The 56,735-nt window shown below is 72.5% G+C and carries 47 protein-coding genes and 1 pseudogene (1 of these 48 running past the window's edge); 21 read left to right on the forward strand and 27 right to left on the reverse strand.

The features are described 5' to 3' along the window. Positions 1-115 precede the first annotated feature (115 nt). A complete protein-coding gene (locus tag AB0J21_RS00005) occupies positions 116-802 on the reverse strand; it encodes a ScbR family autoregulator-binding transcription factor (protein ID WP_363143427.1) in 687 nt (228 codons plus the stop codon). 140 nt (positions 803-942) lie between these two features. Here AB0J21_RS00005 and AB0J21_RS00010 point away from each other — a divergent pair, with 140 nt between their 5' ends. Continuing rightward, positions 943-1,824, forward strand: coding sequence for a ScbA/BarX family gamma-butyrolactone biosynthesis protein (locus AB0J21_RS00010; protein ID WP_363144058.1), 882 nt, complete (start codon positions 943-945; stop codon positions 1,822-1,824). A 197-nt stretch (positions 1,825-2,021) separates the two neighbouring features. Beyond that, positions 2,022-2,711 (forward strand): HAD family phosphatase, encoded by a 690-nt coding sequence (locus AB0J21_RS00015; protein WP_363143428.1) that lies wholly within the window; start codon positions 2,022-2,024, stop codon positions 2,709-2,711. 102 nt (positions 2,712-2,813) lie between these two features. Here the strand turns inward: AB0J21_RS00015 and dhaL are convergent, their stop codons facing one another. From dhaL to AB0J21_RS00030, 3 genes are all read right to left on the reverse strand, one after another. Then, positions 2,814-3,524 (reverse strand): dihydroxyacetone kinase subunit DhaL, encoded by a 711-nt coding sequence (gene dhaL / locus AB0J21_RS00020; protein WP_363143429.1) that lies wholly within the window; start codon positions 3,522-3,524, stop codon positions 2,814-2,816. A 31-nt stretch (positions 3,525-3,555) separates the two neighbouring features. Continuing rightward, positions 3,556-4,548 (reverse strand): dihydroxyacetone kinase subunit DhaK, encoded by a 993-nt coding sequence (locus AB0J21_RS00025; RefSeq protein WP_363143430.1) that lies wholly within the window; start codon positions 4,546-4,548, stop codon positions 3,556-3,558. 108 nt (positions 4,549-4,656) lie between these two features. Further along, positions 4,657-5,406 carry a class I SAM-dependent methyltransferase gene (locus tag AB0J21_RS00030; RefSeq protein WP_363143431.1) on the reverse strand — a complete coding sequence of 250 codons (750 nt, stop codon included), beginning with the start codon at positions 5,404-5,406 and terminating at the stop codon, positions 4,657-4,659. A gap of 340 nt (positions 5,407-5,746) precedes the next feature. Here AB0J21_RS00030 and AB0J21_RS00035 point away from each other — a divergent pair, with 340 nt between their 5' ends. The 3 genes from AB0J21_RS00035 (at position 5,747) to AB0J21_RS00045 (ending at position 11,148) form a co-directional block, all read left to right on the forward strand. Further along, a complete protein-coding gene (locus AB0J21_RS00035) occupies positions 5,747-8,125 on the forward strand; it encodes a GH92 family glycosyl hydrolase (RefSeq protein WP_363143432.1) in 2,379 nt (792 codons plus the stop codon). A 232-nt stretch (positions 8,126-8,357) separates the two neighbouring features. Next, positions 8,358-8,918, forward strand: a complete 561-nt coding sequence (locus AB0J21_RS00040) for a dihydrofolate reductase family protein (protein WP_363143433.1) — start codon at positions 8,358-8,360, stop codon at positions 8,916-8,918. Positions 8,919-9,258: 340 nt separating this feature from the next. Beyond that, a complete protein-coding gene (locus tag AB0J21_RS00045; RefSeq protein WP_363143434.1) occupies positions 9,259-11,148 on the forward strand; it encodes a CocE/NonD family hydrolase in 1,890 nt (629 codons plus the stop codon). A gap of 59 nt (positions 11,149-11,207) precedes the next feature. Here the strand turns inward: AB0J21_RS00045 and AB0J21_RS00050 are convergent, their stop codons facing one another. Continuing rightward, a complete protein-coding gene (locus AB0J21_RS00050; RefSeq protein ID WP_363143435.1) occupies positions 11,208-12,767 on the reverse strand; it encodes a cryptochrome/photolyase family protein in 1,560 nt (519 codons plus the stop codon). Positions 12,768-13,106: 339 nt separating this feature from the next. On the opposite strand from AB0J21_RS00050, the pseudogene AB0J21_RS00055 reads away from it, so the two are divergent. After that, positions 13,107-13,493 (forward strand): annotated as a pseudogene (locus AB0J21_RS00055) (methyltransferase domain-containing protein); the annotation flags it as partial. 216 nt (positions 13,494-13,709) lie between these two features. Here the strand turns inward: AB0J21_RS00055 and AB0J21_RS00060 are convergent. The 8 genes from AB0J21_RS00060 to AB0J21_RS00095 all read right to left on the reverse strand — a co-directional run bounded on the left by AB0J21_RS00060 (position 13,710) and on the right by AB0J21_RS00095 (position 21,613). Continuing rightward, entirely contained in the window at positions 13,710-15,065 is a 1,356-nt protein-coding gene (locus AB0J21_RS00060; RefSeq protein ID WP_363143436.1) for an NtaA/DmoA family FMN-dependent monooxygenase, read from the reverse strand. A 10-nt stretch (positions 15,066-15,075) separates the two neighbouring features. Continuing rightward, on the reverse strand, positions 15,076-16,188 hold the full coding sequence (locus AB0J21_RS00065) for an LLM class flavin-dependent oxidoreductase (RefSeq protein ID WP_363143437.1): 1,113 nt from the start codon (positions 16,186-16,188) through the stop codon (positions 15,076-15,078). Positions 16,189-16,933: 745 nt separating this feature from the next. After that, positions 16,934-18,154 (reverse strand): MFS transporter, encoded by a 1,221-nt coding sequence (locus AB0J21_RS00070; protein ID WP_363144059.1) that lies wholly within the window; start codon positions 18,152-18,154, stop codon positions 16,934-16,936. Next, positions 18,079-18,384 carry a hypothetical protein gene (locus AB0J21_RS00075; RefSeq protein ID WP_363144100.1) on the reverse strand — a complete coding sequence of 102 codons (306 nt, stop codon included), beginning with the start codon at positions 18,382-18,384 and terminating at the stop codon, positions 18,079-18,081. The genes AB0J21_RS00070 and AB0J21_RS00075 overlap by 76 nt, the downstream gene beginning before the upstream one ends. 240 nt (positions 18,385-18,624) lie before the next feature. Next, positions 18,625-19,386: an amino acid ABC transporter ATP-binding protein gene (locus AB0J21_RS00080; RefSeq protein ID WP_363143438.1), complete on the reverse strand. Its 762-nt coding sequence runs from the start codon at positions 19,384-19,386 to the stop codon at positions 18,625-18,627. Continuing rightward, positions 19,383-20,279 carry an amino acid ABC transporter permease gene (locus tag AB0J21_RS00085; protein WP_363143439.1) on the reverse strand — a complete coding sequence of 299 codons (897 nt, stop codon included), beginning with the start codon at positions 20,277-20,279 and terminating at the stop codon, positions 19,383-19,385. Before AB0J21_RS00085 ends, AB0J21_RS00080 begins: the two co-directional genes overlap by 4 nt. Positions 20,280-20,314: 35 nt before the next feature. After that, positions 20,315-21,193, reverse strand: a complete 879-nt coding sequence (locus AB0J21_RS00090) for an ABC transporter substrate-binding protein (RefSeq protein ID WP_363143440.1) — start codon at positions 21,191-21,193, stop codon at positions 20,315-20,317. A gap of 192 nt (positions 21,194-21,385) precedes the next feature. Further along, positions 21,386-21,613, reverse strand: a complete 228-nt coding sequence (locus tag AB0J21_RS00095) for a hypothetical protein (RefSeq protein ID WP_363143441.1) — start codon at positions 21,611-21,613, stop codon at positions 21,386-21,388. 230 nt (positions 21,614-21,843) lie between these two features. Here AB0J21_RS00095 and AB0J21_RS00100 point away from each other — a divergent pair, with 230 nt between their 5' ends. Beyond that, complete coding sequence (locus AB0J21_RS00100) at positions 21,844-22,212, forward strand: hypothetical protein (RefSeq protein WP_363143442.1); 369 nt, start codon at positions 21,844-21,846, stop codon at positions 22,210-22,212. A 98-nt stretch (positions 22,213-22,310) separates the two neighbouring features. Next, positions 22,311-22,772, forward strand: a complete 462-nt coding sequence (locus AB0J21_RS00105) for a hypothetical protein (RefSeq protein ID WP_363144060.1) — start codon at positions 22,311-22,313, stop codon at positions 22,770-22,772. A 31-nt stretch (positions 22,773-22,803) separates the two neighbouring features. Here AB0J21_RS00105 and AB0J21_RS00110 read toward each other — a convergent pair whose 3' ends face one another. From AB0J21_RS00110 to AB0J21_RS00130, 5 genes are all read right to left on the reverse strand, one after another. Continuing rightward, on the reverse strand, positions 22,804-23,703 hold the full coding sequence (locus AB0J21_RS00110; RefSeq protein ID WP_363143443.1) for a sucrase ferredoxin: 900 nt from the start codon (positions 23,701-23,703) through the stop codon (positions 22,804-22,806). Continuing rightward, positions 23,700-24,926: a cupin domain-containing protein gene (locus AB0J21_RS00115; protein WP_363143444.1), complete on the reverse strand. Its 1,227-nt coding sequence runs from the start codon at positions 24,924-24,926 to the stop codon at positions 23,700-23,702. The genes AB0J21_RS00110 and AB0J21_RS00115 overlap by 4 nt, the downstream gene beginning before the upstream one ends. Continuing rightward, positions 24,923-25,267, reverse strand: a complete 345-nt coding sequence (locus tag AB0J21_RS00120; RefSeq protein ID WP_363143445.1) for a BatC protein — start codon at positions 25,265-25,267, stop codon at positions 24,923-24,925. The genes AB0J21_RS00115 and AB0J21_RS00120 overlap by 4 nt, the downstream gene beginning before the upstream one ends. 341 nt (positions 25,268-25,608) lie before the next feature. Next, on the reverse strand, positions 25,609-27,855 hold the full coding sequence (locus tag AB0J21_RS00125) for a PQQ-binding-like beta-propeller repeat protein (protein ID WP_363143446.1): 2,247 nt from the start codon (positions 27,853-27,855) through the stop codon (positions 25,609-25,611). Positions 27,856-28,389: 534 nt separating this feature from the next. Further along, complete coding sequence (locus AB0J21_RS00130) at positions 28,390-28,800, reverse strand: transcriptional repressor (protein ID WP_363143447.1); 411 nt, start codon at positions 28,798-28,800, stop codon at positions 28,390-28,392. A gap of 396 nt (positions 28,801-29,196) precedes the next feature. Here AB0J21_RS00130 and katG point away from each other — a divergent pair, with 396 nt between their 5' ends. Then, positions 29,197-31,452 carry a catalase/peroxidase HPI gene (gene katG / locus AB0J21_RS00135; protein ID WP_363143448.1) on the forward strand — a complete coding sequence of 752 codons (2,256 nt, stop codon included), beginning with the start codon at positions 29,197-29,199 and terminating at the stop codon, positions 31,450-31,452. Between the two features lie 469 nt (positions 31,453-31,921). Here the strand turns inward: katG and AB0J21_RS00140 are convergent, their stop codons facing one another. Continuing rightward, on the reverse strand, positions 31,922-32,311 hold the full coding sequence (locus AB0J21_RS00140; protein ID WP_363144061.1) for a MarR family transcriptional regulator: 390 nt from the start codon (positions 32,309-32,311) through the stop codon (positions 31,922-31,924). Positions 32,312-33,051: 740 nt separating this feature from the next. Further along, the gene (locus AB0J21_RS00145; protein ID WP_363143449.1) at positions 33,052-33,474 is read right to left on the reverse strand and encodes a secondary thiamine-phosphate synthase enzyme YjbQ; all 423 of its coding nucleotides are present in this window, start codon (positions 33,472-33,474) and stop codon (positions 33,052-33,054) included. A gap of 119 nt (positions 33,475-33,593) precedes the next feature. Here AB0J21_RS00145 and AB0J21_RS00150 point away from each other — a divergent pair, with 119 nt between their 5' ends. Further along, a complete protein-coding gene (locus AB0J21_RS00150) occupies positions 33,594-34,763 on the forward strand; it encodes an NAD(P)-binding domain-containing protein (RefSeq protein ID WP_363143450.1) in 1,170 nt (389 codons plus the stop codon). A 51-nt stretch (positions 34,764-34,814) separates the two neighbouring features. On the opposite strand, the gene mltG is transcribed toward AB0J21_RS00150, so the two are convergent. Together mltG and AB0J21_RS00160 are read right to left on the reverse strand one after the other, a co-directional pair. Further along, positions 34,815-35,765: an endolytic transglycosylase MltG gene (gene mltG / locus AB0J21_RS00155; protein ID WP_363143451.1), complete on the reverse strand. Its 951-nt coding sequence runs from the start codon at positions 35,763-35,765 to the stop codon at positions 34,815-34,817. A gap of 43 nt (positions 35,766-35,808) precedes the next feature. Then, positions 35,809-37,629, reverse strand: a complete 1,821-nt coding sequence (locus AB0J21_RS00160) for an ABC transporter ATP-binding protein (RefSeq protein ID WP_363143452.1) — start codon at positions 37,627-37,629, stop codon at positions 35,809-35,811. A 118-nt stretch (positions 37,630-37,747) separates the two neighbouring features. On the opposite strand from AB0J21_RS00160, the gene AB0J21_RS00165 reads away from it, so the two are divergent. Both AB0J21_RS00165 and AB0J21_RS00170 read left to right on the forward strand, forming a co-directional pair. Then, positions 37,748-38,317, forward strand: a complete 570-nt coding sequence (locus AB0J21_RS00165) for a MarR family transcriptional regulator (RefSeq protein ID WP_363143453.1) — start codon at positions 37,748-37,750, stop codon at positions 38,315-38,317. A gap of 69 nt (positions 38,318-38,386) precedes the next feature. Then, positions 38,387-41,359 carry an FAD-binding and (Fe-S)-binding domain-containing protein gene (locus AB0J21_RS00170; protein WP_363143454.1) on the forward strand — a complete coding sequence of 991 codons (2,973 nt, stop codon included), beginning with the start codon at positions 38,387-38,389 and terminating at the stop codon, positions 41,357-41,359. 63 nt (positions 41,360-41,422) lie between these two features. Here the strand turns inward: AB0J21_RS00170 and AB0J21_RS00175 are convergent, their stop codons facing one another. Then, the gene (locus AB0J21_RS00175) at positions 41,423-42,160 is read right to left on the reverse strand and encodes a hypothetical protein (protein ID WP_363143455.1); all 738 of its coding nucleotides are present in this window, start codon (positions 42,158-42,160) and stop codon (positions 41,423-41,425) included. A 159-nt stretch (positions 42,161-42,319) separates the two neighbouring features. Here AB0J21_RS00175 and AB0J21_RS00180 point away from each other — a divergent pair, with 159 nt between their 5' ends. Both AB0J21_RS00180 and AB0J21_RS00185 read left to right on the forward strand, forming a co-directional pair. Further along, on the forward strand, positions 42,320-44,290 hold the full coding sequence (locus AB0J21_RS00180) for an ABC transporter ATP-binding protein (RefSeq protein ID WP_363143456.1): 1,971 nt from the start codon (positions 42,320-42,322) through the stop codon (positions 44,288-44,290). Further along, positions 44,287-46,068 carry an ABC transporter ATP-binding protein gene (locus tag AB0J21_RS00185; RefSeq protein WP_363143457.1) on the forward strand — a complete coding sequence of 594 codons (1,782 nt, stop codon included), beginning with the start codon at positions 44,287-44,289 and terminating at the stop codon, positions 46,066-46,068. Before AB0J21_RS00180 ends, AB0J21_RS00185 begins: the two co-directional genes overlap by 4 nt. A gap of 212 nt (positions 46,069-46,280) precedes the next feature. Here the strand turns inward: AB0J21_RS00185 and AB0J21_RS00190 are convergent, their stop codons facing one another. After that, entirely contained in the window at positions 46,281-47,072 is a 792-nt protein-coding gene (locus tag AB0J21_RS00190) for a metal-dependent hydrolase (protein ID WP_363143458.1), read from the reverse strand. A 91-nt stretch (positions 47,073-47,163) separates the two neighbouring features. Between AB0J21_RS00190 and AB0J21_RS00195 the strand changes: the two genes are divergently transcribed. After that, positions 47,164-49,737, forward strand: a complete 2,574-nt coding sequence (locus AB0J21_RS00195; RefSeq protein WP_363143459.1) for a DUF3516 domain-containing protein — start codon at positions 47,164-47,166, stop codon at positions 49,735-49,737. A gap of 105 nt (positions 49,738-49,842) precedes the next feature. Next, on the forward strand, positions 49,843-50,745 hold the full coding sequence (locus AB0J21_RS00200; RefSeq protein WP_363143460.1) for an acyl-CoA thioesterase II: 903 nt from the start codon (positions 49,843-49,845) through the stop codon (positions 50,743-50,745). A 32-nt stretch (positions 50,746-50,777) separates the two neighbouring features. Here the strand turns inward: AB0J21_RS00200 and AB0J21_RS00205 are convergent, their stop codons facing one another. After that, positions 50,778-51,914, reverse strand: coding sequence for a DUF6397 family protein (locus AB0J21_RS00205; RefSeq protein ID WP_363143461.1), 1,137 nt, complete (start codon positions 51,912-51,914; stop codon positions 50,778-50,780). A gap of 143 nt (positions 51,915-52,057) precedes the next feature. After that, complete coding sequence (locus tag AB0J21_RS00210) at positions 52,058-52,459, reverse strand: roadblock/LC7 domain-containing protein (RefSeq protein ID WP_363143462.1); 402 nt, start codon at positions 52,457-52,459, stop codon at positions 52,058-52,060. 95 nt (positions 52,460-52,554) lie between these two features. Between AB0J21_RS00210 and AB0J21_RS00215 the strand changes: the two genes are divergently transcribed. Continuing rightward, a complete protein-coding gene (locus AB0J21_RS00215) occupies positions 52,555-52,983 on the forward strand; it encodes a PPOX class F420-dependent oxidoreductase (RefSeq protein ID WP_363143463.1) in 429 nt (142 codons plus the stop codon). Positions 52,984-53,282: 299 nt separating this feature from the next. Here AB0J21_RS00215 and AB0J21_RS00220 read toward each other — a convergent pair whose 3' ends face one another. Next, on the reverse strand, positions 53,283-53,876 hold the full coding sequence (locus AB0J21_RS00220) for a histidine phosphatase family protein (protein ID WP_363143464.1): 594 nt from the start codon (positions 53,874-53,876) through the stop codon (positions 53,283-53,285). A 267-nt stretch (positions 53,877-54,143) separates the two neighbouring features. On the opposite strand from AB0J21_RS00220, the gene AB0J21_RS00225 reads away from it, so the two are divergent. From AB0J21_RS00225 to AB0J21_RS00240, 4 genes are all read left to right on the forward strand, one after another. Then, positions 54,144-54,362, forward strand: a complete 219-nt coding sequence (locus AB0J21_RS00225) for a CbtB domain-containing protein (RefSeq protein WP_363143465.1) — start codon at positions 54,144-54,146, stop codon at positions 54,360-54,362. A gap of 19 nt (positions 54,363-54,381) precedes the next feature. After that, positions 54,382-55,158, forward strand: coding sequence for a CbtA family protein (locus AB0J21_RS00230; protein ID WP_363143466.1), 777 nt, complete (start codon positions 54,382-54,384; stop codon positions 55,156-55,158). A 108-nt stretch (positions 55,159-55,266) separates the two neighbouring features. Further along, positions 55,267-55,986 carry a methyltransferase domain-containing protein gene (locus tag AB0J21_RS00235; protein WP_363143467.1) on the forward strand — a complete coding sequence of 240 codons (720 nt, stop codon included), beginning with the start codon at positions 55,267-55,269 and terminating at the stop codon, positions 55,984-55,986. Positions 55,987-56,115: 129 nt separating this feature from the next. Further along, positions 56,116-56,735, forward strand: partial view of a hypothetical protein gene (locus tag AB0J21_RS00240; protein WP_363143468.1) — the 5' portion only. 364 nt of this gene lie beyond the right edge of the window; 620 of the gene's 984 nt are visible here — the first part of the coding sequence; the start codon lies at positions 56,116-56,118; its stop codon lies off the right edge, out of view.

The raw sequence follows: 56,735 nt of genomic DNA on the forward strand, positions 1-56,735 counted from the left end.
GCCCCAACCCACCCACCCCCCCCGCGCGGGCGCGCGCCGCCCCCGCCCCGCCCCCCCGCGGGGGCGCCCCCCCCCCCCCGCCGGGGGGGGGGCACACCCACGTCAGCGTTCCCGCTCAGCGCGCCGTGCCCGCCGCTCGTCCGGGGCCGGTGCGCGGGGCGGCGGCGGAACCGTCGGGGCCCAGATGCCCGTAGACCCGGCCGAGGAGACCCGCCGGGTCGGGCACGGACTGGAGGCCGGCGAGCAGCAACAGCCACAGTTCGTCGAGGCGTTCCTCGATCCTGCGGCGGCCGTCGAGCGCCTCCGAGATCGTGTGCAGACCGTAGAACGCGCCGACGAGGCCGGCGGCCGCGGTGTCGGGCACGACCCCCGGCCCGAGGTCCCCCTCCTCGCGCGCCTCCGAAAGGAGGGCCGACACCTCCTCGATCCAGCCGACGAACGGCACCGGAAGGGACAGCGCGATGCACTTGCGCTCGGTCCACAGTCGCGCGGCGGCCCTGACCACCACGTCGTCGCGGAAGGCGCGCGCCACGTCGTAGCTCAGGGCCACCATGCGCTCCAGGGCGGGCCGTGCGGAGGCCCGGCGCCGGGCGACCAGCCGCGGCCAGGTGTTGAACTGCGCGTCGATGACCGCTCTGGCCAGTTTCTCCTTGCTCGCGTAGTGGAAATAGATCGCACCACTGGTACGCCCTGAACGCTTGGCGATGTCGCTGATACTCGTACCCACGAACCCGCGTTCGTCGAACAGGCCCGCCGCCGCCTCCAGAAGTATGGTGCGCGTTCCCTCAGCCCTAACCTGCATTTCGCCCCGATTGCCGTTCGGTTTCTGCCGCCGTAAATATAGTCAGCGACTAGCCCGTTCGGAGCACGCACGCGCGCCCATTCCCCAACAAGAGTGCATTCTGCGATAGGAAAATCAGTTCTATCGAGAGTTCTCCTATGATGTGTCCGTTGAGCTGGTCGCGTACGGTTCCGCGCGAATGGGTACACCGGTCCTCGGCCGCCGAAGTACTGATCACCGACGTCGTGGCCCGGGCCGAGAACAGGTACGCGGCGGCCGCCGCCTGGCCGAGGTCCCACCCGACCTTTCCGCTCGACGGCAGCGACCTGCACCACCCGCTGCTCATCATGGAGACCTTGCGCCAGCTGGGCATCTACATCCCCTTGCGCCATTTCGGGGTGCCCGCGGACTCCCGGCTCGTGATCGCCGACGTCCACTTCCGCGCCGATCCGGCGGCCGAGCCGCGGGCCGCCGCCGCGTGCACGGAGGTGACCTGCGACGTCCTCGCCACCCACCTGCGCTTCCGGAACGACGGGACCCTCAGCGGCCTGCGCCTGGACGTGACCCTCTCCGCCGCGGCGGGACCCTTCGCCAGAGGCGGCGGGCTCGTGCACTTCCTGCCCGCCAGGACGTACGTGGCGATGCGCCGCAGCAACGCCGACCTGCCGCCCTCGCAGCCCGACCCCGGCCTGCGCCGCCCGCCCCGTCGGCTGCTGGGCGTCACCCACGACCGGGACGTGGTCCTCGCCGAGGACGGCGGGACCATGCGCGTGGCCCCCTTCGACGTACGCCACCCGTTCTTCTTCGACCACCCCTCGGACCACGTGCCGGGCGTCGTCCTGCTGGAGGCGGCGCGCCAGGCGGCCGCGTACGCGAGCAGGGGCACGCTGGTGCGACCCAGGGCCGTTCGGATGAAAGCGGCGCGCTTCACGGAGTTCCGGCCACAGGCGGCCGTCCACGTCGCGATCCATCACCGGACCTGCGCCTTTCACATTGTCCAGGGGGAGAACCTGACCACGTTCGGCGCCTTGGAATACGAATAAACCGATGATCATAGCGTTCCGTGAATGATTGACGCGTTCTCGCGACCGTCCGTAACGTAATGCTCGTTATTTTTCGGAGTGCACCGAGCATTCCCCCGTTGGCGCGGGGGACTCATGAGCGCCGGGACCCAGGCCATTGCGCCGGCCGTCGCGGCCGCATTCCGATTGCGTGGCGTGCCCAGAACGGAAAGAAGCCGATGCGCGCACATCTGTTGAGTTGGACCCCCGCCGCCATCGTTTTTGACTGCGACGGAACCCTGATGGATACCGAGAAGAGCTGGCAGGACGCCAGGACCCTGACGCTGCAGGACTACGACCTCGTGCCCGCCCCGGGTTTCGCGGAGCGCAGCCTCGGCGTCCACTACACCCAGTGCGGCCGGCTCATGGCCGAGGAAGCGGGTCGCCCCGAACTGTCCGACACCCTGGCGAACAGGCTTCTGGAACACTTCAAGAAGCTCGTCGCCGACCACCCCAAAACCATGCCGGGCGCCCCCGAACTGGTCACCACGGCAGTGAAGTTCGCCCCGCTCGCGGTAGCGAGCAACTGCCCCCGGGAGGTCGTGGAGGCCTGCCTGTCCAACACGGGGCTGCGCGAGCACTTCGACCACATCGTGGTGCCCGGGGAGGGCATCAGGCCCAAGCCGCACCCGGACGTCTATCTCACCGCCGCGAAGGCGTGCGGGGCGGCTCCCGAGTCCGCACTCGCGGTGGAGGACTCGGCGGTCGGCGTCGAGGCGGCGGCCCGGGCGGGTCTGCGGGTCATGGGCGTCGGCCCCTGGCCCGGCGAACAGGTGGCCTCCCTCGTCGACCTGTGGGTCGAGGCGCTGGACGAGCCCGACATCTTCAGCTGGGCGAGCGAGCGCATTCCGCGACGCTCCCCGCAATGACCGGGCCGCGGTGCGGCCCGCCGGGGCAGGACCCCGCCACTCCGCCCACCCTCCGGGGCGGTATCGGCGGGCGGGCGGACGCGGGCGACACGGTAACGGCGCTCAGCCGGTGCCGGAGGCCCGCTCGGTCTCGGTGAGGAACGGGGCGACCGCCTCGACCACGCCGCCCGCCGAGGCGAAGAACACGGCTATGCCGACCGCGCCGGGGTCGGGCACGTTGGTGGAACGTTCCCCCACGTAGCTGGCACGGCCCCGGCGGGAGCGCAGCCTCGTGGTGTCCCGCACTCCTCGCCAGGCCGCCTCGGCGGCGCTCGCCAACGCCGCCGAGGCCTCCGTGTCGGCACGGGCCGCCTCCTCCAGGGCCTCGGCGGCCGGGGCCAGGGCGTCCACGAGCGTCTTGTCCCCGGGCTCGGCCTCTCCCACCCGTTGTATGGCGCGCAGGCCTTGAGTGGTGCCCTCGGCGAGCGCGGCGGCGCTGCGGGCGTCCTCGGACTCGCTGAGCGCGAAGGCGAGTTCCTGGAAGAGCAGGCCGAACAGGGGCCCGCTCGTGCCGCCCACGTGGTCCAGGAAGGCGTCCGCCGCGTACCGCAGGGGACGTGCCGAGGCCACGACGTGGGCGGCCGCCCCCTCGGCGGGCCCCGGCTCCCCGTCGTCCAGGGAGCGCACGGTCCGGGTGAGCCCGGAGCTGAGGTTGTTGCCGAAGTCCCCGTCGCCCACTTCCTGGTCGAGAGCGGTCAGTTCCTCGCGGGTGGCCGCGACGGAGGCCGCGAACTGCCGCAGCCAGCGTTCCGAGAATGCGTCGTCCATGGACATGTCGGTCTGCCTCCCTGCCGATGGGGCCGTTTCACCAGGCGGCTGTGCGCGCCGGCGCGTCGAAGTGGCCGACGGTCCGCGGATCGCTTCTGAGGAAAGTCAGGGAGAATCCGCGCATGTCGAGCGCCGTGACGTAGTCGCCCACCAGGGACCGGTCGGCGTGCACCCCGGCCTCCGCCAGCACGTCGGTGACCTCCGCGTACACGGTGTACAGCTCCAGGGAGGTGACCGCTCCCAGTCCGTTGACCAGGACGATGACCGAGTCGCCCGCCCCCACACCGAGGGACTCGAGCAGCGACCGGGACATGCCCGCGACCAGTTCCTTCACGGGGGGCTGCGCGACCGTGGAACGGGCCCGCTCACCGTGGATGCCGACCCCGTACTCCAGATCGCTCCGCTCCAGCTCGAAGGCGGGCAGACCGGTCTCCGGGGTGGTGTGCGCGGCCCCGGCCACCGCCAGGCTGCGGCTGCGGCCGACGAGGTCCTCGCCGAGGGCGGCCAGTTCGTCAAGACCCATGCCGGTGTCCGCCGCCGCGCCGAGGATCTTCTCGACCAGCACGGTGGCCCCGGTGCCGCGGCGGCCGACCGCGACCTCCTCGGACTCGGTGGCGAGGTCGTCGTCGATCAGCACACGGGCGCAGCGGATGCCCTCGCGCGCGAGCCGTTCGGCGGCGATCCCGAAGTTGATCTTGTCGCCGGTGTAGTTCTTCACGAGGTGCAGGACCCCCTCGGGCCCGGCCACCGCGCGGGAGGCGGCGAAGATCTGCCGGTTGTGCGGGGAGGCGAATATCTGGCCCGGACACGCGGCGTCCAGCATCCCGCGTCCGACGAATCCGACGTGGAGCGGTTCGTGCCCCGAACCGCCGCCGGAGACCAGTCCGGTCCGCCGTCCCGGCGCGCGCTCGACGGCGCTCAGGTAACCCTCGTCCTCATGCCAGACGACCGTCTCCGGGTGGGCCCGGGCGAAACCGGTCAGTGCCTCCTGCGTGAGGTGGTCCGTGGAGTTCACAAAATACTTCGGCATGGCACTCCGATCCCTCGCCCTTTGGGGAACCTGAACTCGGCCGAGTGATGTTGCCCCATCCTCTGGCGTCCCTCGCCCGGCGGCAACTGTTGAGGCAAGGAAGCCCGCTCAGTCACCGGTCCGCTCCACTCGGCGAGCGAGCAGGACCTCCTCGTGCACGGACTCCGTCGCGAAGCCGGCCGCCTCGATCTCGCGGCCCAGTTCCCCGGCCGTGAGGGGCCACAGGGTGAAGGTCTCGGCATGTCTGCGGATCTCCCGTCCGTCGCGGTGCACGTGGTATTCGAAGCGGGCGCTGATCCGTCCGCGGTCAGGAGTGGTGACGACCCGCGCACCGTACACGTCCTGTCCCAGCCGCACCCGGGGCAGCGAGGAGGTGCGGGCGGCGGCGGGGACGACGCAGGGGGGTGTCTCGACGGCGAGCAGGGCCCCGGGCCGCAGGGCCCGGTGCAGCGCGGGCCACAGCGCCCTGCGTCCGGCGGGTTCGAGGCCGGCCACCAGGTTGTGGCACACGGCGGCGTCCGCGGCCTCCCGCAGTCCGCTGCTCTGCAGGTCGCAGGCGTGGACCGTCACGCGGGCCCGCTGGTCGGCGCCCATCGCGGAGAGCCGGGACAGCAGGGCGGTACGCATCGGCAGGGCCGGTTCCACGGCGTGCACGAGTACGCCGGTGCGGCGCAGCAGTATCGCGGTGACGACGCCGGTGCCCGCGCCGACGTCCAGCACGGCGGCCTTCGCCTCCTTCACGAGGTCCCGGTAGAGGCGGGTGACGCGGCGCAGGTCGCGTTCCGCCTGGAGAAGGTCGTAGAACTCCGCCGTCACGCCGTACTCGGGCAGGTGCTCCGACTGCTCGTCCAAGGCCATGCGCCATGACTGCCCCGCGCCCGGGGAAACCACGCGTGGTGCGGCACCGCGTGCGTCCGTCCAGGTCGGCCCGCGGAGGTGCGGCCCGGCACGCGGCCCGCCGCGGGCGCCGTGCGGCATGTCCCGGCGCCCGGGGAGCCGACCGGGGCTCGGGTGACGCGGCCGGGCGCCCGGTGGTGGGGGCGGGGGCCCTCGGTGGGGTGGGAGGGACGGCGCCCGGGGAGCTGGGACGGGGGCGCAACCCGCCGATGTGCCCGGCCTCTTGACGCTGCACCGGCCGCTGCGAAGAATGGGCGCCGCTTGACAACGTTGTCTCAGCGGCTGGAGGTCGTGCCCCGACATGTCATGGACTCATCGATCCCGACGGCGAGCAGCCGGTGCGCTGCTCGCCGGCACGCTCGTGGGAGGTGTGCTGCTCGCGCCCTCCGCACAGGCCGCCGCCGGACACGGTGCGGCACGGGAGCACCTCACCGACCTCGTCAACCCCTTCATCGGCAGTGAGAACGAGGGGAACACCTACCCGGGGGCGGCGCTGCCCTTCGGGATGGTGCAGCTCTCCCCGGACACCGGCCACACCACCGGGTACGACTACCAGCAGGACCACATCCGGGGACTGAGCCTCACGCACATCTCGGGTGTGGGCTGCGGGCTCGGCGGTGACCTCCCGGTGCTTCCCACCACCGGGGACGTCACCGAGACCGACGACGCCAAGTACGCCTCCGCGTACAGCCACGACGACGAGGAGGCGCATCCCGGGTACTACCGGGTGGGCCTGAAGACGTACGGCGTGCAGGCGGAGGCCACCGCGACCGAGCGGACCGGCAAGCAGCGCTACACCTTCCCGGCGACGGACAAGGCCAACGTCCTGCTGAACGCGGGCCAGTCCCTGCACCGGACCGTCTCGACGAAGGTCGAGGTGCTGGACTCCCGCACGGTCCGCACCGCCGTCACGGGCCGGGGCTTCTGCCAGGACACCGTGCCCTACACGGTCTACACGATCACCCGTTTCGACCGCCCCTTCACCTCGCACGGCACCTGGTCCGACGGCAAGGTGACGGCGGGCTCGTCCTCCTCGACCGCGAAGGAGGCCGGCAACGGCGCCTACGTCCGGTTCGACACGCGCGAGGACCGTACGGTCGAGGCGACGACGGCCCTCAGTTACGTCGACGCGGCCGGGGCCGCCCGCAACCTGGCCGCCGAGGGCCGGGGCACCTTCGACCAGGCCCGCCGGGCGGCGGACGCGACGTGGGAGAAGCGGCTGGGCCTCGTGGCCGCGCAGGGCGGCGACGCGACGCTGCGCCGCACCTTCTACTCCTCGCTCTACCGGTCCTTCCTCGCCCCGAACATCGGCAGCGACGTGGACGGCCGCTACACCGGCTGGGACCAGAAGAAGCACCGGGCGGACGGCTTCACGTACTACCAGAACTGGTCGCTGTGGGACACCTACCGCACCCAGGCGCAGTTGCTGTCGCTGCTCGCACCGCGCGAGTCCCGGGACATGGCGCTGTCCGTGCTGCGGGTGGACAAGGAGAGCGGCTGGCTGCCCAAGTGGGGCTACGGCACGGTCGAGACGAACATCATGACGGGTGACCCGGTCACCCCCTTCCTGACCAACGCCTACCAGCAGGGGCTGCTCAAGGGCCACGAGGAGGAGGCGTACCGGGCGCTGAAGAAGAACGCGGACGGGGTGCCGCCGAAGGATTCGCCCGCGGTCGGCCGCGAGGCCAACGAGCAGTATCTGAAGGATGGTTACGCGCCGTACATCAAGGACCGCCCGCACGCCAAGCCCGGCGACTCGGACTTCGACCACGGCGGTTCCGCGACGCTGGAGTACGCCCTTTCCGACGGTGTGCTGAGCCGGATGGCGAAGGACCTCGGGCACGACGCGGACGCGCGGCGCTACGCCGAACGCGCCCAGAACTACCGGAAGGTCTTCGATCCCTCGACCGGGTTCTTCCGGGCGCGCGACGCGCAGGGCGCCTTCACCGGCCCGGCCGACCCGGCGCAGAGCGAGGGCTTCCACGAGGGCACGGCGTGGCAGTACCAGTGGATGGTGCCGCAGGACCTGCCCGGGGTGATCGGCCTGATCGGCGGCCAGGACGCCGCGCGGCAGCGGCTGGACTCCTTCTTCGCCTACGACCAGTTGGTGGCCGACCCGGCGAAGACGGCCCGTGAGGTGTGGGTCAACGGCCCGTACGACTACTACAACGCGGACAAGTACAACCCGCAGAACGAGCCGGACCTGATCGCCCCGTACACCTACCTGTCGACGGGGCAGCCGTGGAAGACCACGGACGTCGTGCACGCCGCGCTGACCCTGTTCACCGACGCCCCGACGGGGATGACGGGCAACGACGACCTCGGCACGATGTCGGCCTGGATGGTGCTCTCCGCGATCGGCGTGTACCCCGTGCAGCCGGGCACCGACACGTGGGGCCTGTCGACACCGGTGTTCGACCGGGTCGATCTGACGCTGGACCGCCGCTACTACCCGGCCGGCCGCTTCACGGTCTCCGCTCCGGGCACCTCGGCCGATCAGCGGTACACGCAGTCGGTGCGGCTGGACGGCAAGGCGCAGGCGCGCACCTACCTGACCACGGACGATCTGCGCGCCGGTCACCGGCTCGACTTCACGGTCGGCGGCGCACCCTCGACGTGGGGCACCGAGGCGGCGGACGCACCGCCGCCGTTGACCCCCTCGCAGCCCGGGCAGGGCTGACGGACGCCCCTTCGGGGGACGAGTCCGGGGGACGAGGGAGGACGACGCGAGGACGGGGCGGGCCCACCGGCACCAGGCCGGTGGGCCCGCCCCCGTGTGCGCCGCCCGGGTCCGAGCGGTGGCGGGTCCGTGGGGTTCCGCGACAATGGAGCGGGGGCCGCGCGACCGCACGGAACAGGCGGGCCGGGGACGACAGCGGGACATCAGCCGACCGAGGGACAGGAGCGGCGCCATGCGCACGCTGGCCATCACCCAGAACATCACTGTCGACGGCTCGATCGAGATGCTCACGGAGTGGTTCGACCCGGGCGCGCAGGGCGACGTCTCCATGGACGATCTCATGGCGGAGAGCCGGCGCCAGGACGAGCGGGCGGACGCCCTCGTCCTGGGGCGGCGCACCTTCGAGGACTTCCGGGGCTACTGGCCCCGGCAGACCGACGACACCACCGGGATCACCGCCTACCTCGACCGCGTCCAGAAGTACGTCGTGTCCACCACGCTCACCGAGCCCGGCTGGGAGAACTCCCGGATCCTCGGCCCGGACCCGGTGGAGGCGGTGGCCGCGCTGAAGGCCGGGGAGGGCGACGACATCGTCGTCACGGGGAGCATCACGCTGACGCACACCCTGATCGCCGCCCAACTCGTGGACGAGTACCGGCTGTTCGTCTACCCGGCGGTACAGGGGCGTGGGCGCCGGTTGTTCCCCGAGGGCACGGTGATCCCGCGGCTGCGGCTCGTGGACGCGAAGAGCTTCCGCAGTGGCGTCGTGTACCAGTGCTACGCGGCGAGTTGAGCCGCCTTCGCCCTCCGGGGTGAACAGGGCCGGACTCCCCGGGCTGCGGCCCGGGGAGTCCGGCCTACGTGACGGGGGCCACCGGCCCTGCACCCTTCACTCCGCCGTCCTCGCGAACTCGCTTCACAGAGGGCGGCCTTCGCCCTGTCCGGCCTCACCCGAATAAGGCGCAAAGGGAAGCATTTTCTCCCAACTGCCCTGAATGCGAAAGCCATTGTGTTGCTTCATCCCGTAACCGGCGTGCAATACGGGGGCGTTGTGGCGTTGGCAAGCCGATCATAGACTTCTCCGGCGTCGACACCACCTGCACCGCCCGCCCCCAACGTTCCGGGAGAAGCATGTGAACGCACGTCGCGCGGCCGCCTGGGCCGTCTCCGCACTGGCCACCACCCTCGCCCTGACCGGTGCCCTCGCCGCCCCCGCCGCCGCCGGGCCGGGCCCGGTGCCCCAGGCCGCCGCCGCCTCGCAGGCCCGGCCGGCCGCGGTCGGGACCGCGACCACTCCGGTGACCCACGCGGAGAACGACCGGGTCCCGGAGGGCGCGGTCTGGACCCAGCACTACTTTCCCTCCGCGGACCGTTCCGGCACCGAACTGCACGCCGACGTCCTGCTGCCCGAGAAGACCCCGAACAAGCGGGTGCCCGTCATCCTGTCGGTCGGCCCCTACTTCGGGCACTCGGGACAGACCGACCCCGAGGGCTGGACGCACACCGGCCCCTCCTCCCGCTTCCAGGACTTCATCGAGGGCACCGACCTGTTCGACCAGGGCTACGCCTTCGTCATGGTGGACCTGCGCGGCTTCGGCGGCTCCACCGGCTGCCTGGACTGGGGCGGCCCCGGCGAGCAGGCCGACGTCAGGGCGGCGATCGACTGGTCCGCGAAGCAGCCCTGGTCCACGGGCTCGGTCGGCATGTACGGAAAGTCCTACGACGCCGCCACCGGGCTCATCGGCAACGACCTGGACCAGCGCGCACTCAAGGCCGTCGTGGCCCAGGAGCCCGTGTGGGACATGTACCAGTACATCTACTCCAACGGGGTGCCGCGCCCGAACGTGACCGGCACCGCGGACGCGTACAACTCCATCGCGACGCTCGCGCCGCTGAGCGACGACGACGCGCGCTACCAGGCCAACGCCCGGTGGGAGGAGAGCCACCCGGAGTGCCTCACGCAGAACTCGGCCGGATACCGGATATCCGACCAGCGCGACAAGCACTGGACCTCGCGCGACCTGGCGAGGATGGCCAAGGGCACGGACACCCCGCTGTTCGTCACGCAGGGCTTCATCGAGAACAACACCAAGCCCGAGGAGATGCAGGAGTACCTGGACAACCACAAGGGCCCCGAGCGCGGGTGGCTCGGCCAGTGGGAGCACGTGCGCGGCGGTGACCGCACGAGTGACGGACGCCTGTCCATGGGCCGCGAGGGCTGGTACCAGGAGACGCTCTCCTTCTACGACCAGTACCTCAAGGGCGCCGAGCCTACGGTCCGTTATCCGGCCTACTCCGTCGAGGACTCCACCGGTGCCTGGCGCGCCCAGAAGACGTGGCCGGTCGTCGAGCGGTCCGTGTCGCTGCCGCTGGGCGGCGGCACGTACGTGGACGACGGGGGCGCCTCGGGGCGTGCGACGCTGAGCAAGCCGGGTGGGGCCGCGCCGAAGGCGCTCCCGCAGCCGTCCGGCGAGTGGGACATGGAGCACGCGCCCGCGATCGATCCGGCCGCCCCGAAGGACCTGCCCAAGGGCCTCGCGAGGCGCCAGACGGCCGGTGCGGTCACGTCGAGCTTCTTCGTGTGGTCCCGGCCCGTGCGCGAGGCGGTCCGGGTGACCGGCACCCCGCAGGTCTCGCTGAACGCCAAGGGCTCGGGCAATGTCATGCTCAAGCTGTACGACGTCGCCCCGGACGGGACCGCCGCGATGTTCGACGAGCAGGTCTCCCTGCTGCGCCCGGGCCGGCTGAGCGTCGACCTGAAGTCGACCGACTGGACACTCGCGGCCGGGCACGTACTGGCCGTGGAGATCGGCTCCATCCAGACGGGTTCGTGGCGCGACACCCCCTCCGGTGAGACCGTCAAGGTGACGGACGCGCGCATCAGGCTGGCCCTGGACGATCCGGCCGACGACGTCCGGACCGCCGGTGACCGCTCCCCGTACCTGGACACCTACCTGCGCCAGTACACGGTTCAGCTGCCCACCGGGAAGCCGGGCTTCACGGTTCCCAGCGGTCGCCTCTAGCCCCGAGGCCGAGGCCCGGCCGGCGCGTCCGGCCGGGCACGGAGCCCAGGAGTCCGGGTTCAGGGGGCAGCACTCCCCCGCCCGGCCTCCTGGTCGAGCAGCGCGTCGAGGTCCTTCAGCCGCTCCAGCCCCCGCACGGGACGCGCCGTGCGGGGGTTGTGCGCGAGCAGGTCCCGGTGCCGGTGCAGGAAGGCCCAGTATCCAGCGGTGTACGGGCAGGCGTCCGGTCCGGTCCGCACGTCGGGCCGGTAGGCGCAGCCCCCGCACAGATCGCTCATGCGGTGCAGGTAGGCGCCGCCGGAGGTGTACGGCTTGGAGGTCATACGGCCGCCGTCCGCGTACTGGGACATGCCGACGACGTTCGGCAGCATGACCCAGTCGTAGCCGTCCACGAAGCAGCGGTGGAACCAGTCGGTGAGCTGTGCCGGGTCCCAGCCGCGCTGCAGGGCGAAGGAGCCGAGCACCATCAGGCGCGGGATGTGGTGGGTCCAGCCCGTGTCGCGCACCTGCTCCAGCACGGTACGCAGGCAGTGCGCGGTCACCGCGTCCGCGTCCAGGTCCCGCCACCAGTCGGGCAGTGGTTCGTGGTGGTCCAGGGCGTTGCGGCTGCGGTACTCCTCGCCGAAGTGCCAGTAGAGCTGCCACACGTACTCGCGCCAGCCGCACACCTGCCGTACGAAGCCCTCGACGCTGCTCAGCGGCGCCCGGCCCGCCCGGTACTCCGCCTCGGCGCCCTCGGCCACCTCCAGCGGGTCGAGCAGGCCCAGGTTGAGCGAGGAGGACAGCAGGCTGTGGGCGAGCACCCCGTCGCGGGCGAGCAGCGCGTCCTCGTAGGGGCCGAAGGCGGGCAGCCGTTCGGCGAGGAAGCGGCGCAGCGCGGCGCGCGCCTCGCGCCGGGTGGCCGGGAAGCGGCGCGGGCCGTCGCGGCCGACGAAGCGCACCGTGCCCTCCCGCTCCCAGCGGTCCAGGTCCTCTCGCACCTGCGCGTCGACGGCGTCCTCGCGCGGCCGGTAGGGGGCCTTCACGTCGAGGTGTTCCTCGCCGCGCGGCGGGGGTTCACGGTTGTCGTGGTCGAGGTTCCAGCGGCCGCCCACCGGCCGCTCGCCCTCCATGAGCAGGTCGTGGCGGGTGCGCACCCAGCGGTAGAAGTCCTCCTGCCGCAGCCCCGAACCGTCCGCGCCACGCCCGTGCTCCCCCGCCCAGTCCCGGAAGTCCTCGTGGTCCACGAGGAATCCGCGGGGCGGCAGCACGGTCACCCCGTCCAGGCCCCGTACGAGTTCCAGGGCGGCCCGTGACGTGGGGTGGTGGACGGTGAGCGGGACGGCGCCGGCCTCGCGCAGCCCCTCCCGGTACGTCTCGGCCCGCACGTAGGTCACGCGCTCACCCAGTTCGGCGGCGCGGTGCCGCATCGCCGAGAGCAGCAGGTGGGCCTTGGCCCGGTGGAAGACGCGGCGGCGCAGTACCGCCCGCGACTCGATCATCACGACCGGTACCCCGCGCCCGGGTCCCCGCGGTCCGGGGCGCAGGAAGTGCGGGCCGAGCTGGTCCCCGAAGAGCCAGTGGGCGCGGGGGGCCTCGGTGCTCTCGGGGTGGTCCTGTCGTCGGTCGTGGCCAGCCATCGCGGGCTCCTCGGTCGCAGGTGGGACGTTCGGTGGGGAAGGCGCGCACCACACGCCTACCACCGGGGCCCCGCAGTCCCCGGCCGGACATGCGGGTCGCCCGCCGTCGAGGTGCGGGGAACTTTCCTGCGCCGTTCTTGTGAAGAGTGGTCACTCGTGGGTACTCGCGCTGCGACGTCACGTGCATGACGGGGCGTCAACCCGGCGAACATGAAGGCGTGACCGCGCCGAGCGCGGCGCGCAGCGGGGCGGGGCGTTCCGAACGGCGGCGTCCCGCTCGTCCGGGCGCCCGCCCGATATCCAGGTGAGTGTGCGGCGGTTCGCCCTTGGGCCGCGCCCATGGACGCAGCCGACTTCTCCACGGGTATCGCCACCGAACTCTACGGTCCGCTGAAGTCCTTCTCCCAGGGCCCCGAGCCCTACGCGGCCTTTGTGCGGCAGGCGGGTACCCCGGCACTGGAGTCGGGTTGCGGAGACGGTGATCCGCTGCTCGGACTGCTTCGGCGCGGTCTTGACGTCGACGGTGCCGGCTCCTCGGCGGATGCTGGAGCGTCGCGCCGTCGGGCACGCGAGCAGGGCGTCAGTGCCACCGTGTTCCACCAGCGTATGGAGGCCCTGGACCTGTCCCGGCGCTACCGGGCGGTCTTCCTGGCCGGACCGGCCTTCACGCTGCTGCCCACCGACGACGAGGCGCTCGCCGCGCTGCGCGGTGTCCGTGCGAGTCTCGCCGAGGGCGGAACGGCGCTGGTCCCCCTGTTCGTGCCCGCGCCGACCCCGGCGGACCAGATCGGCCGCGTGCGCATGGCCACCGCGCCGGACGGCGCCGAACGACGCGCGCACGCAGCGCACGCTCCCGCGCAGCGCACGCTCCCGCGCGGACGGGGCCGATCTGCACTTCCGGCTCCGCGCCGTCGGCTGAGCGACCGGTACGACCCGCGCGGCTCAGCCCAGCGGGGGCAGGTCGAGGTGTTCGCGCAGGGTGGTGCCCTCGTACTCGGTGCGGTAGACGCCGCGCTCCTGGAGTACCGGGACGAGCTTGTCGACGATGTCCGCCACGGAGTCCGGGAGCAGGTGCGGCACGATGTTGAAGCCGTCGACGGCACGGGTGCGGACGTAGCGGGTCCACTCGTCCGCGACGCTCGCGGGGGTGCCCACGAAGGACGGGTGGCCCGGTGACACCTCCAGCGCCAACTCGCGTATGGACAGGCCCCGTTCGTCGGCGAGGTCGCGCCACTTCTGGATGAGGGCCAGTTTGCCGCTGCGGCGCTCGATCGGGATGGTGCCCCGGGAGGGGTCGAGTTCCTCCTCGCTGGGCTCGATGTCGGGCAGGGGGCCGTCCGGATCGTAGGCGGACAGGTCGGTGCCCCAGTACTGCTCCAGGAAGGCGATGGCGCGCGGCCCGTTGATCTGCTCGCCGCGCACCCACCGGGCCTTCTCCCGTGCCTCGGCGGGGGTGTCGCCGAGGACGACGCTCGCGCCCGGGAGGATGCGCAACGAGTCGGGTGACCGTCCGTGGCGGGCCAGCCGGTCGCGCAGGTCGGCGGCGTAGGCCACGGCTTTGCCGTACTCGGTGTTGGCGGAGAAGACCACGTCGGCGTGGCGGGCGGCGAGTTCCCTGCCGCCGTCCGAGTCTCCGGCCTGGAACAGCACCGGGCGTCCCTGCCGGCTGCCCGGCACGGTGGCACTCGCCCGCAGCTTCACGAGGTCGGTGTCCCGTTCCACCGGACGGACGGAACCGGGGCGCGCCCAGTGGGCGGCGTGCCCGTCGGTGGCGACGGCGTCCGGGTCCCAGGACGCCCAGAGCGCCTTGGCCGCTTCGACGAACTGTCCGGCGCGTTCGTAGCGGCGTTCGTGCTCCAGCCAGCCTCCGTGGCGGAAGTTGGCCCCCGTCCAGGCGTTGTCGGTGGTGACGATGTTCCAGCCCGCCCGGCCCTCCGACAGCAGGTCCAGGCTCGCCAGCCGGCGGGCCAGGTCGGCCGGGTAGTTGTAGGTGGTGTTCTGCGTGGCCACCAGGCCGATGCGCTCGGTGGCCGCGGCGAGCGCGGACAGCTGGGTGATCGCGTCGGGCCGGCCGGCCGCGTCGAGGTCGAACACCTTGCCGCGGTTCTCCCGCACCCGGAGTCCCTCACCGAGGAAGAAGGCGTCGAACAGACCGCGTTCGAGGAGCCGCGCGATCTCGACGAAGGTCTCGACGGCCGTGTGCGAGGGCGCCTGCGGATCGCTCCAGACGAGCTGGGGGCCGACGCCGGTGTAGAACACGCCGAGGTGCAGCCGCGGGCTCGGGTTCTGCTCAGTCATGACACTCACCTCAGGCGTGCGTGGCCGCCGGGGCGGCGAATCGGTTGGCGGGACGGGGCAGGCCGAGGGTCTCGCGCAGTGTGTCGCCGGGACGGGGCGGGCGCCGCAGCCCCGCCTCGGACAGGCTCGGCAGGACCCGCTCGGTCAGGACCGGCAGGTCGACGGCGAGCACGGCCGGGTGCAGCCTGACTCCGTCGACCGTTCCGGCCAGCTCGCGCAGCAGCTCCACCAGGGCCTCGGGGGAACCGACGTGACGCAGTCGGCCCCGCTCCGGCCAGTGGGCGGCGGAGTCGAGTGCGGCGAGCCGGTCCGTGGCCGGGGTCTCGGCGTCGAGGACCACCTCCACCTCGGCGAACACCAGCGGCGTGCCCGCCACGCGTGCCGAGGCCGCGCGGGCGGCGACCTGGGCGCGGTCGGGCCGGGCGACCAGGACCACGTCGGCCCGCGAGTCGGCGTCCAGCCCGTCCGGGGCGAGGACGACGACCTGCCCCTGCGGCGGACGCGGGGTGATCAGAGGCCCCTTCACGGCGAAGGCGGCACCCTCGAAGTCGATGTGGTGCACCCGGTCCGAGTCCAGGAACCGCCCGGTCGCGGTGTCCCTGATCACCGCGTCGTCCTCCCAGGAGTCCCACAGGGCGCGGGCGGTGTCGATGACGTCCGCGGCCTCCCGGAGCACCTGCGTGGCGGTCAGTGGCCCCTCCCCCACGGTGGCGAGGTCCTCCACGCCGGCCGCCGCGCCGACCACCCAGCCGGCCCTGCCGTGCGAGGCGTGGTCCAGGCTCGCCAGCTGGGTGGCGAGGTGGAAGGGCTCCGTGGTGGTGACGTGCAGGGTGGGCGCGAGTCCGATCCGGTCGGTCAGCGTCGAGACGTACGAGGCGCGGGTCCCGGCCTCCAGGCGTCCGGCGGCGCCTCGGCCCGCACCGGCCGGTCGAGGCGCGTCGGCGAAGGTGACGAGGCTGAAGCCCGCACCCTCGGCGGTACGGACCACGTCCCGCACCGCCGAGGGTGACAGGACGGCGCGGGGTGGACGCCCCGAGTGCCGCCACGCGGCGGGGTGGGCCCCGTCGCCGTCGGCTTCGAGGGTGAGATGGAGGCCGGGAGGCGGGGCGTCGCGGTCGGTCATGGATATGCTCTCCAGTCGCGAAGTGGGCTGTGGGGCGTGGGTGGGTCGGGTGTCCGGCACAGGTCCGCGCGGGGCTCCCCCGGCCGGCCCCGGCGGTCGGCGCGGTCGCGACCCCGGTGGTCGTCACGGAGCCGCGGTGCGGTGACGTCCCTGGGGCGCGGTGTGCCGGAACGGGGCGAGCGGGAGGGGTGACTCAGCGGCGCGGGGCGGGCCCCGGACACAGCGCGCTGCTCACCCGGAGCAGGTCGACGTGGCGCCGGACGACGCGCAGGAACTCGCAGGACCCGCCGCGGCACGGCTCGCGGCCGTCGCGTCGGGCGGAGGATCGTGCCTGCACGACTGTCACCTCACAGCCACCTGGTCGGTCGGCGGCCCGGGACGGGCTGCGGACACGGTGATCGCTGTGCACGTTAATCGCCCGGACCCAGCCGAACAACGCCGCGCCGGACCGCCGGGACCGGCCCCCGCGAACGCCGTCCCGCGCAGCTCTCCCCCGCGAGGCGGTCCTGACGTGCGAGAGCGCACCACGCGCACGCGCCGATCGTCCTCGCGCGCGACACCGGTGGCCGCCGGGCCGACCGCCGATGTTCACGCGCGTTCACGCGGGCGCAACGCTGCGGCTCGGTTCCGTGACCGCCGCTCCTGCCACCCCGCCCGAGGGGCAGCGCGGGCCGGGCAGGCCAGACGCGCCCTCGGTCACCCAGTGGACGGTGGCCTGGTGGGTGGTGGGTGGTGGGTGTCGTGGTCACGCGGTCTCCTCGGGGACGGGGGCGGGCGCACCCGCGGGCGCGGCGGGGCGTTGGTGGACGGTGGCGCGGCGCAGCGCGGACAGGGCGAGGCCGATCAGGAGCAGGCCCACGCAGACGGCCGTGGACAGGGCGAACGCGGCCCGTGGGGTCCCGTCCTCGTGTGCGGCCCCACGGAGGTAGACCCCTGACACGGCGCTGAGGCAGACGGCGGCGGCGATGCGCTGGGCCATCTGCAGCACTCCGCCGGCCAGTCCGGCCGCCTCGGCGGGGGCGTGCTGGAGCACCTGGGCCTGGTTGGGCGAGACGGTGAGCCCCGAGGCGGCGCCCACCGCCACCTGGGCCGCGGCGAGCGCCGCGGGAAGCGCCGCGACGGGCACGGTGAGGGCCACCGCGGCGCTCGCCACGAGCGCGCAGACGCCCAGGGCGAGGCCCACGCTCACCGCGCGCGGACCGATACGGCGCACCACACGCCAGGCCACCGCCGACGACAGGCCCATGGCGAGCGCCGAGGGCAGCGTCACCGCGGCGGTGGCCAGGGCGGGCAGGCCCAGCCCTGCCTGGAGAAACACGGTCAGCACGAGCGAGGCGGCCATCGAGGAGCCGAACTGCGCCATCGCGACGGCGGTCCCGAGGAGGTACGGCTTCGAGGCCGCCAGGGCGGGATGCAGCAGGGGCTGCCGTTTCGCCCGGGCGCGCCGGCGCTGCCGCACGTACAGGGCGGTGCCCGAGACACCCGCCGCCAGCGCCCACAGTGCGGCGCCGCCGAGAGTGTCCGGGGTGGTGATGAACGGCAGCATCAGCGTCAGCGTGAGCGCTCCGGCCAGCAGGAGGCCGCCCACGTCGAGACCGCTGTGCCGGGCGGTGCGGCGCGGTGGGGGCAGCCGGCGGGAGGCGAGGAACAGGGTGACGACGGCGCACGGGGCGCTCAGTAACAGGCACAGCCGCCAGCCCGAACCGGGACCGAATCCGGCGACGAGCGCCCCGCCGAGAGCTGGTCCGAGCCCCGCCGCGAGACCGCCGACGACCGCGTACCGGCCGAGCGCCCGGGACCGTTCCTCACCGGTGAAGACGTCCTGGAGGAAGCCGATGACCTGCGAGTTGACGAGTCCCGCGCCGGCGCCCTGCACCAGGCGGGCGGCGATCACGGTGCCCGGGGCAGCCGCGGTGGCCGCCACCAGTGCGGCGGCCAGGAAGGCGGAGAGTCCCAGCAGGAACAGGCCCTTGCGTCCGCGTACGTCGCCGAGGCTGCCGCCGGGTACCAGGCGAGGCCGAAGGCCAGTGAGTAACCGGACACGATCCACTGGATGCTGGAGGGCCCCGCTGTCAGCGCGTCACGCAGCGACGGCAGGGCGATGTTGAGGACCGACTGGTCGACGAGAGTGGTGCCACCGGCCGCCAGGCACACCACGAGCGCGCGGCGGCCCGCACGGCCTTCTTCTCGCTGCATGCTCACCTGTGTCCGTGAAGCCGTGGTGGTGGGGGGGGTGCGTCGGGGGTCGCGGGCGTCAGCGACAGGTATGGCCGAGGCGGTCCGCCCGGCGCCCGGCCCGGAAGGGGACGACGAGGAGCATCCCTCGTGTCCGGCCGGTGGTGTCCATGCCCGGAATCACATCACAGGCGCACGCACAAGCCCTGTGCTGTTGCGAGGTGTTCATACGGTCGCCACGCCCGCAGTGGTGTCGGCCGCCTACAGCCGCCCGGCCTCGACGATCCGGCGCAGGAACTTCTGGGTGCGCTCCTCCCGGGGACTGCCGAAGACCTCCTCGGGGGTACCGCGTTCCAGCACCACTCCGGCGTCCAGGAAGCAGACCTGGTCGGCGACCTCCCGTGCGAAGGCCATCTCGTGGGTGGCGATGACCATGGTCATGCCCTCGTCCTTCACCTCGCGGACCAGGCCGAGCACCTCGCCGACCAGTTCCGGGTCCAGGGCTGCGGTGATCTCGTCCAGGAGCAGCAGCCGGGGCCGTACCGCCAGGGCCCGCACGATCGCCGCCCGCTGCTGCTGTCCGCCGCTGAGCCGGTCCGGGTACTCGTCGGCCTTGGCGGCGAGCCCGAGCCGTTCCAGCAGGGCGTGGGCGCGTTCGGCGGCCTCCTGCCGGGAGAGCCCGTGGACGCGTCGCGGGGCCAGCGTGATGTTCTGCAGGACGGTCAGGTGCGGGAAGAGGTTGTACGCCTGGAACACCACGCCGATCCGGCGGCGTACCGCGTCCGGGTCGGCTCGCGGATCGGTGATCTCCTCGCCGTCGAGCCAGATGGCACCGTCGTCCACCTCCTCCAGGAGGTTGGCGCAGCGCAGCAGGGTGGACTTCCCCGATCCCGAGGCGCCGATCAGGGCGGTCACGGTGTGCGGGGCGACGTCCAGGTCGACCCCCCGCAGGACCAGCGAGCGGCCGAAGGACTTGCGGACCGCCTCCATCCGCAGCACGGGGGCCGACTCCGGCTCGCTCATACGATCCCTCCCTGGGCCCGCCGCCGGTCCATGCGGGCCGTCACCCAGTCGGTGAGCCGTGTCATCGGGATGGTCAGTGCGACGAAGACCAGTCCGGCGACGACGTACGGGGTGTAGTTGAAGTCCTTGCCGGCGATGATCTGGGCCGCGTAGACGGCGTCGACGGCACCGGCGATCGACACGAGCCCGGTGTCCTTCTGGAGCGACACGAGGTCGTTGAGGAGCGGCGGCACCACGCGGCGGACCGCCTGGGGCAGTACGACGAAGCGCAGCGTCTGGCCGCTGCTGAGCCCGAGGGAGCGGGCCGCGGCGCGCTGCGAGGGGTGCACGGACTCGATGCCCGCGCGAAAGACCTCCGCGACGTACGCCGAGTAGGTCAGTACGAGGGCGGCGCCGCCCAGGAGGACCGGGTCGGTGGTCACGCCCTGGAGCCGCAGCGCGGGCACTCCGAACACCACCATCAACAGGCAGATGATGAGCGGCAGTCCGCGGAAGAAGTCGGTGTACGCGGTGGCCAGCGCCCGCACCGGGAAGAACACCGGACCGCGCAGGGTGCGGACCACGGCCAGCAGGAGGCCGATCACGAGGACGGCCGCGCCGCACACCGCGAGCATCCGCAGGTTGAGCCACAGCCCCTCCAGGACGCGCGGGAGGGCCACGCGCGCGTAGTGGGCGCTGAAGAAGGTCTCCCTGGCGCGGTCCCAGCCGGGCGAGTTGGTGATCAGGAGATACAGCACGGCAGCGGTCACGAGGGTGCTGATCGCGGCGACCGCCGTCGCGCGCCGGGTACGGGACCGCCGGTGCCGTTCGCGCGCGATGCGGCGCTGCGAGGGGACGTAGGCGTCCTCCTCGTCGGCGAGCACCTTGTGCGGAATCTGCGATGTCCGTGGCATCTGCGGTGTTGGCGGTGGCTGTGGTGTTTGCGGTGTCATCTGAGCACCGGTGCGTCGACGGCTTCGGAGAGCCACTTCTTCTCCAGGCCGGCGAGCGTGCCGTCCTCGCGCAGGGCGTCCACCGCCTCGCTCACGCAGGAGGTGAGCCCGCTCTCCCGGTCGAGGACGAGCCCGAACTGCTCCGGTTTCGCTCCGGAGTCCGGGAACTGACCGACGACCTTCGCCTCGGGCACCTCGGCCCCGGTGATGTAGAAGGCGGTGGGCAGATCCACCACGATGGCGTCCACCTGGCCGTTCTTCAGGGCGGACTTGGCGAAGTCGTTCTTCTGGTAGACGGCGGGCCGCTGCTCCGGTTTCACCAGGTCGTTGATGAAGTCGAGGCTCGTGGTACCCACTTGGGCGCCCAGCTTCACGTCCTTGAGGTCGGCGACGCTCTTCGCCCGGGCGGCCTTGGACGATTTCAGGGCGATGACGGCCTGGCGGACGTCGTAGTAGCCGGAGGAGAAGGCGACGGCCTTCTCGCGTTCCTCGCTGATGGAGACCTGGTTGATGTCGAAGTCGAACTTCTTGGCGCCGGGCGCGAACGAACTGTTGAACGGCACGTTCTGCCAGACCACCGCGTCACGGCCGTAGCCGAGCCGTTTCGCCACGGCGTACGCCACCGCCGACTCGAACCCCTTGCCGCTGGACGGCTTGTCGTCGACGAACCAGGGCGCGTACGCGGGCTTGTCGGTACCGACGGTCAGCTTCCCCGGTACCTCGGTCGCGAGCTTTCCCGGTGCGCACGTCCCGGTCGCATCCCCTTTGCCCGAGGGGGCTTTCCCCTCCGGTTGGGGAGAGCAACCGACAAGTGCGGCGCACAGAGCGACGGCAGCGCAGAAGGCTGTGACCGGGGCGCGGTTGACGAGAAGCATGGGCAGAGCCTCGCAGTGCCCGGACCGGTCTGTCGAGACAGTTGTCCGCATACTGGGAGCGGGTGTTGCGGCCGTGTGAACGCGCCCGGCGGTCACCGGGAAGGCAGGGGGTCTGCCCCGGACCCGGCCGCGCCGCGGGAGCGGCGACGGCCGAGGGAACGAGGTGGAGGGTGAGGGCGGGCGGCGCCCGTTTCACTCCCCTCGCGCGGACTCCTGTGCGCGGGGGTTGGGCGAGAGCGCGTCACCGCTCTCCCCCGCGTGCCGGTGCGGCCTGCCGGGGCCCTTCTCCCCTGTCTCCGCCTCTTCGAACTCCTTGAGGACCTCCTCGGCGGCGGTCTTCGGCACCGCTTCCCCACGAGTACCGGACCGGGCGCCGGAAGCCTGGTCGTTCGCACGTCCCTGCCGGTGGTTCTCCGTCATGACGCTCCTCTCACCGCTCTTCTCGCCCCGCGGGGCCTGAGTGGATCAGGTGCCCGGGACGGCGGGCGTCATGCGTGGCCCGGCCCGGGCGGGCAGATCCCCCGCCGACGTCCGTGACCTGCCGCTTCCCGCCCCCGCCCGCCCGGCGCACACCCGGCGAGGCCGTCCGCGGCGACGCGGTACGATCCCGTGCCGAGGACACACAGTTCGCGTACGGCACGGGGGCAGGCATGAGCGGGACGGACGAGGCACGGCCGAGAGCCGGAGGGCCCGCGAGGGCGCGGCTTCCCACGAACCGGGCAGCCAGGGTCAGCGGGTTCTTCGCGCTGGGCGGTGTCGCCTCCCTCGCGAACTTCGCCACCGGCATCGCCTGGCTCAACCCCGGCGTCTTCGTCGGCATGGCCATGGTGTGCGCGCTGATCGCCATTCCGGCCGGGCACGTCGGCCGCTTCCGGGGCCGTCGGCTGGACGGCGTCGGGCGGGGGCTCTCCTTGACGGCGATCCTGACCGGGTGGGCCGTACTGATCGTCTGCCTGCTCGCGATCCTCGTCTTCGTGGGGCTCCTCGCGGGCGCCGCGTTTCTCGTGGACGGCACCTGAGCGCCTGCCCCGCCGCGTCCACGCACCGCCTGGAATCCTCGCCGCATTCCGTCATGTTTCGGACAGGACGGTCGGCGGGAATCCAGTCGGGCATGATCATGATGCGGAACCTCGTACGAGGTGGCGTCGCGGGCGCCGCCGGAACGACCGTGCTGAACGCCGTGACCTACGCCGACATGGCGTGGCGGGGCAGGGCCTCCAGCGGGGCTCCCGCTCAGGTCGTGGACAAGCTCGCCCGGGCGGCGGGCCGTCCGGTGCCCGGTGCGGGCGACAGCCGCGGCAACCGGCTCACCGGACTCGGGGCGCTGTCCGGCATCGCCGTGGGCTGCGGCACCGGAGTGGCCGTCGCCCTCCTGCGCCGTGCGGGCGCCCGTATGCCGTGGTGGCTGGGCGGCGTGGTCACCGGAGCCCTCGCCCTGGCCGCCACCGACCTGCCCATGGCGGGGCTGGGGGTCAGCGACCCGCGGAGCTGGTCGGCCGGGGACTGGGCCTCGGACGCCGTTCCGCACCTCGCCTACGGGCTGGTGACCTACTCCGTCCTGACGGCCGGGGAGCGGTGAGGGACGACGCCCCGGGGAGAGCTGACCTCTTTCAGCGGACGCGGATCGACGTGACCTCGTAGACGAGGGCCGGGCTCAACTGCGGGCCCCGGCAGGTCAGCTGACGCGGCGATGTGCGGTGGGAGCGCACCTCGACGTCGAGGGCCGTCGGCAGAGTCGGGTGCAGCCCGACGACACGGATGCTCCAGTGGTTGTCGACGCGGGTCGTCCCGGCGACGGCGTAGTCGTGCCGGCCGGCCGGGCCGAAGCGTCCGAGGACCGCTGCCACAGCCGCCTGCTGCGGCGGAAAGAGGTCCGTGTACCCGCGCAGGTGCGCCGCGTGCACACGGCCGGCCAGGTGCTCCGCGACGGCTTCGACGGATGATGCGGCGTCGAGGCCGCCGTAGTAGACACCGTCGGGTGCGAGGACGACGTTCGCGGCGAACCTGTCGCCGCCCACGTGCGTGCACTCCCACACCAGGTCCGGCCAGCGCTCGCTCAGGGTGCGCGCCGCGGGCCGCCCGCGCACCGCGCAGCAGGTGTCGTGCCGGCCGTGGGCGCACACGAGCACTACGGGAGGAAAGCCGGGTTCACCGGGGGCGCCGAGGGCCCCGGCGATCTCCGCCAGATCCTCGTCACGCCTCCACGTGCCCCACTGCTGGCGGTGGGCACCGCAGTGGTCGTAGCGCAGTACCGCCCAGCGCCGGGGCCCCTCGGGCGCGCGGCGTCCGTGCCGCCTGACCAGGAGCACCCGTGCCCGCACCGCCTGGGCGGCGCGGTACACGAGCGCCTTGGTCCCGGGCTTGAGGGCGAGGCCGTCGAAACCGTTGGCCGGCCAGCCGCCGCGGTACTCGACGAGCACCCAGACGACACCGTACGGCGCCGTGCCCGTGATCGAGTCACCTCGGGCCTCGGCGGCCTCGGCGCAGAAGAAACGTTCCCTCGCGGTCACGGCGGCGAGGTCGGTGGTCTACGGTCTGCGGGCACGAGGACGCCCGCGCGCAGCAGCCTCCCGACGAGGCCGACACCGAGCTCACCGGCGGTGCGGACCGCGCCGTCGAGCAGGCGGGCCACCGCCGGCAGGTCGTGTTCCGGGAAGTCGAGCCAGCCCACGCGCGTGGTCAGACGCCTGCCGTCCAGCCGGGCCTCCAGCGCCTCACGGAGCCGTACCCGCGACCGGGGGCCGAGCCCGTCCACGGCCGCCCGCTGGGCCAGCGGCCCGAGCGGTGCCGGGCGCCCCTGGCGCCGCCGCGTGCGGTGGAACAGCGCGGAGGGATCGGCCTGCGCCAGGGCTTGTACGAGGCGTTCGCGGACCGGGCCGATCTCGTCGGCCGGCCCGTCCACGCCCAGCGGCAGAGCGGCGCGCATCGCGGGATCGTCCCGCAGCGCCGCCAGTGCGGACTGGGCGAGCTGTTCGGCCAGCGCGTACCGCGTCCAGCTGTGGACCCCGAGCGTCAGGTGGATCGACACCTCACCCTGCGCCCGGGCGGCGTGCAGCCAGCCCCGCGGCAGGTAGAGGACGTCGCCGGGCGCGAGCACGGTGTCGATGTACGGCGTGCCCTTCGCGGCCTCGGCGACGGCGGCGCGGCGGTCGGTCCAGGGCTGGTCGCGCAGCGGGTCGGGGTGCACGGGGCGGTGGATGAGCCAGCGCTTGGTGCCCTCGATCTGCAGGACGAAGACGTCGTGGACGTCGTAGTGGTCGTCGAATCCGCGGTTCTGGGGCGGAGTGACGTAGGCGTTGGCCTGTACCGGGTGCCCCAGCTCGGTGCTCAGCCGGGAGCTGAACTCCCCGACCGGACCCCAGGTGCGGTGCAGCGCCTGCAGGACGAGGGTGGCGCCGTCGGCGAACTCGCGCCACAGGGCGGTGTCGTCGAGCTGGTCGGCGACGGTGGCGCCGACGCCCGCGGACGAGGTGAACGACGGCTCCGGAAGGGTGGCGCCGTCCCTTGCCACCCGCAGGAACGGGGTGCGCAGTCCGCGACGCGAGACCAGTTCGTCCACGGCGTCGGCGGAGAACAGGTCGCGGAAGTCACTCGCGCCCCGCGTGAGCAACGCCGTGCGCGCCCACACCGCGCGGGCGAACTCCTCCCGGGGCAAGCCGGTCAGACGGGTCTCCAGAACCCCGGCACCCGCTGTGGGGCCGGGGTTCTGGAACTCGGTGCGCGAGGCGGTCAAGAGCGGTCGCCGGATTCGTCGGCGCCGCCGTCCGCACCACCGTCGTGCACCCCGGGCGTACCCGACGCCCCGCCGTCCGCCGGCCCCTCCGCCCCACCATCGGCACCACCGTCATGCACCCCAGGCGTACCCGACGCGCCACCGTCCGCCGGGCCCTCCGCCCCACCGTCCGCACCACCGTCCGCACCACCGTCATGCACACCCGGCGTACCCGACGCCCCGCCGTCCGCCGGCCCCTCCGCCCCACCGTCCGCACCACCGTCATGCACCCCAGGCGTACCGGCCGCGCCACCGTCCGCCGGGCCTTCTTGCTGGTTCGGGTCCTGCTCGGGGTTGGTCATCGGTCCTCCCGCGCATCGCATGGCTGGGGCACCCGGTCCCGTACTGGAGCCGAGCACCAGGCAGGGGGAGCCCTCGTGGGCACCGCCGCGATCAGCGTACTGCTATGGGCGGAAAGTATCGATTTGGGAGGAAAAGCTCTCCGGGTGCGGTCACGGGGCTGTCGTGCGCGGCGCTCTCCGGCGGGCCCAGCCCCGATGGCCGCCCTCCGTCCGCTGCCCGGGCTGCTGCGGGAGCACGCCGCGTGCTGGCCGTCGTCTCTGACTCCCCCGTCGCCGCGTTGGCGACCGAGGGGGTCCCTGAGGTGTCCGCGGGGCGGGGTGGACGGCCGACGCCGCCGGGCTCAGCGCGCTTTCGGCGGCTTCTGCGTGTCGAAGGCGAAGAGGGTGTTCTTGTCCGCGGCCACGATCACCAGGCGTCCCGCGACGGTCACGCGGGGGCTCGCGCCCTGCTCGCCCGTCAGGCCGTCGGCCTGCGGATCTGTCGTCCACCGGAGGCTGCCGTCGTTCGGCGACAGCGCGACCACCCGGCCGGTGGCCGAGCTGAAGTACAGTGCGCCGGCCCCGGCGGCGGGCCCCGAGGCGCCTTCCACGCCCGTCTGCCGCGACCACTTCTTCCGTCCGGTCGCGGGGTCGATCGCCGTGACGAGACCGGTCTGTCCGCTCACGTAGACGGTGCCGTCCGCCATGCCGGGCGTCCCCGCGTAGGTCCTGGCCAGCCGGGAGTACGTGACCTTCCGCGAGGCCGGGTCGACGCGCGCCACCCCGTCGTAGCCGGCCGACGCCGTCCCCTCCATACGTTCCTGAAGGAGTACCAGCCTCCCGCCGGCGACGCCCATCGGCACGGCGGGACCGTCGACCGCGATGGGCTCGCCGAGTGTCCCCGAGCCCCGGTCCACCGCGTACAGGGTGGGGTGGCGCACCTCCGAGGCGTCCACCTCCGCGGCCGTCGCGCACATCGCGAAGAGCCGCGGGCCCACCGGGACGGGGGCGCACTGCGTACCTGCGGGGAAGGACGTCGTCCAGGTGACCTCACCGCTGTGCGCCTCGCGGGCTTCGAAGCGGGAGTCGGAGGCATCGACCGTCACGACGGTGGAACCGGCGACCACGGCGTCCTGAGTCCGCCCCGTGACGGCCCGAGACTGGGCGCCGGACGGTACGGACCACAGCTCCCGGCCGCTGTCCGCGTCGACGGCCACCACCTCGTCGGCCGGGTCCCGCGGGGCGTCCTCGGCGGCGAATCGGTAACCGAGCACCGTATCGTCGGTCGCTCCCACCAGGTGCATGCCCTGGACGGGGACGCCCGGGCTCTTCACCGTCCACGCCCGCGAGCCGTCCACCGTGCTGACGCGGGTCGCGACGACGCCGCCGCCCCCGCAGAACAGCGCCTCACCGCGCCCGACGCACCGCAGTTCGTCGGGGATGTCCGGGCGACCGCCCCGCACGGTCGTACGCCACGGTGTGAAGCCGTCCGGAAGCGCGGCGCCCGGCACCGCGACGCTGTCGCCCTCCTTGTCACCGCCGCTGTTCCCGTCGCGGCTGCCCGCCTCCAGCACGGCGACTCCCCCGCCGATCGCCGCCACCGCCACCGCGGCCGCGAGCACAGGACGCCACCGGCTGCGCAGACGGCGGCCGGCGGGTACGGAGAGGCTACTGGTGTCGCGACCGGCCGGGTCGGTGGGCAGGGCGGTCGGCGCCGGTGTGGCAGGCCCCGCGGAGTGCTGCTGAGTGATCACGTCGCGGGTGCGGCCCGCGTCGGCCCCGGGGGCGTCGCTCCCCCCGAGGTCGGCGGGCAGGTCCCGCAGCAGCACGAGGAGTTGGTCGGCCGAGGGTCGCTCCTCCGGCTCCTTGTCCAGGCACGACTCGACGACCGCGCGCAGAGCCGGCGGCACGGCTCCCAGCGACGGCTCCTCGTGCACCACCTGGTACGCCGTCATGTACGGGCTGTCCGCGTCGAAGGGCCCGCGTCCCGTCGCGGAGTACACCAGCAGCGTCCCCAGCGAGAAGACGTCGGACCCGGGCCCCACCCCACGCGGTGTCTGCAACTGCTCCGGCGACATGAAGGGCGGCGTGCCGATGACCCGCCCCGTCATCGTCAGCGTCTGCTGGTCCACGGCGCGCGAGATGCCGAAGTCGATGACGCGCGGCCCCTCGGGGGAGAGCACGACGTTCGAGGGCTTGAGGTCACGGTGGACGACCCCCACCCGGTGGATGTCGCGCAGCGCCTCCGCCAGCCCGATGGCGAGTCTCCTCAGCTCCGCTCCGTTCAGCGGCCCCTCCATGGCGATGCGCTGGGCGAGCGTGTGCCCCTCGATGTAGGTCGTCGCCATCCACGGCTGCTCGGCCTCGGGGGCCGCGTCGACCACGGCGGCGGTGAACGCGCCGCTCACCCGCCGCGCCGCCGCCACCTCCTGACGGAAACGGATACGGAACTCGTCGTCCCCCGCGAACTGCTGGTGGATCAGTTTGATCGCGACCGGCCGTCCCGAACTCGTCCGGGCCAGAAAGACCGTGCCCATCCCACCCGAGCCGAGACGCGCCTCAAGCGGGTAGCCGCCGATCTCGACCGGGTCACCTCCGCGCAGCGACACTCTCGCCGACCTCCTGTCCCCCAGGCACCTCTGCCGAGCGTGCGTAGCTGTCCTGCACACAAACCTAACGGCAGGGCCGGGCAGGAGAACACGGCGGGTACGTACGGGGAGCGGGGCCCGAAGGCGTCCTGGACGGTTCGGCGGTGACGACCTTGCCGGAAGGGCCCTCGGCCACGATCCGGCCCGACTCGGTCCACTCGACGTGGCCCCGGCGGGCCCCGGCCCCGATCCGGGCTCAGCGGCCACGTCGGCGGCAGTGGCCGGGCCGGGCACGAAAGGGACGCACCGGAGCGACCCACCCACCGAGGAGGCTCAGCCGCGCCGAGCCTCCGATGTGTCTCCGTTCGTGCCCGCCGAACCCCGTTTCGAGATCGCGTGGTCATCACCTGCTGGTTCGGCTCCGCGTCCAAAGCGGCCGGTCGGGAACGATCCGACAGGGCCCGTGTCAGCCGGTCCGGCACGAGCAGGGCGAGCACCCTCCGGCTGCGGCGCGTCCGAGGCGAGCCTGGCGCCACGACGCCGACGGCCCCCAGGTCAGGCGCAGGCCGGGCACAGACCGCGATAGGTGATCTCCACCGAACCGACCGTGAACCCGAACCGCTCGGCCACGGGCAGGTCGGCGAGGGCGTCGCCTGCCGGGTGGACGTCTCGGACCGTGCCGCAGCCGGAGCACACCAGATGCTGATGAGGGCGGCGCGCGTTCGGGTCGTAGCGCTTGGCCCGTCCCACGGTGGAGACCTCCAGCACCTCGCCGAGCGCGACGAGTTCCCCCAGCGTGTTGTAGACGGTCGCGCGGGAGATCTCGGGCAGTCGTACGGCGGCCCGCAGATGCACCTCGTCCGCCGTCAGGTGCACGTGGTCGCCGTCGAGGACCTCGGCGACGACACGCCGCTGCGAGGTCAACCGCCAGCTACGGTCCCGCAACCGTTGAAGAAGGTCGCTCATCTCGTATCACTGCTCCGCTTCGCGGGGGACGCGCGGCCCCGGAAAGGATCCGACGACGTCGCGCACCGTCGTGGTGGTTTTAGCCGTTACGGTTTTAGCGCACTTCTTGACTTGGACGAAGTCCATCGTAGGATCGATCCCGGCTGCATCCAAGGGACAGGAAGACTCCGCTACGGCAGCAGAGACAGGTGACGGGACATCGCGACCGGCCGACCGCCACGCGCCGGCCGAAGGCCGTCCCCGTCTCACCGCCCGGGACCGTCCCGCCCGGTGGTCCGAAAGGTCTTCGGGCGGTCGCGACGAGGCTGTTGGCTCACCGCGTGCCCCTTCTGCACGGCCCGAATCCTCCCCTCCCGTTCAGCGCTCCACGACCCACCCGGTCCGGAAGGATTGCCCATGACCGAGAACCACGAGTCGCACGTCTTCGACCCCGTGACCCCGGATTCGCCCGAGACAGCCGTCCCCGAGGTGCCCGAGGCGCAGGCGAGCGGCTGCCCCGTGGCCCACGGCCGCGCGGCGCACCCCACGCAGGGCGGCGGAAACCGCCAGTGGTGGCCGGACCGCCTCAACCTGAAGATCCTCGCCAAGAACCCCGCCGTGGCGAACCCGCTCGGTGCGGACTTCGACTACGCGGCCGCGTTCCAGGCGCTCGACCTGCCCGCGGTGAAGCGGGACATCGCCGAGGTGCTCACCACGTCGCAGGACTGGTGGCCGGCCGACTTCGGCAACTACGGGCCGCTGATGATCCGCATGGCCTGGCACAGCGCCGGCACATATCGCATCAGCGACGGCCGCGGGGGCGCGGGCGCCGGTCAGCAGCGCTTCGCCCCGCTCAACAGCTGGCCGGACAACGGCAACCTGGACAAGGCCCGCCGTCTGCTGTGGCCGGTCAAGAAGAAGTACGGCCAGGCACTGTCCTGGGCCGACCTGCTGATCCTCACCGGCAACGTCGCCCTGGAGACCATGGGCCTGAAGACCTTCGGCTTCGCCGGTGGCCGCGAGGACGTCTGGGAGTCGGAGGAGGACGTCTACTGGGGCCCGGAGACCACCTGGCTCGGCGACGAGCGCTACACCGGCGACCGTGAGCTGGAGAACCCGCTCGGCGCGGTCCAGATGGGCCTGATCTACGTCAATCCCGAGGGCCCGAACGGCAACCCGGACCCGGTCGCGGCCGCCCGCGACATCCGCGAGACCTTCCGCCGGATGGCGATGAACGACGAGGAGACCGTCGCCCTCATCGCCGGTGGCCACACCTTCGGCAAGACGCACGGCGCGGGCCCCGCGGAGAACGTCGGCGCGGACCCCGAGGGCGCCCCGCTGGAGGAGCAGGGCCTGGGCTGGCGCAGCTCGTACCGGACCGGCAAGGGCGGGGACGCCATCACCAGCGGTCTGGAGGTGACCTGGACCAGCACCCCGACCCGGTGGGGCAACGAGTTCTTCCACAACCTCTTCGCCTACGAGTACGAACTGACCACGTCCCCGGCCGGTGCTCAGCAGTGGGTCGCGAAGGACGCGGAGGCGACCGTCCCCGACGCGCACGACGCGTCGAAGAAGCACCGGCCCCAGATGCTCACCACCGACCTTTCGCTGCGCTTCGACCCGGCCTACGAGCAGATCTCGCGCCGCTTCCACGAGAACCCGGACGAGTTCGCGGACGCCTTCGCACGCGCCTGGTACAAGCTGACGCACCGCGACATGGGCCCGATCCAGCGCTACCTGGGCGCCGAGGTTCCCTCCGAGGTGCTGCTGTGGCAGGACCCGCTGCCCGCGCGCACCGGTGAGCTACTGGACGCCGCGGAGATCAGCGCGCTCAAGGAGCAGGTGCTTGCGACGGAACTGACGGTGGCGCAGCTGGTGTCGGCCGCGTGGGCCTCGGCCGCTTCCTTCCGCGGCAGCGACAAGCGCGGCGGCGCCAACGGTGCCCGGATCCGGCTCGATCCGCAGCGCGGCTGGGAGGTGAACGACCCGGACGAGCTGGCCGAGGTACTGCGCACTCTCGAAGGGGTCCGGGAATCCTTCAACGCCAAGGGTGGCAAGCAGGTCTCCCAGGCCGACCTGATCGTCCTCGCGGGCAACGCGGCCGTCGAGCGGGCGGCCAAGGACGCCGGCGTCGAGGTACAGGTGCCGTTCACCCCGGGCCGGGTCGACGCCACGCAGGAGCAGACGGACATCGAGTCCTTCGCCGCCCTGGAACCCGCCTACGACGGCTTCCGCAACTACGCCGGCAAGAGCAGCCGCCTGCCCGCCGAGTACCTGCTCCTCGACCGGGCCAACCTGCTGACGCTGAGCGCCCCGGAGACCACCGTCCTGGTCGGCGGCCTGCGCGTGCTGGGCGCCAACACCGGCGGCTCGAAGCACGGCGTCCTCACCGACCGCCCGGGCACGCTGACCAACGACTTCTTCGTGAACCTGCTCGACCTGGGCATCACCTGGAAATCGACGTCCTCGGCGCAGGACGAGTTCGAGGCCCGCGACGCAAGCGGTCAGGTCAAGTGGACCGGCACCCGCGCCGACCTGGTCTTCGGTTCCCACTCCGAACTCCGGGCCCTCGCCGAGGTCTACGCCAGCGACGACGCGCAGCAGAAGTTCGTGACGGACTTCGTCGCCGCCTGGACCAAGGTCATGAACCTCGACCGCTTCGACCTGAACTGACCCCGCCCCGCCACATCCGCTTCACCAGTAACCAGTAACCGGCACACTCCGGCCAGGGGGCCGGTGCACACGCGCACCGGCCCCCTGGCACGCCCGGATCACCCTGCTCCCGTCGCGGCCTCATCACAGCTTCCCGAGGAACGACAACCGCATCTGCCCTCCGGGTGAGCGTCGGTGGTGACCGAGGCGGAGGAGCACGAGACGCCGTAGCACTTCACCGAGAAGGGCGGCGCGACGGTGGCGGACTCCCCGTCACAGGACAGGGCCGCCTTCTTCGCATCCGCGATCCAGGCGTACGTGGCCAGAGCGCACGAGCCTTGCGCGAGGGGACCGTAGTCAGCGCGATGTGCTGGGTGCAGAACCGCTGGGCGGCCGACCACGGACCACGAGCACCGTCCGGCGTGGTGGCGCGGATCTGCCTGCTCTCCGCCGGGACCGTCATGCCGCCGTGTCGCCGTGCCACTGAGTTTCAGACGGAACGTGCCCGCCCGGCGGACTCCAGCACCGAGGCCAGAAAGCGACGTACCGTCTCCAGTTCGCCCGCCTCGAAACCTTCGGCGACAACCACCAACTCTCCGATCACCGGCCCGAAGAAGGCCCACCCGAGTTCCGTGGCCTTTTCCTCCACTTCCAGCAGCACTCGTCGCCGGTCGGCCGTGTCCCTGTTGCGCCGGACCAGTCCGAGCCGCTCCAGCCGATCCAGCAGGGCGGTGGTCCCTGCCGAGTTCAGGCGCAGTTGCCCGCCGAGCCACCCGGGCGTGGCACGGGTGCCGGTCCTCGCCGCGTCCATCAGGTGGATCAGCGCGCGCACATCCGTGGAATGCAGCCCCTGCCGCGCGGCGAACTCGGCGCCGAGCAGACATGCCGTGCCGCTGTCCGCTTTCGACCTCGTCTACGACGAGTTCCGCACGCGCTGGCCCGAGTCCACCGAGGAGCGCGACGTCGCCACGCCTTACGGGCGCACCCGGGTCCACGTGTACGGCCCTGCGGACGGCAAGCCACTGGTGCTGCTGCCCGGCGGCTCAGCCACCGGCCTGGTCTGGCTCGCCAACGCACCGGTTCTCGGCGAGCGACACCGCGTCCATGCGGTCGATCTGCTGGGTGACGCCGGCCGCACCGAAAGCCGGGGCAGACCGTTGAAGAACGCCGACGATCTGACAGCCTGGCTGGACGCGCTGCTGGACGGGCTCGGGCTCGATCGCACGTACCTGCGGTCACTCGTACGGCGCCTGGCTTGCTGTCCGGTACGCACTGCACGCACCACAGCGGGTCGACCGCCTCGCCCTCGTCGATCCCACCCAGGTCTTCGCCGCGTTCCACCCCGGCTACGTGTTACGCGCGCTGCCCACCCTGATCCGCCCGAGCGAGACGTGTGCCCGCGCCTTCCTGGCCTGGGAGACGGCAGGTGTCGTCGCCGAGGTGAGGACACAGCCGCCTTCACACGTGGCAGGCGTCCTGCACCCACCAGGCACTTGCCTCATCCGTCGTAGGGGCGCTCGATCATTCCAAGGTCCGTACCGGGCAGGGTCTCTCCGTTTCGCACACGCAGGGTACGGAGATATGGCGGCACCGCCCGGGCGACCGATCCTGGTCACCTGGTCACCCCAGGAAGCTCAACCGCACCTGCCGCTCCGGGTTGTCCACGTTCGTGTCCACCAGGCACACCGACTGCCAGGTGCCGAGTTCGAGCCGGCCCGCGACGACCGGGAGGGTCGCGTGCGGGGGGACGAGGGCGGGCAGGACGTGGTCGCGGCCGTGGCCGGGGGTGCCGTGGCGGTGGTGCCAGCGGTTGTCGGCGGGCAGGAGGGTGCGCAGCGCCTCCAGCAGGTCCTCGTCGCTGCCCGCGCCGGTTTCGAGGAGGGCGATTCCGGCGGTGGCGTGCGGGACGAAGAGGTTGAGGAGGCCGTCGCGGCCGGCTGCCCTTTCTTCGAGGAAGGTCTCGCAGTGGCGGGTGATGTCGAGGACCACCTCCTCGCCACCGGTGTGGACGTCGAGGACCTGGGTGCTGAATGCGTCGGTCATGGCGGCATCCTCGCGCACTTCGCGGGGCGGCGGGAACGGAACGCGCCGTGCTCCGGCCAGGCCGGGGGCTCGCGAGTGGCGTGGTGCGCGGGAAGATCCCGGGGCGCCGTGTCGTTGGGGTGGACGTGAACGGTGAGGGTGCGGTGCGCGAGGTCGAGGTCGTCGTGGTCGGGGCCGGACAAGCGGGGCTGTCGGCCGCGTACCACCTGCGCAGGAGCGGCTGGGAGCCCGGCCGCGAGTTCGTGGTGCTGGACCACACGCCCGGGCCGGGCGGGGCCTGGCAGTTCAGGTGGCCGTCCCTGACCTACGGCAAGGTGCACGGGATGCACTCGCTGCCGGGCATGGAGCTGACCGGGGCCGACCCGGGGCGCCCGTCCTCCGAGGTGGTCGGTGAGTACTTTCGCGCGTACGAGCGGGCCTTCGGACTGCGGGTGCGACGGCCGGTCGACGTGCGGGCCGTGCGGGAGGGCGAGGGCGGGCGGCTTCGCGCGGAGACCACGGACGGGGTGTGGTCCACGCGGGCGCTGATCAACGCGACCGGCACCTGGGACCGTCCGTTCCTGCCGCGCTATCCGGGACAGGAGACCTTCCTCGGGCGACAGGTGCACACCGCGGGCTACCGGGGGCCCGGGGAATTCGCGGGGCTGCGGGTCGTGGTCGTCGGAGGAGGGGCCTCGGCGACCCAGCATCTCCTGGAGATCGCCCCGCTCGCGGCCGAGACCACCTGGGTGACCCGCAGGGAACCGGTGTTCCGGGAGGGGCCGTTCGGCGAGGAGGAGGGGCGGGCCGCCGTCGCGCTCGTGGAGGACCGGGTACGGCGCGGGCTGCCGCCGCGCAGTGTCGTCTCCGTCACCGGGCTCCTCCTCAACGACGCGCTGCGCGCGGGTCTGGCGGACGGCACTCTGGACCGTCGGCCCATGTTCGAGCGGATCGTCCCCGACGGGGTGGTGTGGGCCGACGGGCGGCAGGTGGACGCCGACGTCATCCTCTGGGCGACCGGATTCCGCCCCGCGGTGGAGCATCTGGCCCCGCTCCGCCTGCGCGGTCCGGGCGGCGGGATACAGCTCGTGGGGACACGGGTGGCGGCCGATCCACGGATCCACCTCGTCGGCTACGGACCCTCCGCGAGCACCATCGGGGCGAACCGGGCCGGCAGGGCCGCCGTGCGCGAAGTGCGTCGGCTGCTCGGCGGGCCGGACAGAACCGGTGGGGTCGGTGGGGCGAGCGGCGGACCGCCTGATCCGGGGGCGGAGGCCGGCGCGCTCACCGCCGGTGCCGCGGTGGCCTGAGCCGGGCCGGCCGCGGCCCAGGAACCCGAGGTCGCCGTGCTCCGGTGGGGGTCAGGTACCCGGGGTCGCCGTGCTGCGGCGCCGGTTGAACTCCGCGACGTTCTTCCGGTGCTGGGCGTAGTCCCCGGTGAAGCGGGTGTCTCCCGGGCCGACCGTCACGAAATAGAGCCAGTCGCCGACGCTGGGGGCGACGGCCGCGCGGACGGCCTGTTCCCCGGGGCTCGCGATGGGGGTGGGGGGCAGACCGCGCCTGGCGTAGGTGTTGTAGGGGCTGTCGACGCGGGTGTCCTCGCCGGTGGTGTCCAGAGAGCTGCGTCCCAGGGCGTAGTTGAGGGTGGAGTCCATCTGGAGCGGCATCCCGCGGTGGAGGCGGTTGTAGACGACCCGCGCCACGCGCCCCATGTCGCTGTCGGTGGCCGCTTCCGCCTGCACGATGCTCGCGACCTTGACTGTTTCGTACGGGGAGACCGCCTCGCGGTCGGCCACGGCGGCAGGACGGCGGCCCGCGAACCTCTCCTTCGCCGTGCGCACCATGTAGCGCAGCACCGAGGCGGGGGTCGAGTCGCCGGTGAGGGGGTACGTGGCCGGGTACAGGTAGCCCTCCGGGTTGCCCTTCGCCTCGGCGGGGAGCGGCAGTCCCGCTGAGGCGACGCTCGCTTCCGTGGCCCCCTTGGACAGCCGCAGGGCACAGTCGACAGCGGCGTACACCTGCCGGGCCCGCCAGCCCTCGGGGACCGTCAGGGACCGGGGGCCCGGGTTCTCCTCCCCGGACAGCAGGAGGGGCACGGTGACCGTCGCCGCGACGGCGAGGACTCCCGCGATCAGCAGGCTCAGGCGGCCACGTCGCGTCAGACGGTGACGCGGCCTTTCGCCGCGCGTACGCGGGGCCCGGCCCGGGGGCCTTCGTACGGGCCGTGGTGCGCCCGTGGCGGCGCCCTTGTCCCGGCCGTCCCGGCCGCCGTCGCCCTGCGCTCCGCCTCGCGGGTCGGGGTGTCGTGTCATGCGGGCACGCTAACCCGGAGAATCCGACAAAAGTGATCGATTCCTATGCCGTCGGTTCAAGTCTGGCTTCCTGCTGGTCACGGCGGGTGTCGTGCCGCACGAGCGCGGCGTAGGCGCCGTCGAGGGCGAGCAGTTCCTCGTGCGTACCGCGTTCGGCCGTGCGGCCGGCTTCCAGGACCACGATCTGGTCGGCGTCGCGCACCGTGGACAGCCGGTGGGCGACGGTGATGGTGGTGCGGTGCGCGGACAACTCGTCGAGGGCCTGCTGCACGGCCCGTTCCGTCGCGGTGTCCAGGGCGCTGGTGGCTTCGTCGAGGACGAGTACCGGCGGGTCGCGCAGGATGGTCCTGGCGATCGCGAGTCGCTGCTTCTCCCCTCCGGAGAAGCGGTGCCCGCGCTCGCCGACCACGGTGTCATACCCCTGCGGGAGGGACGCGATGTGCTCGTGGATCTGCGCCGCCCGGGCGGCGGCGACCAGTTCCTCGTCGGTGGCCTCGGGCTTGGCGAACCGCAGGTTCTCGGCGACGGAGGCGTGGAAGAGGTAGGTCTCCTGGGAGACGACGCCGACGGAGCGGGCAAGAGTGTCGAAGTCCAGGTCGCGCACGTCCACCCCGTCGAGGGTCACGCGCCCCGCCGTGACGTCGTACAGCCGGGGCACGAGATGGCTGAGGGTGCTCTTGCCGGAGCCGGTCGGGCCGACCACGGCGAGGCTGCCGCCGGCCGGGACCGTCACGTCGATGCCGTCGAGGATGCGGGCGCCGTCGGGCTCGTAGCGGAACTCGACGTCCTCGAAGCGGACCTCTCCCCTGGCGCGGTCCAGCCGGGCGGGCCGCGGACGCTCGGTGATGTCGATCGGCAGGTCGAGGTACTCGAAGATGCGCTGGAAGAGCGCGAGGGAGGTCTGGATCTGGACGCCGGTGGCGAGCAGGCTCACCGTGGGTCGGAACAGGCCCTGCTGGAGGGAGACGAACGCGACCAGGGTGCCGATGGAGATCCCCGGGCCGCCGAACTGGAGCGAGAGCCCCGCCGCCCAGTAGATGAGTGCGGGCATCGCGGCCATGACGATGCTGATCACCGACATGCGCCAGCGGCCGGCCATGCTGGAGCGCACCTCCAGGTCCACCAGTTCCTCGGACTCGCGCGCGAAGGAACGGGTCAGCGAGTCGGCCCGGCCCATGGTCCGGCCGAGCAGGATGCCGCTCACCGACAAGGACTCGGTGACGGTGGCGGCCATGACGGCCATCTGCCGTTGCCGCTCGGTGGTGATGCGCTTGCGTTCCCGGCCGACACGTCGGCTGATCAGCACGAAGACGGGGAGCAACAGCAGGGAGACGACGGTCAGGCGCCAGTCGAGGGCGAGCATCGCGAGGACGGTGGCGATCACGCTGGTCAGGTTGGAGACCAGGGAGGTCGCGGTGGACGTGACCGTGGCCTGCATCCCGCCGATGTCGTTCGCGATGCGCGACTGCACCTCTCCCGTGCGGGTGCGGGTGAAGAAGGCGAGCGACATGCGTTGCAGACGTCCGTAGACCGAGGTGCGCAGATCATGCATGACGCGCTGGCCGACCGTGGTGGACAGGAGCGTCTGCAACACGTTGAAGACGCTGTTCACGACCGCGCTGAGGATCATGCCGAGGGCCAGCAGGCTCAGCAGGCCGGTGCGGCCCTGCGGGATGGCGGTGTCCAGGACCTCGCGCAACAGGAACGGGGTGACGACCGAGACGAGGGAGGAGGCGGCGACGAGCAGGCCGACCACGGCGAGCCGGCCTCGGTAGGGACGGAACAGGCGCAGGATGCGCCGGATCTGACGGGGTTCCTCATCGGCTTTGACCGGTGGGGTCCAGTTGATTTCCGGGGGACGCATGGGCTCCTCAGGGGTGCGGGGCGGCGCGAGGCAGGACCCGGCCACGAGACGGCAAAAGAGAGCGTAGCTCATTGTTACCTAGGTACACAATGAGCGTCATCCTGTTAATATTCCCCGCATGACCCCCTCCCCTTCCGCCGGCCACGCCGAGCAGCACGAAGACGGTGCCGGCGCTCCACCCGACCGGGACGGCCTGCTCGCCGAGCAGTTGTTGCGGTTGACCCGTCGGCTGCACCGCATCCAGAAGCAGAATCTGGAGCCTCTCGGTATCACTCCGGCGCAGGGCCGGCTGCTCCGCGCCGTCGCGGGTTTCGAGCACCCGCCCCGGATGGCGGATCTGGCCCGTCGTCTGGACGTGGTGCCGCGCGCGATCACGAGCCTGGTCGACGGCCTGGAGTCGGGTGGCCGGGTGCGCCGGGTGCCCGATCCCGACAGCCGCCGGGTCACCCGGATCGAGCTGACGGACAGCGGTCGCGACGCCCTGCACCGGCTGCGTGGCGCCCGCCGGGGGGCGGCCGAGGACGTCCTGGCGCCGCTCACCACTCAACAGCGTTCTCAGTTCAGCCAGTTGCTCGCGCGGCTGGTGCCCGAGGGGGAGCACGCGCACGAGCCCCGCCCGGACGAAGCGGCACCCCCTCGCCCGAGCCGCACGAAGGCTCTGGAGGATAGTGACAAGAAGAAGCGTTGACGGCGGGCCCGCGGGGCTCCGGCCGGCGCACGTTCGCCGCACGCACCACACGCGAGGGAGCACCACCACATGCCGTTGCTGGACCCTGATCCGAATGCTCTGCGCCCCGCTTCCCGCCCCGAGGCGGCACATGACCGGGTGCCGGACGAGCGGGCCGGTGGCACACCCGAGCCGCTGCGCGGCGAACTGACCGAGCTGCTCGGGGCGGACAAGGTCCTCACCGGCGTCTCCGACCTCGTGCGGTACGCCTCGGACGCCTCGCCCTACCGCTTCCTGCCGCAGGTCGTCGTGGTGGCGCAGACCGTGGAGGACGTCTCCGCCGTCCTCGCCTACGCGCACCGCGCGCAGCGCGAGGTGGTGTTCCGGGCCGCCGGGACCTCGCTCAACGGGCAGGCCCAGGGCGAGGACATCCTGGTCGACGTGCGCAGGCACTGGGCCGGCATCGAGGTGCTCGGCAACGGGGAACAGGCGCGGATCGGTCCGGGCACGACGATCGTGCGCGCCAACACGACGCTGGCCCGCCACGGCCGGGTGCTGGGCCCGGACCCGGCGAGCGCGATCGCCTGCACGGTGGGCGGGGTCGTCGCCAACAACGCCTCGGGGATGACGGCGGGCACGACCCGCAACTCCTACCGGACGGTGCGCTCGATGACGGTCGTGCTGCCCTCGGGCACGATCGTGGACACGGGGGCGCCGGACGCCGACGCCCGGCTGGCCGAGGCGGAGCCGGCGCTGTGCGCGGGGCTCCTGGCGCTCAAGGCGGAGATCGAGGCGGACGGCGCGCTCGTCGCCCGGATCCGCGCGAAGTACGAGATCAAGAACACCAACGGCTACCGGCTGGACGCGTTCCTCGACGGCGACAGCCCGGTGTCGATTCTGCGCGGTCTGATGGTGGGCTCCGAGGGCACCTTCGGGTTCATCTCCGAGGTCGTCTTCGACACGCTGCCGCTGGACCGCGAGGTCTCCACCGGCCTGCTGTTCTTCCCCTCCCTGCCGGCGGCCGCGGCGGCGGTGCCGAAGTTCAACGAGGCGGGTGCGATCGCCGTCGAGCTGATGGACGGCAACACGCTGCGCGCCTCGACGAGCGTCGCGGGGGTCCCTGCCGACTGGGCCGGTCTGCCGAAGTCCACCGCGGCCCTGCTCGTGGAGTTCCGGGCGCCCGACGAGGAGGCGCGGGAGGCGTACGAGAGGGTCGCCGCCGAGGTCATGGAGGATCTGGAGCTGGTCGCTCCGGTCGCCTCCGTCACCAATGAGTTCACCCGGGAGAAGAAGGTCATCGGCGGGTACTGGAAGGCCCGCAAGGCCTTCGTGACGGCGGTGGGCGGCTCACGCCCCTCGGGCACGACCCTCATCACGGAGGACTTCGCGGTACCGCCCTCGCGACTGGCGGAGGCCTGCGAGGCGCTGCTCGAACTCCAGACGCGGCACGGCTTCGACGCGGCCGTCGCCGGTCACGCCGCCCACGGCAACCTGCACTTCCTCCTCGCCTTCGACGCCGCCAGGCCCGAGGACGTGGAGCGGTACGCGGCGTTCATGGACGAGTTCTGCGCCCTCACCGTGGAGCGTTTCGACGGCTCCCTCAAGGCGGAGCACGCGACCGGCCGCAACATCGCCCCGTTCCTGGAGCTGGAGTGGGGCCCCCGGGCGACGGAGCTGATGTGGCGGCTCAAGGAACTCCTCGACCCCGCCAGAGTGCTCGCCCCGCGCGTCGTCCTGGACCGCGACCCGCGCGCGCACCTGCGGGGCCTCAAGACGATCCCGCAGGTCGAGGCGATCGCCGACCCGTGCATCGAGTGCGGCTTCTGCGAACCGACCTGCCCCAGCCAGGACCTGACCACGACACCGCGCCAGCGCATCGTGCTGCGGCGCGAGATGATGCGCCAGGCCGGCGGCTCCCCCGTCGAGGAGGGGCTGCTCGCCGCCTACGGCTACGACGCCGTCGACACCTGCGCCGGCGACTCGACGTGCAAGCTGGCCTGCCCCGTCGGCATCGACACCGGCGTGATGATGAAGGAGTTCCGCCACCAGCGGCACACCGGCCGGGAGGAGCGCGTCGCGACGCTCACCGCGAAGGACTTCAAGGTGGTGGAGGCCGGCGCGCGGCTCGCGGTCGCCTCCGCCGAGAAGATCAGCGACCGGCTCCTGGGCGCGGTGACGCGGACCGCGCGCAGGGCGGTGCGCCCCGATCTCGTACCGGAGTGGCTGCCGGAGCTGCCGGGCGCGGCGGCGCGCAGGCTGCCGCGCACCAAGAGGTCCGAGGCGGTCGCGGTCTACTACCCGGCCTGCGTCAACCGCATCTTCGGCGGCCCGGAGGGGCCGTACGAGCCCTCGCTGCCGCAGGCGGTCGTGATGGTCTCGCAGCGGGCCGGGAAGCCGGTGTGGATCCCCGAGGACGTCGACGGGACATGCTGTTCGACGATCTGGCACTCGAAGGGCTACGAGGACGCCAACACGGTGATGGCCAACCGCATCGTGGAGGCGGCCTGGGGCTGGACGCGCGGCGGGGCCCTGCCCCTCGTGGTGGACGCCTCCTCCTGCACCCTCGGCATCGCGCACGAGGTGGTGCCCTACCTGACGGAGACCAACAAGGAACTGCACGCGGCGCTGACCGTCGTGGACTCCCTGGTGTGGGCGGCCGAGGAGCTGCTGCCGCTTCTGACGGTGCACCGGAAGGTGGCCTCTGCCGTCGTGCACCCGACGTGCTCGATGCAGCATCTCGGAGACGTCGACGAGCTGGTGGCCGTGGCCTCCGCGTGCGCGCACGAGGTGGTGCTGCCGGACGACGTGGGCTGCTGCGCCTTCGCGGGCGACCGGGGGATGCTGCACCGGGAGCTGACGGAGTCGGCGACGGCGAAGGAGGCCGCCGAGGTCACCTCGCGGAAGTTCGACGCGCACCTGTCCGCGAACCGCATGTGCGAGGTGGGCATGGACCACGCGACGGGCGGACGAGGTTACTACTCGGTCCTGATGGAGCTGGAGCGGGCGACCCGCCCGCCGCGCTCCACCTCCGCGGGCGTCCGCGCGGTGAACACTCCGGCCTGAGCCGGGCCGACAGGGGCGAGGGTGGGGGGCGACAGCAGCTCCCCGCCCCGCCGCCTGGGGATGTCAGGCGCTGAGGTGCTTCTTGTCGCCCATGACCACGACCGGGTGCCGCGCGGGGTCGAGCGTGGTCAGCAGTGTGCGCATGCCGGCCTTCGGGATGCTCACGCACGCGGAGGTGCCGCTGCCGTGGTCCATGTGCAGCCAGATGCTCCCGCCCTTGGTCTGGCCCTCGGGACGGCTGGGGTCGTTCGGCGGGGTGCCCTTGACGCGGTTGTAGTCGATGGCGACGACGTAGTCGAAGTCGTGCCAGTGGGACTTGGCCCAGTAGTGGGGGGCCTGGATCGAGGCGGTCTGCGTGTAGGGCAGTCGCGCGCCGGGGTCGGCCAGGACACCGCCCGCGTCGCTCAGCGTGTACACCCCGACGGGGCTGCGCTTGTCGTTCTCGCGGTGGTCGGTGGTCCACCCCTTCTTGCCGTTGTGCCCCTTCCAGCGGGCGGCCTGGTCCCACGTGCTGCCGTGCTTGGCGTAGAGCACGACGGTGGAGTCGGCCGAGTCGGCGCCCTCGCCGTAGACCGCGACGACCTGACGGCTGTTGCCGGGGATCTGTCCCCGGAGGCGGTCCCCGACGCCGGGGATGCGGGTCAGACCGGTCGTCCTGGCCTTCTGCGCGGAGGGACTTGACCGCGGGGCCTTGTGCGCCGTGCTCGCTCCCCCGTCGCCGTCCCCCGAGGAGCAGGAGGTCACCAGGGCCAGGACGGCCGCTGTGCCGACCACGATTCTTGCCGTACCCGCGCTACGCATGCCACCCATCCTCGCATCCGGCGCGCGGGGCCCCGACGGCGTGGGGGGATGCGGCGACGAGCGGGGCGATTCTTTGCCGGAGGGCGGAAAACCGTTTGCCTTATCCCCGTCCCCGGAGCGAGTCTTGCCGGGTTTGCTCACCCTCGCACCTGGGACATCATGCACATTCGCGATCTTCCGTACGCGGACCCCGGAGTACCCGACGTACGGTCGGGCCCCCGCTTCCTGTACTGGCTCGGCCGTCACCAACTCGGAGGGCAGGCCAAGGCGCTCGGCTGGGGGGTGCTGCACTTCACCGGCATCGCCTGCCTGCCCTACCCGGTGGGACTGGCCGTGCAGGCCGTCTCGGACGGGGGCGACGGGGCAGGCCGGAGGCTGGCCCTGGCCGGGCTGCTGCTCGCGCTGTGCGGGGCCGGTGTGGCGGTCGGCGACGTGATGCTGCACCGCGCGGCGGTCACCAACTGGATCACGGCGGCCGCGCGCATCCAGCAGTTGCTGATCCGGAAGGCGGCGCACCTCGGCTCGGGGCTGACCCGGCGGGTCGCCGCCGGTGAGGTCGTGGCGGTGTCCACGGGGGACGTCGAGAAGATCGGCTGGTTCGTGGAGGCGCTGTCCCGCTTCCTCGCGGCCGCTCTCGCCGTCGTCCTGGTGTGCGTGGGCCTGCTCGTGTACCAGCCCGCGCTGGGCCTCGTCGTGGCGCTCGGGGTGCCGGTGGTGGGGCTGTCGGTCCTGCCGCTGCTCCCGCCGACCGCGCGCCGCGCCGACCTCCAGCGGGAGAAGGCGGGCCGGGCCACCGAACTCGCCTCGGACACGGTGGCGGGGCTGCGGGTGCTGCGCGGGATCGGCGGCGAGGAACTGTTCCTCGGCCGCTACCGGGCCGCCTCGCAGGAGGTGCGCCGGGCCGCCGTGCGCAGCGCCCGCCTGTGGTCGCTGATCGGCGCGGTGCAGGTGCTGCTGCCGGGGATGCTGATGATCGCGGTGGTCTGGTACGGCGTGCACCTGGCCGGCGAGGGGCGGGTGACGGTCGGTGAGCTGGTGACCGTCTACAGCACGGTGACGCTGCTGGCCTGGCCGCTGCGGCACATCGAGGAGATCGCGATGGCGTACTCCTTCTCCCGTCCCTCGGCCAAGCGCGCCGCACGGGTGCTCGCTCTGCGACGTGACGATCTCTCCGAGGACGTCACGCGGGAGGCGGCCCCCTCGGTCGCCGCGGGACTCCCGTCGGCCTCCGCGGAGCCCTCCGGTTCCCTCTCCGGCGAGTTGTACGACCCGCTGACCGGTCTGCGGGCCGATGCGGGCTCGTTCACCGCCGTGGTGTGCGGCGACCCGGACGCGGCCGGCCGGCTCGCGGAGCGGCTCGGCGGACACGCCCCGGACGCGGCCGGGCTCCCCTCGGTGCGGCTGGGCGGGACGGCGCTGGACACGGTGCCTCTCGCGGCGGCCCGCACCGCGGTCCTCGTGCAGGACAAGGACCCGGTGCTGCTGTCGGGCACGCTGCGCGAACTCCTCGACGTTCCCGCCTCCGGTGCCGTCCGCGCGCGGGCGGCGCTGGACGCGGCGCAGTGCGCGGACGTCCTCGCCGCGCTCGCCGAAGCGGGCAACCGCGAGCAAGCAGCGGACCGGGATCCGCTGGACGAGTGGATCACCGAGCGGGGCCGCTCCCTCTCCGGCGGGCAGCGGCAACGGCTGGCGCTCGCCCGCTCCCTGGTCACGGACCCCGAGGTGCTGGTGCTGGACGAGCCCACCTCGGCGGTCGACTCGCACACGGAGTCCGCGATCGCCGAGGGCCTGGTGGGTCTGCGGCAGGGGCGCACCACCGTGGTCATGACCTCCTCCCCGCTCCTGCTGGACCGCGCCGACCGGGTCGTGCTCGTGGTCGACGGCAGGGCCGTGGCGAGCGGCCCGCACCGGGAACTGGTGCGCGGCGAACCCCGGTACCGGGCCGTCGTGACCCGGGAGACCGACGAGGAGGTGGCAGCCAGGACCCTTGAGGAGGGCCCCGCCGCGACCGCGGCGCGGACCGGCGGCAGGACACCGGCGCCTGCCTCCGTCCCGGCCGCCCCCGGTACGGAAGCAGGCGCCGCGGAGTGGGAGACCGCACCGCGGACGCAGATCGAGGAGAAGGCATGATCGGGCTCGTACCCCCGGACTACGATCCGGCGACCCCCACCACGACGGCGACCCTGCCCGTGGGCAGCACGGCCACCGTACGCGCCTACGTCGGCGAGCTGTTCGGCCGGCACCACCGCCCGTTCCTGCTGCTCATCACGGTGAACGCCGTCGCGGTCGTGGCCTCGATGGTGGGTCCCTACCTGCTGGGCGACCTCGTCGAGAAGGTGTCCGACGGCTCCGACGACATCCCCCTGGGGCAGACCGTCGCGATCTTCGTGGCGGCCCTCGTCATCCAGACCCTGTTCATCCGGATGGTGCGGCTGCGCGGCTCGATGCTCGGTGAGGAGATGCTGGCCGATCTGCGCGAGGACTTCCTCGTCCGTGCGGTGAAGCTGCCGCCGGGCGTACTGGAGCGGGCCGGGACGGGCGATCTGCTGTCCCGTATCACGACGGACGTCGACCGTCTGGCCAACGCGATGCGGGAAGCGGTGCCCCAGCTCGCGATCGGTGTGGTGTGGGCGATCCTGCTCCTCGGCGGTCTCGCGGTGACCGCGCCGCCGCTGGCCCCGGCGGTACTGATAGCCGTACCGCTGGCGGTGGTGGGGTGTCGCTGGTACTTCCGGCGGGCCCCGAAGGCGTACCGCTCCGAGGCGGCCGGATACGCGGCGGTCGCCTCCGCGCTCACCGAGACCGTCGACGCGGGCCGGACCGTGGAGGCCCACCGCATCGGTGAGCGGCGCGTCGCGCTGACGGACCGCCGGGTCGCGCAGTGGACCGCGTGGGAGCGGTACACGCTGTGGCTGCGCTCGGTGCTGTTCCCCGTCATCAACGTCACCCACACGACCGTGCTCGCGGCGGTGCTGATGGTCGGCGGGGTCTTCGTCCTCCAGGGCTGGATCGACGTGGGACAGCTGACGACCTCCTCCCTGCTCGCCCAGATGCTGGTCGAACCGGTGGGGCTGATCCTGCGCTGGTACGACGAGCTCCAGGTGGCGCAGGTGTCGCTGGCCCGGCTCGTGGGCGTCAGCGAGATCGAGCCGGAGGAGGGGGACGCCTCGGTGGAACCCTCGGGGCGCCGGGTGCGGGCACAGGAGGTGCACTTCGGCTACCGGCCGGACGTGGACGTCCTGCGCGAGGTGACGCTCGCGGTGGAGCCCGGCACCCGGCTCGCGCTCGTCGGCCCCTCGGGGGCGGGAAAGTCGACGCTGGGCCGGCTGCTCGCGGGGATCTACGGTCCGCGGACCGGCTCGGTGACGCTGGGCGGGGCGGAGCTGTCCCGGATGCCTGCCGAGGCGGTGCGGACCCATGTGGCGCTGGTCAACCAGGAGCACCACGTGTTCGTCGGCTCGCTGCGCGACAACCTCCGGCTGGCCAGGGCCGAGGCCGAGGACGCCGAGCTGTGGGCGGCGCTCGGCGCGGTCGACGCGGACACCTGGGTCCGTGCGCTGGAGGGCGGACTGGACACGGAGGTCGGCTCGGGAGGCTTCTCCCTCACCCCGGCCCAGGCGCAGCAGATCGCGCTCGCCCGGCTCGTGCTGGCCGATCCGCACACGCTCGTCCTGGACGAGGCGACCTCGCTGCTCGACCCGCGCGCCGCCAGGCATCTGGAGCGTTCGCTGGCCAAGGTGCTGGACGGCCGGACGGTCGTGGCCATCGCGCACCGGCTGCACACGGCGCACGACGCGGACGTGATCGCCGTCGTCGAGGGTGGCCGGATCAGCGAACTGGGCAGCCACGACGAACTCGTCACCGCGGACGGGGCCTACGCGGCCCTGTGGCGCTCCTGGCACGACTGAGCGGCGCCTGCCGACAGCCTCTCGACGGCCGGCCGGGACACCCTGGCCGTCGGGGGGCCGCCCCTCTGCGCGCTCAGTGAGCGGTACCCGGAGGCCCGGTGACCCCACCGGACTCGATGACCGGATCACCTGGCGACACAGAACGTGATGCGGTGCCGGAGGGGGGCGGTGCGGTAGGTGCTCCCGGCCCTCGGACGGGTTGCGATCCGCCCTCATATGACGTTGAGAGCCACCAGTCCGCCCGCTCCGCCGAGGAGCATGAACACCGGCATGAGGATCTTGATCTCGACCCAGCTGCCCGCCCGGAAGCGCATGAACTTCGGCGGCCCGAGGGGGTACCAGCGCTTGCGGCCTATCGGCAGCGGCCACAGGATCGGGCAGCCGGAGACGGTGAGCGCGTCCCCGATGTCGTGGATCAGGGCGCCGAGGACGATCGGCAGGCCCAGCCACAGGTACTCCTGCCCCGGGTCGGTGAACAGCCAACCGGCACCGTTGCCCGGTTCGTCCATGATGTCGGCGATCATCCAGGCGCTGGTCGCGCCGAGCAGCCACACCAGTACGTCGCTGGAGACCCTGGCCTGGCGCCACAGGAGGCCCTCGATGGCCAGCACCATGTGCACGAAGAGGATCGCGAGTACCGCCCAGCGACCGCCCGTGACGGCCAGCCCCGAAGCGCCGGCGCCTATCAGGACCGCCCAGAACCAGGTGTGGGTGAGCGTGCGGTGCCCGCCGGTCCTGCGGGGGTCGCGTTTGCCCTTCGTCGCCTTGTAGACGCCGTACGACAGCGCGTCCACGAATCCGCACACCCAGCGCGAGAGCGGCCCGAAGGCCCGGGAGATCGTCGCCGACTTGTGGTCCAGGTCGGGGGCGAGCGCCGAGCCCGCGCAGATTAGCGCGCCGGCCACCAGAACCGGCCACGGCATCGTGTGCCCCTCGACGGCGGCCAGGGCCCCGACCCCCAGCCAGGCAGCCGCCCCGGAGAGCGAGTGTGCCGGACCCATCATCGTCCTGTCCCCCTGGTTCTTGCACCGCTGTGCAGTTGATGACCCGTCCGACATCCGTCCGTCGTCCCGGCGCCGGTTCAGGGTAGCCCCCATGATCGTCGCCCCGTCGGGCGATTCCCCCCTCACCGGCCGGGGAGGGCAAGATGGAGGGGTGACCCTTATCGATCAGCTGCCTCCGGATGCCGACCCCGACGCTCTCTACGACGCCTTCGCCGCGTGGACCGAGACCCAGGGCATCACTCTCTACCCGGCCCAGGAGGAGGCGTTGATCGAGGCCGTCTCGGGCGCGAACGTGATCCTCTCCACGCCGACCGGCTCCGGTAAGAGCCTGGTGGCGGCGGGTGCGCACTTCGCCGCGCTGGCCCAGGACAAGGTCACGTTCTACACCGCGCCGATCAAGGCGCTCGTGTCGGAGAAGTTCTTCGACCTGTGCAAACTCTTCGGCACCGAGAACGTCGGCATGCTCACCGGAGACGCCTCCGTCAACGCGGACGCCCCGGTGATCTGCTGCACCGCCGAGGTGCTGGCCTCCATCGCCCTGCGCGACGGCCGGAACGCCGACGTGGGCCAGGTCGTCATGGACGAGTTCCACTTCTACGCGGAACCCGACCGTGGCTGGGCCTGGCAGATCCCGCTGCTGGAACTCCCCCAGGCCCAGTTCGTCCTCATGTCGGCGACACTCGGTGACGTCTCGATGTTCGAGAAGGACCTCACCCGGCGCACCGGCAGGCCGACCTCGGTGGTGCGCTCGGCGACGCGCCCGGTCCCGCTGTCCTACGAGTACAAGCTGACCCCGATGACGGAGACGCTGACCGAACTGCTGGAGACCCGGCAGGCGCCCGTGTACATCGTGCACTTCACCCAGGCGCAGGCCGTGGAGCGCGCGCAGGCGCTCATGAGCATCAACATGAGCACGCGGGAGGAGAAGGACCGGATCGCCGAGCTGATCGGCAACTTCCGGTTCACCACCAAGTTCGGCCACAACCTCTCCCGCTACGTGCGGCACGGGATCGGCGTGCACCACGCGGGCATGCTGCCGAAGTACCGGCGCCTGGTCGAGAAGCTCGCCCAGGCCGGGCTGCTGAAGGTGATCTGCGGGACGGACACCCTCGGGGTCGGGGTCAACGTGCCGATCCGCACCGTGCTGTTCACCGCGCTCTCCAAGTACGACGGGACGCGGGTGCGCACGCTGCGGGCGCGCGAGTTCCACCAGATCGCCGGACGGGCCGGCCGGGCCGGTTTCGACACCGCCGGTCTGGTCGTGGCACAGGCCCCCGAACACGTCGTGGAGAACGAGAAGGCGCTCGCGAAGGCCGGCGACGACCCGAAGAAGCGCCGCAAGGTCGTCCGCAAGAAGGCCCCGGAGGGCTTCGTGGGCTGGGGCGAGAACACCTTCGACAAGCTCATCACCTCGGACCCCGAGCCGCTGACGTCCCGCTTCCGGGTGACGCACACGATGCTGCTGTCGGTCATCGCCCGGCCGGGGAACGCCTTCGAGGCGATGCGCCGGCTGCTGGAGGACAACCACGAGCCGCGCAAGCAGCAGTTGCGGCACATCCGCCGGGCCATCGCCATCTACCGCTCGCTGCTGGACGGGGGGATCGTCGAGAAGCTGGACACCCCTGACGCGGAGGGCAGGATCGTCCGGCTCACCGTCGACCTCCAGCAGGACTTCGCACTCAACCAGCCGCTCTCCACCTTCGCGCTGGCGGCCTTCGACCTCCTGGACCCTGAGTCGCCCTCCTACGCGCTGGACATGGTCTCCGTCGTGGAGTCCACCCTCGACGACCCCCGGCAGATCCTCGCCGCGCAGCAGAACAAGGCGCGGGGCGAGGCGGTGGCCGCGATGAAGGCCGACGGGGTGGAGTACGAGGACCGGATGGAACGGCTCCAGGACATCACCTACCCCAAGCCCCTGGAGGAACTGCTCTTCCACGCCTACGGGACGTACCGCACGAGCCACCCGTGGGTGGGCGACCATCCGCTGTCGCCGAAGTCGGTGGTGCGGGACATGTACGAGCGGGCGCTGACCTTCACCGAGTACGTGTCGCTGTACGAGCTGGCCCGCACCGAGGGCATCGTGCTGCGCTACCTGGCCAGCGCCTACAAGGCCCTGGAGCACACGGTGCCCGACGACCTGAAGTCGGAGGACCTGGAGGACCTCATCGCGTGGCTGGGCGAGCTGGTGCGCCAGGTCGACTCCAGCCTGCTCGACGAGTGGGAGCAGCTCGCCAATCCGGAGACGCTGACCGCGGAGGAGGCCCAGGAGAAGGCCGACCAGGTCAAACCGGTCACCGCCAACGCGCGTGCCTTCCGGGTCCTCGTGCGCAACGCGATGTTCCGCCGGGTGGAACTGGCCGCGCTCGACAGGGTCGGGGAACTCGGCGGGATGGACGCCGACGCGGGCTGGGACGCCGACGCGTGGGGCGAGGCGATGGACGCGTACTGGGACCAGTACGAGGATCTGGGAACCGGCCCGGACGCGCGCGGACCGCGTCTGCTGCTGATCGAGGAGCGTCCTGCGGACGCCCTGTGGCGTGTGCGGCAGATCTTCGCGGACCCGGAGGGCGATCATGACTGGGGCATCAGCGCCGACATCGACCTGACCGCCTCGGACGCGGAGGGCCGCGCCGTCGTCCGTGTCACCGCGGTGGGGCAGTTGTAGCGTCCGGCGCCCCGCCGACCGCGGGCAGCGCCCGCGCTCCCCCGCCGTGGACCGTTTCGGCCACGGCGGGTTTCCCGCCCAGGCCCGCGAGAAGGAGCCCCGCACATGATCCCGCCCGACGACGAGGTGCGCCCCGAGCGCCTGGTGGACCTGCTCGACCTGGAGCGGATCGAGGTCAACATCTTCCGGGGGCAGAGCCCGGACGAGTCGCTGCAACGGGTCTTCGGCGGTCAGGTGGCAGGGCAGGCTCTCGTCGCCGCGGGCCGGACGACTCCGCCGGACCGGCCGGTGCACTCGCTGCACGCGTACTTCCTGCGCCCGGGCCGGCCCGGGGTCCCGATCGTGTACGAGGTCGAACGGGTGCGGGACGGCAGGTCCTTCACGACGCGGCGTGTCACGGCCGTGCAGCAGGGGCGGACCATCTTCGCGCTGACCGCCTCCTTCCACCTCCCGGAGCCGGGGGCCTTCGCCCATCAGTTGCCGCCGGCCAGAGAACTGGGGGATCCGGAGGCGCTGCCCCGCCTCGCGGACGAGGTGCGGGAGCATCTGGGCGGTCTGCCTCAGGAACTGGAGCGGATGGCCCGCAGACAGCCCTTCGACATCCGTTACGTGGACCGGCTGCGCTGGACCACGCAGGAGGCGGCGGGCGCGGAGCCGCGCAGCGCGGTGTGGATGCGGGCGGTGACCCCGCTCGGTGACGACCCGCTCGTGCACACGTGCGCGCTCACCTACGCCAGCGACACGACCCTGCTGGACGCCGTCCGGCTGCCGGTCGAACCCCTGTGGGGCGCGCGGGTACTCGATCTGGCCTCGCTGGACCACGCGATGTGGTTCCACCGCCCGTTTCGCGCGGACGAGTGGCTGCTCTACGAGCAGGAGTCGCCGATCGCCACCGGAGGGCTCGGCCTCGCCCGCGGCCGCATCTACGACCGGTCGGGCAACCTGCTCGTCTCGGTGGTGCAGGAAGGGCTGTTCCGTTCCCGCGACGGCGGCCCGCTCGCGCGGTAGGGCCCGCCGGGAGCGCACCGGCCACGGGCACTTCACGGCCGCCTCCGGACCAGACGCCGCCACATCCCCAGGCGCCCGGCTCCGCGCCGGGCTCCGGCACGTTCCCTCCGCCGGCCGCCCCTCAGCGCGCCGTCCCTCCGCCCGTCGTCCTCCTCCAGGAGCGCCGAGGGAAGGGAAACCGGGCGCGCCGCGGCCGCGGGCACCGGTGCGGTGTCCGTCGGCGTGAGAGGCCGTGGCAGGGGCGAGGGACAGGTGTCCGCGGGCCGCGCGGTCCCGGGGTCCGCGGCCGGCGCCGGCCGGGGCACTCGGGCCGGCCGGGGTGCTGGGCGGACGGCGCGGGCAACTCGCAGTTCGTCGCCGAGACAGGCGCTCAGGAGCCCTCTTTCCTCAGCACCGCGCGCATGGAGCACAGGGCCGAGGACCGCTTCGGCCGGGCTCCCCGGCACGGCCGGGCGATAGGCCTCGGGTCGCAGTCGGTGGAGGTAGTCGCACTCGGCGGTGTCGGGAACGAGCGCGGCGACAGCCGAGGGGCCGAGCTGCGCGGCGAACAGCGCCGCCCGCTCCCACGGATCCCTCGTGACGCGGCCCAGACACTCCCGGCGGCGCCGACGCCAGGAGACCGGCCGAAGATCCTCCGTCGGGTCGGGTCCGAGCCTCCCGACGAGGGGCCCCTTCAGCAGTTCGGGCCGCCAGGCGGCGAATTCCCGCAGCTCGGCCACGCGATACAGCCAGACGACGGCGCGGTAGCGGTTGACGTAGAAGCGGACCGGGACGAGCTGGCCGCAGCGCGCGAGCCGTCCGAAACGGTTCGGCGCGATGTCCAGCAGGGCCGCGGCTTCCGCGGTACCCGCCGTACGCACCTGCTCGCGCAGGCTCGCGGGGAAACCCGGGACCGCGCGCAGCCGTGCGACCTCCTCGCCGGGGACGGTGCGCACCGAGCCGGCATCGCCCGGCGTGGAGGCGAACAGGCCGATTTCCGCCGCGAGTTCGAACTCCCGCTTACCGAGCCCGAGCCTGCCGGCCGCTTCGGCCGGTGGAAGAGGTGGAGCGGCTTTCGACGTCAGTGGCGGCGGACTGGGCAGCGCCTGGGGCGTGAGCGTCCCCCTCGGCATGCGGGGCCGCCCCGGGTCCGCACCGGACAGTCGGTTCTCTGTGTGGTTCTCCGCCATGACGATCTCCCCCGTACGACGCGTTCAGGTCTCGGGAGGAAACGTAGCTCTTGGGACAGACTTCGCGCTCGGCCTGTGGATAACTCACAAAGAGCGAGGTGGGAAGGGGTGCGACGATAATGAAGCAGCGCGGGGACGCTTCGTCAGCCGGTCTGTTGTGGCCTGCGGCTGCCGACGCCGAGGTGCTCACCGACCCGGTTCACCAGCAGCGTCATCTCATAGGCGACCTGGCCCACATCCGCGTCCGCGGTGCTCAGGACACACAGGCAGCTGCCGTCACCGGCGGCGGTCACGAAGAGCAGGGCGTCATCGAACTCGATCATGGTCTGCCGGACGCCACCCGCACCGAAGTAGCGCCCGGACCCCCTGGCCAGACTGTGCAGCCCGGAGGAGACGGCGGCGAGGTGCTCGGCGTCCTCCCGTGCCAGTTCGCTGCTCACCCCGGTGACCAGGCCGTCGTTGGACAGGACCAAGGCGTGCCTGACGCTTCCGACCCGCTGGGTCAGTTCGTCCAGGAGCCAGCCGATTCTCGCGTTCTGCGCCACGTTCCGCACTCCCCGTCCGACAACGTCCCCCCGACCGGAGGAACCGCACTGCCAGCCTTCCCCACCCCCACGGTCTCGACAAGCAGGATGGTCACATGGCACACAACATGACCGATGAGGAATGGCAGAACTTCGTCTCCAAGGGGACAAGGACGGGAAAACTGGCCACGGTGCGGGCGGACGGCAGGCCCCACATCGCCCCGATCTGGTTCGTACTGGACGGCGGCGACGTGCTCTTCAACACCGGAAAGGAAACCGTCAAGGGGCACAATCTGGCCCGCGACGGACGGGCGGCGCTCTGCGTGGACGACGACCGCCCTCCCTTCTCCTTCGTGACCCTGGAGGGGCACGTCGAGATCACTGAGGACTCCGAGGCCCTTGTGGCGTGGGCGACGCGGATCGCCGAACGGTACGTGGGCCCCGAGCAGGCCGAGGAGTTCGGCAGGCGCAACGGCGTTCCGGGTGAACTCGTCGTGCGGCTGCGCGTCGACAACGTCGTCGCCGTGGGAGGGGTCGCCAACTGACGGGAGAGCGGTTCGGCCGCGCCTGACCGACCCCGGCCTCCGGTTCGCGGAACCCTCCCGTGGACCGGAGGCTTCGGGATCGCCGGCGGGGAGCCTCTCAGCCTCCGCACTTACCACGGGCAGGCCCCCGACAGATCACGCCAGACCCTGCCGGGTCCGCCGGCAAGCACCGCCGCGTCCTCCACCCGCCCCGGGCCGACTCGTGACATGCCGTCGGCCGAGCACCGGGGCGAACCGGCGGGCGTCGACGAGAAGGACCGGGCGCTCACGTCCGGCGAGGCCGCGTCGCGCCCCGGCTGTCAGTCCTCCGCGTTCCCCAGGCGGAGGTTCCACCGTCCGGAGCGACCGGAGAGATCCGTGACGCTCAGGGGCCGGACGTCGAGGCGCCAGAACGCGGCCGCCGGCAGACGCAGGGCGTGCACGACGGCCGCGCGCACCGCGTCGGGCTCCACGACCAGGACATGCCGGCGTCCGGCGGTCGCCTCCTCCCCCGCGGCGAGGCCGGTGAGCCCGGCGCCCACCCGGCGGATGAGCGCGTCGAGCGGTTCACCGCCCGGCGGTACGTAGCCCGGGTCCTCCAGCCAGCGGCGGACGGCCTCCGGTTCGGTGGCCGTGAGTTCGTCGAGCGCACGTCCCCGCCAGTCCCCCACCGACTGTCCGGCGAACGACACGTCGGGACTTCCGTCCAGGCCGAGGGCCTCCGCCGTCTCGTGGCACCGCACGGACGGCGAGAGCAGGACGCGTCCTCGGCGGGGCGGGTGCACGAGGCCGGCGAACCGGGCGGCCGCCGCGGCGGCGCGCCCACGTTCGGTGAGCGGCAGGCCGTCGTCGAAGGCGGACCGTTCGAGCGCGACGCTGTGGGCTGGTGAGACCAGGATCACTCGCACCGTCATGCCCGACCTCCAGCCGTGTTCTCAAAAACCACGCCGCGAGCCCCACTTGGGGCCCGGGGGCGCGCTGTCCACGCCGAGACGCTCTTGGCGTACGGACAGGTGAGCGATATCGTCCCGGTGACATTACTCGCGACATGACGGAACCCGGTGAGAGCCCGGGACGGTCGCGCCACTGTATGCCGGTCCCGAACCGGTCGAGTCAGACCCGTCATGCCGCACCCGAGCTCCATCGACCGGGACGCGAGTTCCCTACCGGAGGCCACTGCCATGGCGCAGTCTGTCGTTCAGCCCACCTCGGGCACCACCACACCGCTTCGTCTGCCGATCCGCGCCGTCCTTCCGTGGGCCGTGTTCTTCGGCATCCTCATGCTGGCCCTGCTGTACTTCGTGGGCGCCGAACAGGGTGCCACCTCGGTCTTCTCGGGCACCGGCGTGCACGAGTGGGTCCACGACGGCCGGCACCTGCTCGGCTTCCCCTGCCACTGACGGGGCGGCACCGATCCACATGAACTCCGGCACTGTCAGAAATCTTCTGGTGCGTGGCATGCTCGCCGGCCTCGGGGCCGGTCTGCTCGCACTCGTCGTCGCCTATCTGCTCGGGGAGCCCCGGGTGGACGCGGCCATCTCCTTGGAGGAGAGCCACTCCCACGGTGGGGGTGGCGGCCACGAGCACGAGGTCGAGGTCGTCAGCCGCGGGCTGCAGTCCACCGCCGGTCTGGCGACGGGCGTCCTGGTCTACGGGGTCGCCTTCGGCGGCATCGTCGCCCTCGCCTACTGCTTCGCCCTGGGCCGCGTCGGCCGCTTCGGCCCCCGGGCCACGGCCGCGCTGATGGCCGCCTCCGGTCTCGTCGCCGTCTACCTCGTGCCCTTCTTCAAGTACCCGGCCAACCCGCCGGCGGTGGGCGACCCGGACACGATCGGCAAACGGACCGCGCTCTACGGTCTGATGATGCTTCTCAGTGTGTTGCTCGCGATCGCGACGGTCATCGCGGGCAAGCGGCTGGCACCGGCTCTCGGGAACTGGTGGGCCACGGTCGTGGCTCTCGCCGGGTTCGGGGTGGCTGTCGGTCTCGCCTACGCCTTCCTGCCGTCCGTCAATGAGGTGGGACACGACTTCCCCGCCACACTGCTGTGGCAGTTCAGGGTCTCCTCGGTCTCCATCCAGCTGGTCCTGTGGACCGCTTTCGGGCTGCTCTTCGGCGAACTGGCGCAGCGTCTGCTGGCTCCCTCCGTGCGCTCCGCCCGGCGACAGGGGACGGAGGCCGCGGCTTCGGCTGTCTGACCTGATCAGCACTCCCCGGTGCCGGCTGTCCGGTACGGCGAAGCGGCCGGCGGCCCTCCACGGGTACGGCCGCTTCGCCGTACCTGGACCGCACGGGAGCATGGCGGCATGAGCGGTCACGATCACACGCGTGTGCAGGAGTTCTTCGGTTCGCGCGCGGCCGGCTGGGACGACAGGTTCGCCGATGACCTGCCCCGGTACACGGCCGCGACGCACGAACTGGCCTTGCGGCCGGGTGACGCGGTGCTGGACGCGGGCTGCGGGACCGGCCGCGCCCTGCCACCGTTGCGCGAGCGGGTGGGGCCCGCCGGTACGGTGCTCGGCGCAGACCTGACGCCCGAGATGCTGGGGGAGGCCAGGCGCAGGGGGCGGGACAGGGCGGCGCTGCTCCTGCTCGCCGACGTGTCCCGGCTGCCCCTGTCCGACGGGGCGCTCGACGCGGTCTTCGCCGCCGGCTTGATCGCGCATCTGCCCGAACCGGTGGCGGGTCTGCGGGAACTGGCCCGAGTCGTGCGCCCGGACGGGCGGCTCGTCCTGTTCCATCCGCTGGGCCGGGCCGCGCTCGCCGCCCGGCAGGGCCGCCGTCCCGGTCCCGGGGATCTACGGGCAAGGCCGCACTTGACCGCGCTGCTGTCCGCCGCCGGCTGGCACCTGCTCACCTACGTCGACGAGGACGAGCGCTTCCTCGCGGTCTCCCGGCGCTCGACCGAGGCCGAAGCTGACGCCGGGGCTGACGCCGACGCCGGGGCCGGGGCCGGGGCTGACAGCGCGGACAAGGACGGCGCAGAGGGGCGCGGCTCGCGCACCGGCACGGAGGAGACCGCGTGAAGGCTTCGCGGCGGCTGTGTCCCGGAGTCTCGACGCGCAGGTTACTCACTGGTTAAGGTGCGCCGACCGACGGCATACACGCCGCGGCGCACGCGCAGTGCGAGGCCGGGCACGCGAAGGGAGACGGACGTGCCGCAGACGGAGCCGCCGGGCACGCGGGACGAGCAGGACGAGGCGCTCTATGTGCTGACGGCGGCCTTGCTGACGCCCGCCCAGTTCCCCGGCACGCTGGGGGACGACTTCCCCGAGGCATGCGCACGGCTCGGCCTGCCGCCCTCCCCCCGCGGTTACGGGCTGGTCCTGGGCCAGGACGGGCACGGGGCGCGGTGGACGGTCGTGGTGGACGACGTGTCGGTCGTCGCTGTGGCGATCGCCTCCTGGGACTGCGGGATGGAGTACGACCTCTCCCCCACGCCGGACACGGTGCTGGCCTCCCTGCCCGGCTGGCCGATGGCGCTCTCGGTGTCCGCACCCGGTGTGCCCGCTCCCCACGATCCGGGACCGGAGGACGGTGCCGAGGGTCTCGCGCCGCTGGCCCCGCCCGCCGAGGAGGGCTGGGGTCCGGCCCAGCGCAGGCTGGGCGCCGACGAGATAGCCCGGCAGTGGCACGTGTGGCGGGAACAGATCGCGGACGAGGAGTTCCTGCCCGCACCCGCCGGGAACGCGGCGCAGAGCGATGCGGCCGAGCCCGTGGAGGCGACCGACACGAGCGCGGCGACCCTCGTATCCGGCTCCCCTGCCGACACCGG

Source organism: Streptomyces sp. NPDC049954, assembly GCF_040656295.1.
In the GTDB taxonomy this organism is placed as follows: domain Bacteria; phylum Actinomycetota; class Actinomycetes; order Streptomycetales; family Streptomycetaceae; genus Streptomyces.

What these genes read in the sequence shown, in the direction of transcription:
- AB0J21_RS00005 (WP_363143427.1), bottom strand. Translation starts at nt 802, where the DNA reads ATGCAGGTTAGGGCTGAGGGAACGCGCACCATACTTCTGGAGGCGGCG.
- AB0J21_RS00010 (WP_363144058.1), top strand. Translation starts at nt 943, where the DNA reads ATGTGTCCGTTGAGCTGGTCGCGTACGGTTCCGCGCGAATGGGTACAC.
- AB0J21_RS00015 (WP_363143428.1), top strand. Translation starts at nt 2,022, where the DNA reads ATGCGCGCACATCTGTTGAGTTGGACCCCCGCCGCCATCGTTTTTGAC.
- dhaL (WP_363143429.1), bottom strand. Translation starts at nt 3,524, where the DNA reads ATGTCCATGGACGACGCATTCTCGGAACGCTGGCTGCGGCAGTTCGCG.
- AB0J21_RS00025 (WP_363143430.1), bottom strand. Translation starts at nt 4,548, where the DNA reads ATGCCGAAGTATTTTGTGAACTCCACGGACCACCTCACGCAGGAGGCA.
- AB0J21_RS00030 (WP_363143431.1), bottom strand. Translation starts at nt 5,406, where the DNA reads ATGGCCTTGGACGAGCAGTCGGAGCACCTGCCCGAGTACGGCGTGACG.
- AB0J21_RS00035 (WP_363143432.1), top strand. Translation starts at nt 5,747, where the DNA reads ATGTCATGGACTCATCGATCCCGACGGCGAGCAGCCGGTGCGCTGCTC.
- AB0J21_RS00040 (WP_363143433.1), top strand. Translation starts at nt 8,358, where the DNA reads ATGCGCACGCTGGCCATCACCCAGAACATCACTGTCGACGGCTCGATC.
- AB0J21_RS00050 (WP_363143435.1), bottom strand. Translation starts at nt 12,767, where the DNA reads ATGGCTGGCCACGACCGACGACAGGACCACCCCGAGAGCACCGAGGCC.
- AB0J21_RS00060 (WP_363143436.1), bottom strand. Translation starts at nt 15,065, where the DNA reads ATGACTGAGCAGAACCCGAGCCCGCGGCTGCACCTCGGCGTGTTCTAC.
- AB0J21_RS00065 (WP_363143437.1), bottom strand. Translation starts at nt 16,188, where the DNA reads ATGACCGACCGCGACGCCCCGCCTCCCGGCCTCCATCTCACCCTCGAA.
- AB0J21_RS00075 (WP_363144100.1), bottom strand. Translation starts at nt 18,384, where the DNA reads ATGCAGCGAGAAGAAGGCCGTGCGGGCCGCCGCGCGCTCGTGGTGTGC.
- AB0J21_RS00080 (WP_363143438.1), bottom strand. Translation starts at nt 19,386, where the DNA reads ATGAGCGAGCCGGAGTCGGCCCCCGTGCTGCGGATGGAGGCGGTCCGC.
- AB0J21_RS00085 (WP_363143439.1), bottom strand. Translation starts at nt 20,279, where the DNA reads ATGCCACGGACATCGCAGATTCCGCACAAGGTGCTCGCCGACGAGGAG.
- AB0J21_RS00090 (WP_363143440.1), bottom strand. Translation starts at nt 21,193, where the DNA reads ATGCTTCTCGTCAACCGCGCCCCGGTCACAGCCTTCTGCGCTGCCGTC.
- AB0J21_RS00095 (WP_363143441.1), bottom strand. Translation starts at nt 21,613, where the DNA reads ATGACGGAGAACCACCGGCAGGGACGTGCGAACGACCAGGCTTCCGGC.
- AB0J21_RS00100 (WP_363143442.1), top strand. Translation starts at nt 21,844, where the DNA reads ATGAGCGGGACGGACGAGGCACGGCCGAGAGCCGGAGGGCCCGCGAGG.
- AB0J21_RS00105 (WP_363144060.1), top strand. Translation starts at nt 22,311, where the DNA reads ATGATGCGGAACCTCGTACGAGGTGGCGTCGCGGGCGCCGCCGGAACG.
- AB0J21_RS00120 (WP_363143445.1), bottom strand. Translation starts at nt 25,267, where the DNA reads ATGACCAACCCCGAGCAGGACCCGAACCAGCAAGAAGGCCCGGCGGAC.
- AB0J21_RS00130 (WP_363143447.1), bottom strand. Translation starts at nt 28,800, where the DNA reads ATGAGCGACCTTCTTCAACGGTTGCGGGACCGTAGCTGGCGGTTGACC.
- katG (WP_363143448.1), top strand. Translation starts at nt 29,197, where the DNA reads ATGACCGAGAACCACGAGTCGCACGTCTTCGACCCCGTGACCCCGGAT.
- AB0J21_RS00145 (WP_363143449.1), bottom strand. Translation starts at nt 33,474, where the DNA reads ATGACCGACGCATTCAGCACCCAGGTCCTCGACGTCCACACCGGTGGC.
- mltG (WP_363143451.1), bottom strand. Translation starts at nt 35,765, where the DNA reads ATGACACGACACCCCGACCCGCGAGGCGGAGCGCAGGGCGACGGCGGC.
- AB0J21_RS00160 (WP_363143452.1), bottom strand. Translation starts at nt 37,629, where the DNA reads ATGCGTCCCCCGGAAATCAACTGGACCCCACCGGTCAAAGCCGATGAG.
- AB0J21_RS00165 (WP_363143453.1), top strand. Translation starts at nt 37,748, where the DNA reads ATGACCCCCTCCCCTTCCGCCGGCCACGCCGAGCAGCACGAAGACGGT.
- AB0J21_RS00170 (WP_363143454.1), top strand. Translation starts at nt 38,387, where the DNA reads ATGCCGTTGCTGGACCCTGATCCGAATGCTCTGCGCCCCGCTTCCCGC.
- AB0J21_RS00175 (WP_363143455.1), bottom strand. Translation starts at nt 42,160, where the DNA reads ATGCGTAGCGCGGGTACGGCAAGAATCGTGGTCGGCACAGCGGCCGTC.
- AB0J21_RS00180 (WP_363143456.1), top strand. Translation starts at nt 42,320, where the DNA reads ATGCACATTCGCGATCTTCCGTACGCGGACCCCGGAGTACCCGACGTA.
- AB0J21_RS00185 (WP_363143457.1), top strand. Translation starts at nt 44,287, where the DNA reads ATGATCGGGCTCGTACCCCCGGACTACGATCCGGCGACCCCCACCACG.
- AB0J21_RS00190 (WP_363143458.1), bottom strand. Translation starts at nt 47,072, where the DNA reads ATGATGGGTCCGGCACACTCGCTCTCCGGGGCGGCTGCCTGGCTGGGG.
- AB0J21_RS00195 (WP_363143459.1), top strand. Translation starts at nt 47,164, where the DNA reads ATGATCGTCGCCCCGTCGGGCGATTCCCCCCTCACCGGCCGGGGAGGG.
- AB0J21_RS00200 (WP_363143460.1), top strand. Translation starts at nt 49,843, where the DNA reads ATGATCCCGCCCGACGACGAGGTGCGCCCCGAGCGCCTGGTGGACCTG.
- AB0J21_RS00205 (WP_363143461.1), bottom strand. Translation starts at nt 51,914, where the DNA reads ATGGCGGAGAACCACACAGAGAACCGACTGTCCGGTGCGGACCCGGGG.
- AB0J21_RS00215 (WP_363143463.1), top strand. Translation starts at nt 52,555, where the DNA reads ATGGCACACAACATGACCGATGAGGAATGGCAGAACTTCGTCTCCAAG.
- AB0J21_RS00220 (WP_363143464.1), bottom strand. Translation starts at nt 53,876, where the DNA reads ATGACGGTGCGAGTGATCCTGGTCTCACCAGCCCACAGCGTCGCGCTC.
- AB0J21_RS00225 (WP_363143465.1), top strand. Translation starts at nt 54,144, where the DNA reads ATGGCGCAGTCTGTCGTTCAGCCCACCTCGGGCACCACCACACCGCTT.
- AB0J21_RS00230 (WP_363143466.1), top strand. Translation starts at nt 54,382, where the DNA reads ATGAACTCCGGCACTGTCAGAAATCTTCTGGTGCGTGGCATGCTCGCC.
- AB0J21_RS00235 (WP_363143467.1), top strand. Translation starts at nt 55,267, where the DNA reads ATGAGCGGTCACGATCACACGCGTGTGCAGGAGTTCTTCGGTTCGCGC.